39 protein-coding genes and 1 pseudogene are annotated in these 43,007 nt (G+C 34.8%); 9 read left to right on the forward strand and 31 right to left on the reverse strand.

Translation table 11 applies throughout. The annotated features are described in order from the left end of the window. Window positions 1–186 (reverse strand): helix-turn-helix transcriptional regulator (locus Q0K80_RS03515; RefSeq protein ID WP_365934968.1); only part of this gene is annotated, 186 nt, incomplete at its 3' end. A 185-nt stretch (window positions 187–371) separates the two neighbouring features. Here Q0K80_RS03515 and Q0K80_RS03520 point away from each other — a divergent pair. Continuing rightward, window positions 372–1,730, forward strand: coding sequence for an HD domain-containing protein (locus tag Q0K80_RS03520; protein WP_294603224.1), 1,359 nt, complete (start codon window positions 372–374; stop codon window positions 1,728–1,730). Window positions 1,731–1,894: 164 nt separating this feature from the next. On the opposite strand, the gene Q0K80_RS03525 is transcribed toward Q0K80_RS03520, so the two are convergent. The 6 genes and pseudogenes from Q0K80_RS03525 to Q0K80_RS03550 all read right to left on the reverse strand — a co-directional run bounded on the left by Q0K80_RS03525 (window position 1,895) and on the right by Q0K80_RS03550 (window position 6,110). Continuing rightward, on the reverse strand, window positions 1,895–2,992 hold the full coding sequence (locus tag Q0K80_RS03525; protein ID WP_294603226.1) for an SIS domain-containing protein: 1,098 nt from the start codon (window positions 2,990–2,992) through the stop codon (window positions 1,895–1,897). Beyond that, window positions 2,993–3,625 carry a hypothetical protein gene (locus Q0K80_RS03530; RefSeq protein ID WP_294603230.1) on the reverse strand — a complete coding sequence of 211 codons (633 nt, stop codon included), beginning with the start codon at window positions 3,623–3,625 and terminating at the stop codon, window positions 2,993–2,995. 11 nt (window positions 3,626–3,636) lie between these two features. Next, window positions 3,637–4,467 (reverse strand): annotated as a pseudogene (locus Q0K80_RS03535) (PTS system mannose/fructose/sorbose family transporter subunit IID). Then, complete coding sequence (locus Q0K80_RS03540) at window positions 4,467–5,213, reverse strand: PTS sugar transporter subunit IIC (protein WP_294603233.1); 747 nt, start codon at window positions 5,211–5,213, stop codon at window positions 4,467–4,469. The pseudogene Q0K80_RS03535 and the gene Q0K80_RS03540 overlap by 1 nt, the downstream one beginning before the upstream one ends. Before the next feature lie 17 nt (window positions 5,214–5,230). After that, window positions 5,231–5,719 carry a PTS sugar transporter subunit IIB gene (locus Q0K80_RS03545; RefSeq protein WP_294603234.1) on the reverse strand — a complete coding sequence of 163 codons (489 nt, stop codon included), beginning with the start codon at window positions 5,717–5,719 and terminating at the stop codon, window positions 5,231–5,233. 121 nt (window positions 5,720–5,840) lie between these two features. Then, on the reverse strand, window positions 5,841–6,110 hold the full coding sequence (locus Q0K80_RS03550; RefSeq protein WP_294603237.1) for a hypothetical protein: 270 nt from the start codon (window positions 6,108–6,110) through the stop codon (window positions 5,841–5,843). 287 nt (window positions 6,111–6,397) lie between these two features. Between Q0K80_RS03550 and Q0K80_RS03555 the strand changes: the two genes are divergently transcribed. The 3 genes from Q0K80_RS03555 to Q0K80_RS03565 all read left to right on the forward strand — a co-directional run bounded on the left by Q0K80_RS03555 (window position 6,398) and on the right by Q0K80_RS03565 (window position 8,837). Further along, window positions 6,398–7,120 carry a GntR family transcriptional regulator gene (locus Q0K80_RS03555; RefSeq protein WP_294603241.1) on the forward strand — a complete coding sequence of 241 codons (723 nt, stop codon included), beginning with the start codon at window positions 6,398–6,400 and terminating at the stop codon, window positions 7,118–7,120. Between the two features lie 249 nt (window positions 7,121–7,369). Continuing rightward, entirely contained in the window at window positions 7,370–8,107 is a 738-nt protein-coding gene (locus tag Q0K80_RS03560; RefSeq protein WP_294603244.1) for a GntR family transcriptional regulator, read from the forward strand. Next, window positions 8,100–8,837 (forward strand): GntR family transcriptional regulator, encoded by a 738-nt coding sequence (locus Q0K80_RS03565; protein ID WP_294603247.1) that lies wholly within the window; start codon window positions 8,100–8,102, stop codon window positions 8,835–8,837. Before Q0K80_RS03560 ends, Q0K80_RS03565 begins: the two co-directional genes overlap by 8 nt. Here the strand turns inward: Q0K80_RS03565 and Q0K80_RS03570 are convergent. From Q0K80_RS03570 to Q0K80_RS03675, 22 genes are all read right to left on the reverse strand, one after another. Further along, window positions 8,834–10,012, reverse strand: a complete 1,179-nt coding sequence (locus Q0K80_RS03570) for an MFS transporter (RefSeq protein WP_294603250.1) — start codon at window positions 10,010–10,012, stop codon at window positions 8,834–8,836. The two genes, Q0K80_RS03565 and Q0K80_RS03570, sit on opposite strands and share 4 nt — an antisense overlap. 87 nt (window positions 10,013–10,099) lie before the next feature. Then, complete coding sequence (locus Q0K80_RS03575; RefSeq protein ID WP_294603253.1) at window positions 10,100–10,933, reverse strand: PTS system mannose/fructose/sorbose family transporter subunit IID; 834 nt, start codon at window positions 10,931–10,933, stop codon at window positions 10,100–10,102. Beyond that, complete coding sequence (locus Q0K80_RS03580; protein WP_294603256.1) at window positions 10,923–11,735, reverse strand: PTS sugar transporter subunit IIC; 813 nt, start codon at window positions 11,733–11,735, stop codon at window positions 10,923–10,925. The genes Q0K80_RS03575 and Q0K80_RS03580 overlap by 11 nt, the downstream gene beginning before the upstream one ends. 22 nt (window positions 11,736–11,757) lie before the next feature. Then, window positions 11,758–12,225, reverse strand: a complete 468-nt coding sequence (locus Q0K80_RS03585) for a PTS sugar transporter subunit IIB (RefSeq protein ID WP_294603259.1) — start codon at window positions 12,223–12,225, stop codon at window positions 11,758–11,760. A gap of 13 nt (window positions 12,226–12,238) precedes the next feature. Beyond that, a complete protein-coding gene (locus Q0K80_RS03590) occupies window positions 12,239–12,658 on the reverse strand; it encodes a PTS fructose transporter subunit IIA (protein WP_294603261.1) in 420 nt (139 codons plus the stop codon). 2 nt (window positions 12,659–12,660) lie between these two features. Then, window positions 12,661–13,731, reverse strand: coding sequence for an SIS domain-containing protein (locus Q0K80_RS03595; RefSeq protein WP_294603264.1), 1,071 nt, complete (start codon window positions 13,729–13,731; stop codon window positions 12,661–12,663). Window positions 13,732–13,797: 66 nt separating this feature from the next. Then, entirely contained in the window at window positions 13,798–14,826 is a 1,029-nt protein-coding gene (locus tag Q0K80_RS03600) for an SIS domain-containing protein (protein ID WP_294603266.1), read from the reverse strand. A gap of 199 nt (window positions 14,827–15,025) precedes the next feature. Continuing rightward, window positions 15,026–16,630: an ABC transporter ATP-binding protein gene (locus tag Q0K80_RS03605; protein WP_294603268.1), complete on the reverse strand. Its 1,605-nt coding sequence runs from the start codon at window positions 16,628–16,630 to the stop codon at window positions 15,026–15,028. A 25-nt stretch (window positions 16,631–16,655) separates the two neighbouring features. Further along, window positions 16,656–18,239 (reverse strand): ABC transporter ATP-binding protein, encoded by a 1,584-nt coding sequence (locus tag Q0K80_RS03610; protein WP_294603270.1) that lies wholly within the window; start codon window positions 18,237–18,239, stop codon window positions 16,656–16,658. After that, a complete protein-coding gene (locus Q0K80_RS03615) occupies window positions 18,229–19,830 on the reverse strand; it encodes an ABC transporter ATP-binding protein (RefSeq protein ID WP_294603272.1) in 1,602 nt (533 codons plus the stop codon). Before Q0K80_RS03615 ends, Q0K80_RS03610 begins: the two co-directional genes overlap by 11 nt. A gap of 162 nt (window positions 19,831–19,992) precedes the next feature. Beyond that, complete coding sequence (locus tag Q0K80_RS03620) at window positions 19,993–20,964, reverse strand: ribose-phosphate diphosphokinase (protein ID WP_294603275.1); 972 nt, start codon at window positions 20,962–20,964, stop codon at window positions 19,993–19,995. A 236-nt stretch (window positions 20,965–21,200) separates the two neighbouring features. Next, entirely contained in the window at window positions 21,201–22,097 is an 897-nt protein-coding gene (gene murQ, locus Q0K80_RS03625; RefSeq protein WP_294603278.1) for an N-acetylmuramic acid 6-phosphate etherase, read from the reverse strand. Window positions 22,098–22,136: 39 nt separating this feature from the next. Beyond that, on the reverse strand, window positions 22,137–23,573 hold the full coding sequence (locus Q0K80_RS03630; RefSeq protein WP_294603281.1) for a PTS transporter subunit EIIC: 1,437 nt from the start codon (window positions 23,571–23,573) through the stop codon (window positions 22,137–22,139). A 13-nt stretch (window positions 23,574–23,586) separates the two neighbouring features. Beyond that, window positions 23,587–24,480, reverse strand: coding sequence for an alpha/beta fold hydrolase (locus tag Q0K80_RS03635; RefSeq protein ID WP_294603284.1), 894 nt, complete (start codon window positions 24,478–24,480; stop codon window positions 23,587–23,589). 273 nt (window positions 24,481–24,753) lie between these two features. After that, entirely contained in the window at window positions 24,754–25,809 is a 1,056-nt protein-coding gene (locus tag Q0K80_RS03640) for a MupG family TIM beta-alpha barrel fold protein (RefSeq protein ID WP_294603287.1), read from the reverse strand. 124 nt (window positions 25,810–25,933) lie between these two features. Further along, window positions 25,934–27,034 (reverse strand): MupG family TIM beta-alpha barrel fold protein, encoded by a 1,101-nt coding sequence (locus Q0K80_RS03645; protein ID WP_294603290.1) that lies wholly within the window; start codon window positions 27,032–27,034, stop codon window positions 25,934–25,936. Window positions 27,035–27,048: 14 nt separating this feature from the next. Further along, a complete protein-coding gene (locus Q0K80_RS03650) occupies window positions 27,049–28,413 on the reverse strand; it encodes a PTS sugar transporter subunit IIC (RefSeq protein ID WP_294603292.1) in 1,365 nt (454 codons plus the stop codon). 286 nt (window positions 28,414–28,699) lie between these two features. Continuing rightward, window positions 28,700–29,098 (reverse strand): nuclear transport factor 2 family protein, encoded by a 399-nt coding sequence (locus Q0K80_RS03655; protein WP_294603294.1) that lies wholly within the window; start codon window positions 29,096–29,098, stop codon window positions 28,700–28,702. Window positions 29,099–29,225: 127 nt separating this feature from the next. Further along, window positions 29,226–29,978, reverse strand: a complete 753-nt coding sequence (locus tag Q0K80_RS03660; protein WP_046325443.1) for a DeoR/GlpR family DNA-binding transcription regulator — start codon at window positions 29,976–29,978, stop codon at window positions 29,226–29,228. A 163-nt stretch (window positions 29,979–30,141) separates the two neighbouring features. Then, the gene (locus Q0K80_RS03665; RefSeq protein WP_294603299.1) at window positions 30,142–30,996 is read right to left on the reverse strand and encodes a class II fructose-bisphosphate aldolase; all 855 of its coding nucleotides are present in this window, start codon (window positions 30,994–30,996) and stop codon (window positions 30,142–30,144) included. Window positions 30,997–31,014: 18 nt separating this feature from the next. Further along, window positions 31,015–32,091 carry a zinc-binding dehydrogenase gene (locus Q0K80_RS03670; protein ID WP_294603302.1) on the reverse strand — a complete coding sequence of 359 codons (1,077 nt, stop codon included), beginning with the start codon at window positions 32,089–32,091 and terminating at the stop codon, window positions 31,015–31,017. Between the two features lie 15 nt (window positions 32,092–32,106). Then, on the reverse strand, window positions 32,107–33,483 hold the full coding sequence (locus Q0K80_RS03675) for an MFS transporter (RefSeq protein WP_294603304.1): 1,377 nt from the start codon (window positions 33,481–33,483) through the stop codon (window positions 32,107–32,109). 240 nt (window positions 33,484–33,723) lie between these two features. Between Q0K80_RS03675 and Q0K80_RS03680 the strand changes: the two genes are divergently transcribed. Genes Q0K80_RS03680 through Q0K80_RS03695 form a run of 4 tightly spaced genes read left to right on the forward strand, consistent with a single transcriptional unit; the run spans window position 33,724 to window position 38,145 of the window. Then, complete coding sequence (locus Q0K80_RS03680; RefSeq protein ID WP_294603307.1) at window positions 33,724–35,160, forward strand: MFS transporter; 1,437 nt, start codon at window positions 33,724–33,726, stop codon at window positions 35,158–35,160. After that, entirely contained in the window at window positions 35,153–36,205 is a 1,053-nt protein-coding gene (locus tag Q0K80_RS03685) for an NAD(P)-dependent alcohol dehydrogenase (protein ID WP_294603309.1), read from the forward strand. Before Q0K80_RS03680 ends, Q0K80_RS03685 begins: the two co-directional genes overlap by 8 nt. 10 nt (window positions 36,206–36,215) lie before the next feature. Next, window positions 36,216–37,190 carry a carbohydrate kinase family protein gene (locus Q0K80_RS03690; protein ID WP_294603311.1) on the forward strand — a complete coding sequence of 325 codons (975 nt, stop codon included), beginning with the start codon at window positions 36,216–36,218 and terminating at the stop codon, window positions 37,188–37,190. Continuing rightward, the gene (locus Q0K80_RS03695; RefSeq protein ID WP_122026435.1) at window positions 37,174–38,145 is read left to right on the forward strand and encodes an aldo/keto reductase; all 972 of its coding nucleotides are present in this window, start codon (window positions 37,174–37,176) and stop codon (window positions 38,143–38,145) included. Before Q0K80_RS03690 ends, Q0K80_RS03695 begins: the two co-directional genes overlap by 17 nt. Before the next feature lie 195 nt (window positions 38,146–38,340). On the opposite strand, the gene Q0K80_RS03700 is transcribed toward Q0K80_RS03695, so the two are convergent. Together Q0K80_RS03700 and Q0K80_RS03705 are read right to left on the reverse strand one after the other, a co-directional pair. Continuing rightward, window positions 38,341–39,897 (reverse strand): SLAP domain-containing protein, encoded by a 1,557-nt coding sequence (locus tag Q0K80_RS03700; protein WP_294603314.1) that lies wholly within the window; start codon window positions 39,895–39,897, stop codon window positions 38,341–38,343. A 139-nt stretch (window positions 39,898–40,036) separates the two neighbouring features. Further along, window positions 40,037–41,392: an MFS transporter gene (locus tag Q0K80_RS03705; protein ID WP_294603322.1), complete on the reverse strand. Its 1,356-nt coding sequence runs from the start codon at window positions 41,390–41,392 to the stop codon at window positions 40,037–40,039. 409 nt (window positions 41,393–41,801) lie between these two features. Here Q0K80_RS03705 and Q0K80_RS03710 point away from each other — a divergent pair. Then, on the forward strand, window positions 41,802–43,007 hold a 1,206-nt coding region (locus Q0K80_RS03710; RefSeq protein ID WP_294603317.1), incomplete at its 3' end, for a pectate lyase-like adhesive domain-containing protein.

Consider the following 43,007-nt stretch of genomic DNA (forward strand, 5'->3'; position numbering starts at 1 on the left):
TGGGTCAACATTGTGCTTGTGTAAAATTTCCAGAAAATCATTTACACCGATGTCATTTAAGCCTCGCTCGACCTTTGAATAAAAGGAAACGGAAATTACACCCGCTGCCATTTCTGTTTGAGTTAAACCTAATTCTTGACGTAAGGCTTTTAATTTATTGCCTATATAGTTCATATGATCCCCCATCTATTTAATAATATTAGTGCCTTTATAATTATGAACAGTTTTGCCACAACTGGCAAAACTCATTATTTAATTTTAATAAAAATAATATTAACGGTAACTGTATTAAACTAAAAGGCTTAAGTTTGTTATAATTTAGGTATTAAATAACCTTTAAAGATGAATCTAGTAATTTTCGAGGATTTTATATGCCAAATTTCTACAGCCAAAAACTCAAAAAAGAAGTAGTTTTAAGAGATCCGGTTCATGAATACATCCATATTGAAGATCAAGTAATACTTGATATTTTAAAAACCAAAGAATTTCAGCGTATGCGGAGAATAAAGCAACTCGGGCCAATCTCATATGTTTTCCCTGGTGCAACTCATACGCGCTTTGAACATAATTTAGGTGTCTATGAACTGACACGCAGAATTTGTAATATTTTTGCCAAAAAATATCCTTCTCAACGCTCAGGCGATGGTCTCTGGGACGATAACAACAAACTTTTAGTTGAATGTGCGGGACTACTACATGATATTGGTCATGGCCCCTATTCACATACTTTTGAACATCTTTTTGGTACAAATCACGAAAAAATCGGTCAAAAAATTATCACTGATCCAGATACCGAAATCAATCAGGTTTTGAGGTCTGTTTCACCCAATTTCCCATCCCTTGTAGCAAGCGTAATTGCCAAAACTTATCCTAATCCGCAAGTGGTAAAAATGATATCCAGTCAGGCAGATGCTGACAGAATGGACTATTTGCAGCGTGATGCTTATTTTACTGGCGTTACTTATGGTAAATTCGACTTATCAAGAATTTTGCAAGAAATTCGGCCTTACAATGAAGGAATTTGCTTCACTATGGCTGGTATGCATGCTGTTGAAGACTATATTGTTTCCCGCTATCAAATGTATCAACAAGTTTACTTTCACAGAGTTGGTCGTTCAATGGAAGTAATTTTACAACATTTGCTTGAAAGAGCAAAAATTATTTACCAGCAGGGTAATTTACCAGTAACACCAAGTTTAGCCAAATTTTTAGCCAATGACTGGACGCTTGATGATTATTTGAAGCTAGATGATGGCGTAATGGAAACTAATTTTTCAATGTGGACTAAAGTTAGTGACCCAATTCTAGCTGATCTAACCAAACGTTACCTTTTTAGACAACCCTTAGACAGTATTTGTATTGATCAGGAAACCAAAAATTTACTACCCAAACTGAAAGATTTGATTAAACAAGCAGGTTTTGATCCAAACTATTATACGGATACCAATTCGGCTTTTGACGAGCCATACGATGCCTATAAGCCATCAGGCAAAAATGCCAACAGTCAAATTGAAATCATGCAGGATGACGGACAATTGATTGAGTTGTCACAATTAAGCCCACTTGTAAGATCACTAAATGGCACACTTCAAGGTGATGAGCGTTTCTTTTTCCCAAAAATCATGATGTCAAATAGTGATGAACCCCAAATCTTTGACCCTTTATACCAAAAATTTCAGTGCTACGTTAAAAATGGTGCGTTAAGATATATCAGAAAGCCTAAAAAATAAAAATCTGCAAAAATTTTTTCCAATTTAATAAAAAGGTGAAAAATTTCATTACTATTTTTTCGCAGCAAAGACAAAAAGAAGGTAAATCACTAAATGTGGTTTACCTTCTTTGGTGTAGTTTCAATATTTTGCTTTTTCTGGATACATAATATCTAAATAAAGTTTTAGCCGTTCATGTGTCCAGAAATTGATCTGTCAGTTACAGGACTCACACTGGTATCAATGCCCACTTTCTCTGAAAGTTTTGCTGACAAAACTTGGAATGGTACTACATAAAAAATGGGTGAAAGCAAGTCTGTAGTTTTTACACTAAACTTCAAATCTCTCCCTTCTTCTGTTGCCTTTTCAGAAGATATTACAAAAACATGTTTTGTGAAAGCACGACGATAATATCCTGCAATATCAATCATCCGTTTGAATTCTGGGCCGTTATTGCCTCCAATTAAGAAAATAAAATTATCTTCATCATAAGCACGAATAGGTCCGTGAAGTTGTTCTTCTTGCTCATACGCTGTTGTTGACCTGCCAAAAGTTTCAAAAAATTTTAGTCTTCCCTCTAAGGCAGTTGGAAAGTTGTAACCATATCCCGCAATTGAAGCTTTTTTCATTGAAACTAGCTCATCTTGTTGCTTTTCATACCATTCGGAACTTTCTTTTACTACAGTTGGAAAGTCATTTACTAAGTTTTGCGCATCACTAATAAGTTGGTTATATTTTTCCTTGCCAATTAATTTAGTTTGGTGTGCTGCTTCAACAGCTAACAGATAAAATTGCAACAAAGTTTCAGTATATCCACGTGTTTCAGGCCCGATTTGTTCTTCTTCACAAACAAGATGGATATAATGATCAGCAATTTTAGTAATTGCACTATCTTGCTCTTCGGAAATTCCTAAAGTAGCAAATCCTTCAGCCTTTGCTCTTTTTAAAGCATCACATGTTGAAATGCTGTCTCCATGTTGTGACAGACCTATCATTAAGACTTGGTCATTCCTAAAACAGCTGCTTGGATTAATACTTTCAGAATACGTAAAAACTGTTGGCTCAATCGCTACACCTTCGATATTCAGTAATTTGACAATCATATTACGAATCACGCGCATAGCATTGTAAGAAGTTCCAGATCCTGTAAAGATAACTTTTTTGAAATTATTATTTTGCCAAAAATCAATAAATTCCTGACCATAATCTTTTCTTTCATCAATTGCTCTTTGCAAAACTCTTGCTGTATCTTCAATATGTCCCATCATTGTTAATTTTGCCATTTAAAATTCCTCCATTTTAATTGCTTTTTGTGCAATTTTACGCATTTGCGTTAAATATTCTTTTGCTTGTTTTTTTAATCCTAATGATTCACTTACTTTAGTTAGACGATCATAAATGATCAACTTTTGTTGCGGCTTTTCTGCAGCCTTTAGTTGTTTACTTAGTTCAGTTAATAAATTCTGATTTGGTGACAAATATACTTCATGTAGCTGCAAAATTTCCTTTTGTATCTGAGTATTCTTACAATTTCTTTTTAAATAGTCTTCAAGTTTTAAAGCTTCTTGATTATCATTTTTATCTAAAAAAAGAATATAGCTGCGCATTAACCTAATTAATAAATTTTGGTCTTTTGACAAGTCTGCAGGTTTTTTCGTGATTTTCGTAATAAGTTTCTTTACCTTATTCACATCCCCATAGGTTAAATAATAATCTAACTGCAATAATAAACGTGAATTTGCAGATAAGCAGATCTTGGCAACAGGTTCCTCAAGAAGCTTAAAATAATTTTTGCTATCGCCTTTCTTCTCGCATGCCAAAAGATTGGTAAAAAGTTTCTTTTTTAATTTTGATTCCGCTAACCAACTAAATAAAAAGGCCAAAATAAGAAATAAAATCATTAGTACAGATTTCATAATTTATCCCTTTAAAGCAAACCAACTGCTACTGCTAAAATCCCCAGTATAATTAATCCTATCAAGATTACAGTGCCATTAACCTTTTTCTGTAATAATCCATAGCAGCCAAAAGTTAATAATAATGGCAGTAAATTAGGCATCAGGGAGTCCAAAGTTTTTTGCAGACTGACTTTAGTTCCTCCAAACTTCATTATCAGTGGCACCTTAATAATCACCATTGAAGCAATCATTGCACCAACTACAACCAAACCAAGAATTTTCGCAGCTTCAGTTAATTTTTGCAAAGTTCCACTTTCACTTGTTTCTGCCAAAAATTTATTACCGCCCTCATAAGCTAATTTAAAGCCAAACCAGCGAAGTAATTCACTTGGGATAACATTAATTAAAAAGTAAAGAATTGGTCCTAAAATACTTCCTTTTACTGCAAGAGGTGCACCAACGCCAACACCAATTACCCTTAAAGTGCCCCAGAACATTGAATCACCTATTCCGGCTAGTGGGCCCATTAAGGCAGTTTTTACTGAATTAATTGAACTAGCATCAAAATCTTCTGAATTAGCATTTTGTTCTTCCATTGCTCAGCTAATACCTAAAAACATTGGCGAAGTTGATGTTGCACAGTTAAAGAATTCCAAGTGGCGCTTAAACCCCTTTTGCAGTTCTTCATCATTATCCCCATATAGTCTTTTCAAAACTGGAGTCATAGCCCATGCATATCCGAGGGACATTTGACGCTCATAATTGAAGGCACCTAAAAGTTGATAATGTCGCCACATAACACTCCGTAAATCTTTTTTTGTAAGTTGTTTCCTTTTATTATTTACGACTGAGTCTGCCATTATAACAAGTCCTCCTCACTTTGATCGTTAGGCTTAAATTGGTAATAAATATAAGCAATTATCAAACCAAAAACAGCTACTCCTATCATTGGTACTTTTAGAAAGGCTACAAGAGCAAATCCCAAGAAAAGAAATGGGGCGTATTTTTTATCGTAGGTTAATTGCATGAGCATTGCTATACCTAAAGCTGGTAGCAGATTGCCTGACTGTGCTAAACCATCTTTAATGACTGTCGGTATAGCTTGAACAATAATCTTAATAACTGGTGCCCCAACAAGATAGCCAATCATAATAGGAATGAATTTTGAGAAAAATACTACTACCGAAGCCGTCCACTGACCGATTGCAATACCTTTCCAATTTTTCTTTTCTATTTGTCTGTCAGCATAATGGGTAAAAATAGCATCAAAGCTATTGACAACTAGGCTAATCATTTGGGCAACTAGTGCTATCGGAATAGCAAGAGTTAATGTTGTCTGCCAACTTGCGCAGGTTTTAATAGCAAGTGCCGTTGCTAAAGCAGAACCAACAACTACGTCAGGAGGAGTAGTTGTTCCTATACCGACTAAACCCATCCAAACGAGTTCCAACCCTCCACCCAACATTAAACCGGTTTTCAAATCACCCATGACTAAACCGACTAATGGTGAAATAATTATTGGTCTGGCAAGCATGTGCTGTCCAAGAAGTAGGCTTTCCATGAACACCCCAGCGCCAACCAATGCTACTAAGAATGCTTGTAACATAACTTATCTCCTTTTTATTATTGATTAAAAGCCTTAGCAATCCCTGCAAAGTTGAGACTTTCTGCTGTGGGATTTACTTGAGCAAAGACTTCTACTCCTAAATTGTTTAGTTGACTTGCACAGTTAAACTCGTCTTTGGTCATTTTTACTTGTGGTAAAACAGATATTCCATCCTTGTAATGAATTCCAGCCGTTCCCACATTCACCTTGTCTATATCCTTAACACTTTGTTTCAGTGTTAAAGCGTCTTTAACATTAATAGTCACCACAAAAATTTTTTTATGCGCGTACTTTGGATTATTTAATATTTTTGCAGCAGATGACAAATCTTTAATTCCCAAAGTTACCCCTGCCGGTTTTGCCAGCTTCATTGTCATTTTTGTCATTGCATCATTTGCAGCATGATCATTAGCAACCAACAAAATATCTGGATGTAACTGATTGGTCCATGAAACTGCAACCAATCCGTGAACTAAACGATCATCTGCTCTTAAAAGACTGATCATTACAAATCATCCCCTTTTAACCAATCATTCATAAATACAATTTGTGAGCGCGCTTGTTCTACTGCCGCACGTATTTTTTCGTCTGTGAGAACTTCATCGGAACTTAACACAAGTTCTAAAACTAAAGACAAATTAATTCCACTAATAACGTTACAGTTATAAAGTTTGCAGATTCTTTATTAACACTCCCTCCAGGCAAATCAGTTAAAATAATTACTTGTTCATCTTCAAATTCATTTAATAGTTTTTCTAATTGTTCAACAAAATTATTTTTTTCTTTTGTATAGGCATTTATATAATGGATATTTTTAACTTCGGTATTAAAAAAGTTAATTGAGTGTTTATATCCATCTGCTAAATAGCTATGCGTTGCAATTATAAATTGGCTCATATATGCGCTTCCCTTCTTCCCAAAATGAAATTAAAATATTAGCGCTAACATTAAAACTAAGTTAATTTTATTACTGTATATACAACTTATCAAGATATTTTTTACTTATAAGTCATTTTAATCTATATTTTATAAGCACTTAAGCAATTAAAATTAACCTATATTAAAAGCTATTTATAATTGTCTATACATTTTGCAAAAGAAAAAGTTATTTGCTTAAAAACTGACTATTTAACTATAATATATAGTAAAGAAATGATTTTTATCAAAATATGAAGGACAAAAAATTGAAGGCTAAATATCAAAAAATTGAAGATTTTTTTATCAAAAAAATAAATAGTGGCTCTCTAAAAGCTGGCGACAGATTGCCACCGGAAGTAAAAATTAGTCAGCAAAATGGTTTTAGCAGGATGACTGTAAACAAGGCTCTTAAAGACCTGGAAAAGCAAGGTTATGTAACCAGAATTGCTGGCAGGGGAACTTTCGTAAAAGAAAAAAGTATTGTGAGGTCGCTAAACGAAACTGTTAGTTTCAGTGATATTATCAAACGCCAACGTATGACTCCGGGCTCAACGCTGCTTTCATATAATTTACTAGAATCCAATGCCGTTCCAACATATGTCAGTTTTCCTAATTCCTCAATTATGCCAAGTAAATTTCATTATTTAAAAAGACTTAGAACAGGTAATAACCAGCCTATAGCAATTAATGAAGAATATTTAAATTTTGATATAATGCAAAATATTGATTTGGCTCTTTTGAACAAATCTTTATACCAATATTTGAAAAAATGTAAGTTACCACTAATTGAGAATTACGCTGAAATTAACGCAGTTAGAGCAACAAAAGAGCAAAAAAGCCTATTACATTTAAGTGTTGACTTTCTTTTAAAAACTTTAGCTAACGTTGATACAGTTTCAATATCTGGTAAGCGGGTTCCTCTAGGAGTATTTGTTTCATACTATAACCCTGATTTATATACATATAGATTTAATAGCTCAAACAATTAAAAGCCTTATCTCGCTTTTTAAAACGAAATAAGGCTTTTTTAACAACACACAAGTTGTTCATTGTCTAACTTATTGACACAATACTTTTTCCAATCATGATATAATAAATTTTGCATTATAAAGAAGTAATTTTTTTAATAATTTATCAACACATCACATCTATATCAAAATAAATTTGATAAAATTACTTTAAATATAACTAAATGTTTTCAATTAATTCCGAATTAATCTATCTAAGGAGTGGCTATCTTGTCGGCTATAAGGAAAGAAGAATTGATAGCTAAAGATATTCAATACCAAATTGAACGAGGCTTCATTAAATATGAACAAAAATTGACTGAACGTACTACAGCCAAAAATTATTCAGTATCTCGTGGAACTGCCAGAATGGCGCTAAAAAGACTGGAAAAGCAGGGGCTGATCTCTCGCAAACCGGCAGCAGGTTACTTTGTTAACTACCGTAAACATGAGCCTCTTTTAAATTTGGTTAATTCTTTCTCAAATAAACTTGATTACCTTAATATTTCTCAACATGACACAAAATTTGAAATACTAAGGCACAAATTCATAGACACTGACAAGGAGCTTTCTGAAAAATTAAAAGTTTTATTAGGAACAAAGATCTTACTAGTAACTGTCAGATCAGTTGAAAAAGAATCAAACGGTTATGTAGTTTATCGAATCTTTTTACCAATCGAGAACAGTTTTTCAATGAGTAGTGAAGAATTAATCTTCAATAAAATTAAGGAAAAACTGCAAATGGCGCTAGATGCAGATGTTACGTTAAACTTCTGTTTTGCTGATAAACTAATTGCTAAAGCTCTTCACGTTAAAGTGCAGGTTCCTTTGCTATCTGTTGAAACAACATTTACCACTACAAGCAACCAAACTTGTTTGTTTATAGAGCAATATAGTGACGCCAAAAATACGGTAAGTATTATGCCATCTCAGATAATAAGTGAAAAACTTGGTACATTTAATGAATAAAATATCTTATAAAGCTCCTTTATACGAACAAATTGAACACGTCTTATACGAAAAAATTAGAACTCAAGAATATTTACCAGGTCAAAAAATACCTAGTGAGCGTGAACTGGCAGAACACTACAAAATAAGCAGAACAACTACAAAGCGTGCTATCAATTCCTTAGTTGAACACGGGTTATTAGTGAGGAAATTGGGGAAAGGAACTTTTGTTGTCAGTGGTATTGACCAGCGCTTTAATATTTCATTCGACAGTTCCCGTTCCCTGACTAATTCAATGTCTCTTAAAGGAATTATTATCACAAACAAACAAATTAAATTTTTTACTGATATTGATTCAAAATTTCTAAGGCAAAAATTAGCTCTTAAAGAAACTGAACCCGTTTATGGCGTTCAACGATTAAAGCTACATTGTGGCAAACCTTTTGCACTTGAAAACTCGTATGTTCCGGGAAAATTTTTCCCTAACTTTTATCAAATTGATTTTAATAATATCGGTTTATATGATTATATTGAAAGCATGGGCCACGTTTTAAAGGCACATCAAACATATCAACAACTCGAAACCTTAATGCCTGAAGAAGCAAAATTATTACAAATTAGTACCAACTCATTTGTTTTCAAATCTTGCTATTCAACCGCTGATCAAAATCAAGATATTATTGAATACACTGAAAGCTACGTCATAGCAAGCGAAGGTTCAATCCGTTATCACGTAAATCTCAGCGATTAAACTTTATATTTTTTTGAAATGGCAAATACCGGCCAAGAAAAAATAATTAAAGCAATTACTGCCATTAAAATACAAATTAAGAAGAGAAATTCATAATTGGTATTGTCAATAATCAATGCCCCAAATAAGGGACCTATTGCTTTGCCTAGAGCACTAAACATTTGAACTCTGCCTTGATAATAACCTGTTAAATTTTTGGGAGATTCAATGTCTACAAAGCTGGCAACCCCTGGAAAAAGCAATATCTCTCCCAAGGTCAATAGACACATTGAGGTCACATAGAGCCAATAGCCATCTTTAAACGGTAACAATAAAAATGCAAATGATGCCAGCAATAATAAAATACCCGTATTTAGTCTTCCTCTAATATGTTTTAATAATAACTCATCAAAATGAGTAACAACAGGTTGAAATAAAACAATCAAAATTGCGTTAAATGTCCATAAAAAACTATAATTTTTTACTTTAAAACCTTTTTCAACCATAAAAGTTGAAAGATTGCTCTGCCATTGTTCATAAATGAGCCAGCAAATTAAAACCATGACAAGAGCGCCTAAAATCTTTGGTGTTAATTTTCCCTTTCTTATTGCTTGATTTCTGTTCTCCATTGATTGGTTAAACTGAATATTATAATTTATAACAGCTACCACTAAAAACAATATTTGAATTATAGTTGCAATTGCAAATACATAGCCAATTCCCAAAGGCATAATATATCCGACAGTGAGCGTTCCAAAAACTAAGCCAAAGTTTGACGCAAAGTATAAGATGTTAAATACATAACTGGAACGATGATTCCCCACTCTAGTTGCCAGAGAATTTTCACAAGTTATCGAAATACCGTTTGCAAGACCAGATAAAATAAGTAACAGGGCATAAGAGGGCCAGGCGTGAAAAAAAATAAGTCCACCTAAAGCAAATATATTTAGAACTATTCCCAGTAAAATAGAGTAATAAGGGCTCCAGCTATCAAACAATTTACCACCAATCAAACTACCTAACATGGTTGCAAGTTGATTTAAGAATAATACAGATGCTGCAATTACCAAGCTTTTATGTAAAGTTTCATGTATATAAATTGTATTTAGAGGCCAAATAAAACTCATTGCAGTATTAGTGATTAGTACACCAAGAAGTAGCCATTTTAAAGAAATGGTCCGTCTTTTTTTTAACATTTTTTCACCTTGTTTTTTACTTAAAAGACAAAAAGAAATGAGTTTTTTTAATCTCATTTCTTTTTGATGACTCTTAAACTAATTAAGCTAAACTCCTAAAATGTTAAAGTAGGCTCCTGCTATACTTACGATTAAGACAATCAACATAATCAGCAATGGATTCATTTTCTTCTTAAGCATCCAGTACATGACGCCAAATAGCGCTAAGACACCTAGTCCAGGTGCAATACCATCCAGTAGTCCTTGGATCGTTTGGGCGCCCTTACTGGAACCTATTTTAGTAATAAAGTTAATTTTTGACATGCTCATCGTCATGCCACCAACAACCATGATTCCCATGATTGAAGCATATTCCATAACTTTATCCATAATACCGGACTTCTTTAGTTTATCAATCACGTTTGAACCAAGACCGTATCCTAAAAAAGTCATAACATATCTGATTATAAAATGTGGCACATCAAAAATTATTAAGAAAAGTAACGGCCCCAATATATTTCCCTGCATTGCCAAAGAAGTACCAACACCAGTAGCCAAAATTCTTAAAGTACCCCAGAAGAAGGCGTCGCCTACACCAGACAGAGGTCCCATCATAGCAAGCTTAACGGCCGAAATTGATTGCGTATCAAAATCCGGATCACTGGCATTTTGCTCTTCCATAGCTGTAGCAATGCCTTCTGGTAAAGTAATAATATACGGTGTAACATTATAAACTTCTAGACTCCGCGTCAATGCAGCTGATAAATCTTCTTTTTTAGGATAAAGTTTCTTTAAGATTGGAATCATAGCAAAGGTATAGCCAACATTCATCATTCTTTCGTAATTCCACAAATGTTCTGTGGGAATACTGCGCCAAAATACTTTTTGTAGATCCTTTTTAGTTATTTTACCTTTATATTCAGGCTGTATTTTAAAACTCATCGAAACCATCTCCTTGTTCTTCTGTTGCTTGTCCCGCTGCAGTTTCCGTAGCTGTATCTTGACCTTTCTTATCATCTTTTCTCTCAACAAAGATGTACATCACAATGATGATTAAAGCAGCAAATAAAGCTACACCTGTTGTTGATAAGTTGCCGTAAGCAACCATGAAGAAGCCAATGAAAAAGAAAACAGCAACTTTCTTGTTCATTATCATTTGTGCTAACATGGCAAATCCTAATGCTGGCAGTAAGCCTGAAGCAATAGTCATCCCCGTAGAGATAAATTTAGGCATATTGCTGAGTAAAGTGGTGACTGCATGTTGACCGAAGTAAAATGCTGTTGGCACAATAACTAAGCCTGGTAACTTACCAGCATAACCACCAATAATCATATTACGTGCAATTGCTTTAGTATCTCCATCCTGTGCATTTTTATCAATTCTGTGAACAAAGATCAATTTAAGTGGCTGACCAATTGCAGTTTCTAAAGCCAATACTATAGTAGCAATTGGAATTCCCAGTGTTAAAGCTGCTGCTGAATCTGCATGTGCTTGAATTGCCAAAGCAGTTCCTAAAATAGTTCCAGAAACCATGTCAGGCGGAATATAAGCACCAATTGAAACTGAACCTACCATGGCCAGTTCCATGGCACCGCCCATAATGATACCGTCTTTTAAATCACCCAATACAAGTCCTGTTAACATACCCATAACTAATGGACGTTGAATTAAACTCGTACCAGTAAAAGCATCACTATAACCAATTAAAGCCACGATGAAAATCAAAAATGTTTTTAAAATCATTTAGAACATCTCCTTTACCGCTCTAAATTACGTTTTTAGCCTCAATCTTATTTTCTGTAGGTACCATTTGTATAAAGACATCAACCCCCTCATCAATTAATTCTTTAATTGTTCTTTTTTCGTCTTCATTAATATAAATACTCTTGCTAATCTTTTGTTTGCCTTCACCAAATGAGATATTGCCTAAATTAACTGATTTAATATCAAATTCACGAGCTAACTTGGCCGCTATTTCAACAGTTTCACAAATAATGAATAAACTGTAGCGATCAGTTTTGCCACTCTTGATAACATCAATTGCACCTTGTGTGTCTTTTACTACTACCTTGACACCACTGGGCTTAGCCAAAGCAAGCATTTGCAATCTTAACTTGTCATTTTTTAAGGTGTCACTAACCAGTAAAAGCGCATCAGCTCCAAGAGTTCCTGTCCACGACACAGCAACCTGTCCGTGCAATAGACGGTAATCAACCCTGATCATTTTAATCATTTAAAACATCCCCTTAAAAATCATCACTTAAACCATTCGTCTGTTTAGTGAGTGTTTGATTTACATACTGAATTCCATTTTTTGCTTCTGCAATTGTTTTTTGTATTGTTTCATCCAAGGTTTTCTCATTTGACAATAATAGTTGCACTATCATTGGTAAATTTACTCCAGATATGATATGCAGATTTTGGTATTGACCTAGCATTTTCCCTAATGCTGTATTGACACTACCGCCAAGGATATCTGTTAGAACAACAACAGGCTCAGAAGAATGTTTTGCTAAAAACTTAGCAATCATTTTTTGATAATCTAAATGTTCATCAGTATAAGCTGCTATAGCATGTAAATTTTTTTGCGGACCCATAATAAATTCCGCTGTCTTTTTCACGCCAACAGCCATTTCTTCATGCGTACATATTAAAACTTGAACCATTTTTACCTCTTGTCATTTTGACTATAATTTTTAGTAGTAATTGCGTTCATAAATTTTTCCGCTAATGGATGAGAATTTTCTGTATTCAATGCGGGCATCATAGAAGCAACAATAACTTGGAAAAATGGTATTACAGCCAGAGAACATAGATCTGTAATCAACGGCTTGGTAATATTAATAATGTTTTGCTCTTTTGGTTCATTGCCAAACGTGATCAAGTATCTTCTTGAAGTCACTAAAGCTAGTTCATCATAAATACTAGAAATTCTTGAACTATGCTGTAGATTATCAATTAAGAATACCGTAAATCTTGGGTTCAACTGAATATCCGGGCCGTGCATAAATTCTTCAACTTCATAGTGCATCGTTGGAATTTTCAAGGTTTCTTGGAATTTGAGAGCAGCTTCCCTGGCAACGCCCAGGTTCATGTTATTACCGCAAATAAAGGTTGGACCCATTTCAGCAAGTTCCAGAAAATGCTCATTGACAAAATCGACTCCTTTATCTATTGTGCCAGACATAACATTAGCTAATTGGATAAATTCATCATCAGAGTCATGTTTACGATTACCTTTAATAGCAACTTCATTTGCAAAAAGAGCTAAATAAAGAATTAAAGTAGACAAACCGATGGTCACATAACCAACCGTTTCTACACCTACGCCGTAATCAATCACATAATCAGCATTACCAGCAGCTAGACTATGAACATTACCTGTTAATAAAATAGTTTGGTGGCTTAACTCTTTCAAATAAGTCATCGCATGTAGAATATTGGTAGAAGCCCCACTTTGAGATATAAAGAATACGAATGTTTTGTTGAAATCTATTGGTCCTATCAGTTCAAACAATTCAGGGGTTATTACCAATACGGGGCATCCTAAGCGTTTAACCATATAAGGTTGTGCCATTTTCGCAGCATTCATAGACGATCCAGACGCTACTATGATAACGCTTACAAAATTTTGATCACAAAAAAGCTTTACTAATAGTGTGACTAAACTTTTTTTATCATTAATGTTTTCTTTAACTTTTTGCGGTGACGCTTTAACATAATCAAGCATTTCCATCATATTCACTTCCAAACTAAAAATTTGAATAAAAAGCGGGATACACAAGTATCCCGTCTTTTTATCATACTAATATTCGAATTGACGATAATATCTTCTGTAGTTTTTATTATGCTTTGTATAAACTTGGTAGTGATTTGTTAATCTGTCTGTTAACAGAGAGTTAACAATCCACGGAATAACCAAATGTCTAAACTTATCATCAACACTTAAACTATATTCTTTTGTATCAATTACGTAATGCTCGGCGCCAATTTTTTCGCAGAAACGTTGTACACGAACATCTTGCTTTCTGAATTCATCTTCACCTTCGACAATGAAAACTGGTACACCCTTCTCAACTAATTCAAGAGTACCATGGAAGAATTTTGCACTGGTAATTGGGCGCGTTCTTACCCATTGCATTTCTTCAAGCAGACATTCAGCGAATAATTCGGTTTCACCCCACAGAGCTCCTGAACCGGTGAAAATAGTGTAAGGAGCCTTGTAACATTTATGAGCAATCTCATCAGCTTTTGGTTCGAATTTCTTTCTGATGTCCAGCAAGTCCTTAAAGACATTTTTCAGTTGATCAGCAAACTGAGGGTAGTCTGGAAAATCACCATGTTTATAAAGCAAGCTGTAAATTAACATAGCTTCTGCCATATAGTAGTTTTGTCCAGAACCTGTTGAGCCATTTACTTCGATCACAGTTGGTGCCATTCCACCTAATTCGCCGCTCTTTTTAGTAAATGCAATTAGTCTAATATTATCTTTTATTAACCACTGTGCAGCTTCGATAATCTCTGGAGTATTACCACTGTCACTTGCAGTAATAACAATTGTATCTTTGGTCAAATCACGTGGATGGACTGCATTTAAGTCGGCAGCATTAATCACTTTAACTGCTAAGTCTGACATCCTATTAGCTGCATATGCAAACTGGTACAATTCAAACTCGGTTCCACCTATTCCCATCAGATAGATATTTTTATATCCTTCTTGGGTTAGCTTGTCAGCCAGCTCTTCAATTTCTGACCTCTTGGAATAGACCATTTCACCATCTTTTAGATAGTCTTCTGGGTTAAAATTAATTAGTTCTACTTTTTCTGTTTCCATTTTTTACCTCCCAAGTAAAAAAACAAGATAAACAAAATTGGATATTTAATAAGTCCTATTTCACTTATAAGTGAACCAGTTTTTAGAAATAAATCAACACTTTTTTAAAATCGCTTTCATTTATTTTTGTAGAAATAAAAAACTAATTCAAAATTAGCTTTGAATTAGTCTTCTACTTATTAATTTCTTCTCTCAATCTTTAACTTTCACTTTTTGCTTTAACATTTTTAACTAAATGAATTTCTCTATCAAATAGGCTTTTCATTTGTTCACTAAAGTTGTGTGCAATGAAGATTACCGTAGCAGGAGTTGAAGTAACCTCGCGCAATATTTGCATTGTTGCTTTTTGGTCAATGGCACTAGTTCCTTCATCTATTAAAATGATCTCGCTCTGGTGAACTAAGGCACGTACCAGCACAATTTTTTGTCTTTGCCCTCCCGAAATATTTAGCTTATTGAGGTCAATTTTTTGATTTAGTCCATTATCAAATTTAGCAATGTCACCAGCTAACTCTACTTTATTTACAAGTTGTGGTAAAGCACTCTTAAGTTTATCGGCAAACATTGTCATATTATCAGCTATGCTGACGGGGAAAAGTACCGGATCCTGCGGAATATAGCCAATTTTACTCATATCTGGATTAATCCTTGAGCCATCTTTATCTTTAAATATGATTTGTCCAGAACTTGGTTTAATCTGTCCCAAGATGAGTTTAAACAACGTTGACTTACCAGCTCCGGAGTCTCCGGTTAATAATATCTTTTCTCCAGGTTTCACGTCCATATCTGGGAACGTTAAACTTTCACCATTAGGAAATTGCAAACTAAGATCATGGGTACTAAGTGATGCTGGAGTTGCTACTTGTTCAGCTTGCTCTTTTTTAACTGGCGCAGCCGTTTGGGCAATCTCCTGATTTAAAGTTTTAGATCCCTTTATTTGGCCATAGCGACTAACTATGATTTGAATACTTTGCCTCAAGTAGAAATTACAATTGCCTACTCCAGTGATTGCACCAAATGCTACTAAGTTAACTTGGAACAAATAACCCGCTTGTAAGAATAAAATTAATGAAAAAGAAACTGATACCAATCCGTTAATTATACTTAGTAATTGCGTAATCCCATTTTGCTTGACATAAGAATCTTCTAGCTCTTTGGCTGCATCATCAGTTACTTTAAATAGTTTTCCTCCGGCAAAATACCGTTGTAGTTCTTCAAGGCCATTAAGCCACTTTTCTAAGCAATCGAGATATTGATTATTACTCTTTGAAATCTTGGTCATTGAATTTTGTAGTGGCTTTTCTAATAGTTTTGGTAATGATAATGAAATAGTCACCATCAAAATAATAGTGAGAAGTAAACTCCAGTGTAATGAAATAAGCAGAACAACTACAGATTCTAAATTGATAACACCACCAATTAGACTAAAAATTGGTGCAAAATAATTTTCTTGGCTCTGATTCAGGTCATTTGTTAATCGATTTTGAATCTGAGCAACAGAATGCTCTTTTTGATTCGCATAAAAGTGAGATACAGATCTTTTTCTGATATGAAAATTAAATTCCTCTTGTTGCTTTGATAAAAGGAAAGTATTTAGTCCTTGTATTAAATATGAAGATAGGAAAACCACAAAGGAAATGACTATTATAAGTAAAAACTGGTGTAATTTACGTTGCTGAATTGCTGTGGTTAAAAGCATAGTTATTTGCGTAGTTACAATTGGTAAAGCCCACTCTAAAACGGTAGTCAAAATTAGTATCATGAAGCGTAAAGGGTTTTGCCTATAAAAGTCCTTAATTGTCATAATATCTTACCTCCTTTTTATTGCCTTATGTTTTCGTTAAGTGAATTTCTCTGTCAAACATTTCTTTCATCTGATCATTAAAGTTGTGTGCAATAAAAATTACTGTAGCAGAACTCGATGTGATTTCCCGCAAAATTTGCATTGTCGCTTTCTGGTCAATAGCACTGGTTCCTTCATCAATCAAAAAAATTTCACTTTGATGGACTAAAGCTCGCACTAGAACAATCTTTTGTCTTTGACCACCAGAAATATTCAATTTGTTTAAATCGATTTTTTGTTCTAAGCCATCATCAAATTTGGCAATATCGCCAGCAAGTTGAACTTTTTTAACTAATTGTGGCAGTGACTTTTTTAATTTATCGGAAAACATCGTCATATTATCAGCTATGCTGACGGGGAAAAGTACCGGATCCTGCGGAATATAGCCAATTTTACTCATATCTGGATTAATCCTTGAGCCATCTTTATCTTTAAATATGATTTGTCCAGAACTTGGTTTAATCTGTCCCAAGATGAGTTTAAACAACGTTGACTTACCAGCTCCGGAGTCTCCGGTTAATAATATCTTTTCTCCAGGTTTCACGTCCATATCTGGGAACGTTAAACTTTCACCATTGGGAAACTGTAAACTAAGATTAGATGTGCTAATCGCTGCTGGAGTCACAATTTTTTCAGTTTGAATTTTTCTTACTGGTTTTGCGGTTTTAACAATTTCTTTATTTAGAGATGCCGTTGCCTTCATTTGCCCATAAGAAGTTACTATAAATTTAATTCCTTGTTTCAAGTAGCTTAAGCAATTACCTACTGCGGTAATGACGCCAAACACTACTAATTTTTGCTGAAACAAATATCCGGCTAATAAAAATAAAATCAGTGAAAAAACCACAGACACTAAGCCGTTGATAACAGTTAATAATTGCATGACACCATTTTGCTTAACATTGGCATCTTCTAATTCTTTAGCTGCGCTACCTGTTACCCTAAATAGTTTTGCCCCACTAAAATAACGCTGTATTTCTGCAAGTCCATTAAGCCATTTTTCCAGACAATCGAGATATTTTTGGTTACTTTGAGAAATTCGAAGCATTGACTTTTGCAAGGGTTTCTCTAACAGCTTGGGTAAAAGTAAAGAGATTACCACCATTATTACAATAGTAACAAGCAAACTCCAATGCAATAAAATCAATAATATAACAGCAGAAACTATGATGACTACTCCGCCAATTAAACTAAAAAAAGGAGTAATATAATTTTGCTGACTTTGGACTACATCATTTGTTAGCCGATTTTGAACTTGTGCCACTGTGTGATCTTTTTGATCTTCATAACAGTGATTAACAGTTTTCGCTCTGATGGCGATATTATACTGTTCTTCCTGACAAGACAAAAGGTAGTTTGTCAGACCTTGCATTAAATAATCTGCCATTACACATACAAAACTACATAAAATAGTAATTAAAAAAATTTTAAAATTGCCCTTTTGAATTGCCGTAGTTTCTATAATACTGAATACTGTGCCAATAATTAGCAGAGCATAGAAACTAATATTGATTAATAGTAAAACAATAAACCGCAAAGGATTGGTCTTGTAAAATTCTTTAATTGTCATTTTTACTATCCAGCTTTTTGTTTGATTTTAAATGGATCTGATAATCAAACATACCTTTTAGTTCAGGACTAAAGTTATGTGCAATCATCAAAACTGTTTTATCAGTATCGAGCAAGTTACCAATAATTTCACTGGTAGTTTTACTGTCAATTGCGCTAGTTGCCTCATCAAGTAACAGAAATGGTTCTTCATGAATTTCAGCTCTGGCCAAAACCACTTTTTGTCTTTGCCCACCTGATAAATTGCCTTGATCTAAATCAACTGTTGTATTAACTTGTTTTGGAAACTTGGCTAAATCCGGCACTAACTGAACTCTTTGTGTAACTTCTTTTAGTTTGCCAGTCAATTTGCGGTTAAACATTGTAATATTATTAGCAATAGTATCAGGAAAAAGCGTTGCATCCTGAGCTACGTAACCTAGTTGAGCTTTTCGAGGTGATATTTTGGTTCCATCTTTAGCAGTAAAGAATACTTCACCTGTTTCAGGCTTAAGTTGTCCCAATAAAACTTTGAATAAAGTCGATTTACCTGTACCTGAATCACCTGAAAGTAAGACTTTATCGCCTTTATTAATAGTAAAATCAGGATAGGATATACTTTCACCATTTTGATATTGCACCTTCAAATTATGACATTCAACGCCATAAACTTTAGTGCCTTGCTTCTTCCCAGGTATTGGCTTTGTCAATTGAGCAATTTCCTGACGCAATTTTTTTGTAGATCTCATCTGCGTCATTGCGCTAATAACTGACCAGAGACCATTAAAAATTGTCGAAGCAAAGCTGCCCGCTATGAACCAATCACCTAAGGTGATAATATGTGCAAAAAATAGCAGCCCACTCCACAAGCTTGCACCAATTTGACCAATAGCATTACCCAAGCCATTAATACTAATAGAAATTCCTTGGATTTTTCTTCTATTAACATTGGCTGCTGCCAGTTTTATGCTATCTTGACCAAGTGCTCTGTCCAAGCGAGCACCTGCACTATAACGACGCAATTCACTCAAACCAGAAAACCAATTTTCAATTGTATTTAAAAATTCGGCATTTTTCTTTGACGCTTCAGCTGTTGAGCTCGACAACTTTTTAGTCATTACTTTTGGTAATGTCAGCACAATGACAGCTGCTATGGCAACGAATAAAATTAATGACCAGTGAAGTGTAAGCAATGTACCTATTGCCATAATTATACTTAACAAATTAGTCCAGACCTGTATCCAGGGAGTGGCGTAATCATCAGTTAAAATTTTGAGATTGTTGTTCAAATGGTTTTGAATATTTGAAACTTTATAAGTATTTGACTGATAATAATGGCGCAGGAGTTCTGCACGAATATTATGCAAGCATTCTTGAGTTTGTTTATTAAACAGAAAAGTTCCTAATGGTAAAAGCAAAACGGAAAAGATTGATATGACAAAATCAACAACCAGCCAAAACACAAATCTGTCCCAATGCCCCTTCGTTAAATCATTAATTGCATATTTAAAAAGATATGTTCCTAGTGTTCCACAAATGGCATAACCTAAGAAAATAATTAGAATAAATACACTACGGGGAATATTAGTTTTCAAAAGTTCTTTCAGTGACATTACCCTTTATCCTTTCATCTTTTGTATGTTTTTATTAAACTTTAATTTTATTTCAAAAGCAATTGAATTTTACTAAGAGGTCAATAAAGCAGACTAAGTGGTAATTCTGTCAAAATAAAAGATCTGCCTTATTCAAGCAGATCTTCTATCCTTTTCAACTTATTAATGTTTATCTTTTTCATAGCGGGTGTTAAACAATGGACTAAGAGGCTCATGTTTTTGAATGCATTTAATTGCATCCCCAATAAGCGGACCCACCGAAACTAGAAGAGTTTTTTCCAATTTCTTTTCTACTGGTTGATTAATAGAGTCAGTTAGTACCAAATTTTTAATCGGGGAATCATTTAACCTTTGAATAGCGGGACCTGATAAAACCGCATGTGTAGCACTGGCATAAACTTCGGTAGCTCCAGCATCTATCAAAGCCTGAGCAGCAAGTGTGATAGTTCCAGCTGTATCAATCATATCATCAATGATAATCGCACGCTTACCCTTCACATTACCAATGATATTCATTACTTCTGAAACATTTGCCCGCGGACGGCGCTTATCGACGATTGCAATAGGTGTCTTTAAAAATTCAGCTAATTTGCGGGCACGGGTTACACCACCGTGATCAGGTGAAACCACTACAGCATTTTCATGCAATTTGTTTCTTAAAAAGTAATCAGCAAGTAATGGCGCACCCATTAAGTTATCAACCGGAATGTCAAAGAATCCTTGAATTTGTGGTGCATGTAAATCAAGAGATAAAACTCTAGTTGCTCCCGCTTCTTGCAACATATCAGCTACTAGTTTAGCAGTAATTGGTTCACGGGGTCTCGTTTTGCGATCTTGACGAGCATAGCCATAGTAAGGAATTACGATATTAATCGTTTGTGCACTAGCCCGGCGAACCGCATCAATCATGATCAACAGCTCCATTAGGTTGTCATTCACCGGCACACTGGTTGATTGTATCAAATATACATCTTTGCCCCGCACTGATTCATCAATGTTTATTTGAATTTCGCCATCACTAAAGCGTTGAACACTGGACCTACTTAAGGGCACCCCAACTCGCTCCGCAATTTTTTGGGCCAGCGGAACATTTGAATTAAGGGCAAACAACATCATATTGTCTTTATAAGACATAATTTCCTCCGTATTAAAATTGTTAACAACTTATTATTTTACCAAAAGTTGTCCGAAAAAGTTACTTCCTATATTATTATTCAACTTTAGTTGGTGACATTCAAGCCCTGAATACTAGATTAAACCGTAAAATAGGACTTTCTAACAAAATAATTCATAATTTATCAAAGAAAAACCTTTCAGTTGGTTTAAATTCTATCTGAAAGGTTAGCTAAAATTATTTGCAGCCAAACATTTTATTCTCCCTGTAATACATGACTAACATTGCCATGATATCTTGTGAGCAACTTGCCAGCTCCATTTTTATCTTTTTTAGTTTTTGCCATTATTATGGCTAGGTCAACTTTGTTATCGGCTTGTTTTAAGTAAACTAAAGCCTCCTCAGTGGTAACGCTTGTAGTCTCACTTATAATGCGACATGCACGATCAACTAACTTCGCATTAGTCGGTTGCACATCAATCATCACATTTTGGTAAACTTTACCTTGTTTGATCATTACACCGGTTGAAATCATGTTCAAAATCATTTTTTGTGCTGTACCGGCTTTCATGCGTGTTGAACCTGTGACCACCTCAGGTCCAACTACTGCCTCTATCGCAATCTTGGCTGTTTGACCAATGACAGAGTTAGGCACGCAAGCTATTGCAATGGTTAAGGCACCTTTTTTCTTGGCATATTGTAGTCCGCCAACAACATAAGGTGTCCTACCACTAGCAGCTAATCCAATAACCACGTCATTAGCAGTTATTTTTATTTTGTTTAAATCAGTGCTGCCCAGTACAGCAGAATCTTCCGCTCCTTCTACGGCAGAAAACATTGCACCTTTACCACCAGCAATTAAGCCAACTGCCCTCTCGGGTTTAATACCATACGTAGGCACTAATTCTGTAGCGTCTAGCACGCCTAAACGGCCACTGGTGCCAGCACCCATATATACTAAACGGCCACCCAGTGCATATCTTTTTGCGGCTTCATCAATCGCAAGTGCAATTTGTTTTTCTTCAAGTGCAACAGCTTGAGCTACCTTTTGATCTTCTGCATTAATCGTCTTTACCATATTAAGTGTGGACATGGTATCAATGTGAGTCGTAGCAGGATTACGAGTTTCGGTCACTAAATTTTTTATTTCCATATTATTCCTAACTTATTTTTTAATTGACATAGTTAAATCTTATTCTGGAAATAGTTCATTAATTCGGTTTTGATCAACACCAAAGAACCAAGTACAAATGAAACCACCTAAATATGCGATTAACATGGCAATCACAAATTGTAACTGTTGTCCTGGTTGAATTATTAGTAAACCAAAAATTCCTGAAACACCCTGAGAAACAGTACCTAAATGAAAGAGTGAAGCTGCTATACCGCCAAAGCCGGCACCCAAACACGCAGTAATAAACGACCTGCCTAATGGAAGTGTGACAGCGTACATTAAAGGTTCGCCAACACCTAAAATCGCAACTGGAATTGAACTCATGACCAGTTTCTTAAACCTTTTATTCTTACTCTTGAAGTATAAAGCAAGTCCAGCTCCAACTTGACCGCCACCGGCCATTGTTAAAATGGGTAATAAATAGTTAATTCCGTGAGTAGGTCCAGTAGGATCATTCAGCATAACATGGATGGGAGTTAGAGCTTGATGCAATCCTACAGAAACCAAACCTAAGAACGTTGAAGATAACAGATAACCACCTATCCAGCTTAATTTGGTATATAAGAAATCAAGGACTACATAAATAATATTTGTTAGCCAATTTCCGACAGGCTGCAAGAAAACTACTGAAATCAAGCAGCAAAAAATCAGTGTCAAAATCGGAGTGAAAAATGTATCGAATATATTAGGCATCCATGTTCTAATCCATCTTTCCGTCAGTGCGACAAATATACCCATAAATAAAGCGGTCAGTAAGCCACCGACACCCGTAACGTATGGTTTATTTGTGAAGGGCATAGAAATTGCAAGTGAAGCTAAAGGGAATGTTGGCAAACCTAGACTTAAACAGAAGATACCGCCAATACCACCAAGGATTGGACTACCTTTAAATTCTTTAGCAGCGTACATCCCTACAAAAACTGGTAAAAAGGCAAATAGACCCCAGCCAATTGTTTTAATAGCCATGTACCACCAGTCATTAGCAAATGCACTGCCAGTTTGGTAGTCAATAACATTGGTAATACCATTTACGAGCCCTGCGGCAATAATACCTGGTAAGAGCGGTACAAAGACATTAGCAATATGATGTAACCCTCTTTGGAGTGGTTTGTCATGCTTAGCCTTTTGGGCAGCTTTATTTTCCTGGGCCTGTTTTTTCACCTCAGCTAAATCACTGTTACTATCTTCAGTAGTGAGGTTGATATCAGCTAAATTAGCCATAATTTGAGCTACTTTCGTAACTTTTCCGGGTCCTAAAACAATTTGCAGCGTTTCTGATTGTACAACTCCTAAAACACCATCGATTTTTTTCAAAGCATCAATATTAACTAGTGAATTATCTTTGACAGTTAAGCGCAACCTTGTCATACAAGAAACAATTTCACTTATATTTGATTTACCACCGACTAATTCTAATATTTCTTGTGCTAAATCTTGATCAGATTTTTTTGTCATTTTGCTCACCTCACTAGTTCATTTCATCCAAAGCCCAATTATAGGCATTTGGTGCAGCTTTGGCCCAATAAGTCCAGTTGTGATTATCGCCACTGTCTTTGACATATTTAACGCTGATATTGTTACTTTGCAGTTTTTTCACAAAGCGGTTAACATCTTTTACTGGTACAGTAGTATCTGATGATGTGGTTTCGACAAAAAACTTGCTTTTGGCTGATTGATCACCAAGATAATTTGTCGGGAATAAAGACTGGTAAACTTTATCCGACCAGCTCTTTTTTCCATCAGTAAACGCGTGCATGCTCATTTTAATAGGATTAGTGTTAGGCAGGTTATACCACACTGAAGGTGAAATCAAAACTGCCTTACCAAACAAGTTAGGATATTTCAGGACAAATCTGGCTGCTCCATAGCCGCCCATTGAAATCCCACCAATTGCCGTGTGATCAGGATCTGTTTTAGTTTTATAAAGTTTATTAATTGTCGGCACCATGTCGTGAACGATGGCATCTTCCATTGGCAAGCCGTCTTTTTGATTAACGTAAAAACTGTTAAACCCATCTACAAAAACCACTATCATTTTCTTGTTCTTTCGGTGGACTAAACCATCCAAGATCTGTTGAGAATTAAACCTCTCAAGTAAGTTCCTGTGATTGCCGTTTACACCGTGCAACATGTATAAGACAGGATATTTTTTACTGCCATTAGGATCATAACCCGCTGGCAGATAGACATCATAATTCCAGTCCAAGTGCATTTTTTTGGAATACATCGTAGTAGTAACTACTTGACTCTGATTTGGCTTAACAGCAGGATTAGCTGCCTTCTTTTTACTGCCACAACCAGCTAAGAAGAAAACAATCGGAAGTAGCGTTAAAAACGCTAATCCGCATTTTTTAATTTTCATTTTCGACTCCTTTAATAAAGAAAATAATTTTAAGTGAATATTTTTATAACCTTCGATAAAATTTTTACTCAAAACAGTGTCAACACAAAGTAAGTATAGTATTAATTATACCAATTTTCAATATTATAAATTTATTATAAATATATTATCTAAATTTAAACTATTATTGTGCCATACCAATTTTATGATTAAAAGATTGCTTGACCTATTATTTTTGCTGGTAAAATCAAAGCATAGCTGCTAGCAGGATTTTTAATTTTACACAAATAACCCCTAGTCTTTTTTCAGCTCCACAAAATGAATTTTCTGGCCTGCACCGATTAGATTTAAAAGCGGTAAGTCTTGAGGCACCACTTGTCCTAAGACATTAACTTTCTTATCTGCTGGTAAATCACACTTAGTTATTTGTAATTCACCCTGATAACGCAGATATAATTTATTATCACAAGTAATGGTTCCCCTAGGACGTGAACTTACTTTTTTCTGTGGTTCTGTGTTAAAAAGTTGGCGGCTACGCCCCTCCGTCAACCTAATCACATCTCGTGCAACATCTGGACGATTGCTCCATTCATAATTGAACAATTCAGGCAAGTTCTCATCAACGTGAAGTATAATAGTCTGCTGTTTAATGTAGTTTTTAAAACAGTCAATCATATTCGTTGTTAAAGAACCGTCTCCAATAAAGACATGATCGCAACCAAGCTGTTTTAATTCCAATGCGGCAGCTAAAGGATTCTCACCCCTATGTTTTTCAAGAGTTGGCAGTCCAGCATGAATAGGTCCACGCAGAACATCATCGCCCGCAACAAACGCCATCGTTTCCAAATTCATTTGGTGTAACCACTTATTTTTTTGTTCCAACCAATTTTCATCTAAGCCAGTTTCCGGACGAGGATAAAAATTGTGCCAAGCTTGCAAATTTTCGAAGTTAGCACCGTGTTCTCGTAAAGCTGTTATGTCATCTTTATTTATAGTGCTGGCATTCAAAGCAATTGGCATTTTCTGCGAAAGTTTAGCTATAGTAGCTGCGGATACACCGTCATCTATTCTTAGTCCAGTTAATCCCAGACTTGCAACCTGCTTTTCGTTATCTAGTAAAATTCCTAATTTCTCTAGTCCCTCTTTAGAAACGTCAGCAATGATATCTGTTTCTAAATTTTGACACCACTTGGTTAATTCAGCTAATCTTTTCAAAACAATTTTTTGATCATCTTCTGGTATATGCAATGAAGTAAAAACAGTAGTCAATCCCGCATTACGCATTGCCAGCAGATAATTATAGTCATCAGCCGTAAAATCGCGGTTAAGATACATTGAAAAACCTAGCATAGTAATTTAATTCTCTTCCTTTATATGAAATCACTTACATGTACAATTATACTATTTTTTATTTAGAAAAATGCATATTAAAAAGCCATGAGCAAGTGCTCATGGCTTTAATAATTAAATTAACTTAGTTAGATTCTCGTAATATAAATGTACTCCAAGGCTCAATGTCTTTCAACAGATCCAAATCATCTGGACTGATGTGACCAACAAGATTACGTCTACCATCATTTGCAAATGGAGTTAAAACAATTTGTAATTCTCCCTTGTAGCGTGGATATTTATCATTGACAACAACTATATCTCCTCTTTCAAAAGAGGCTTTATCGTTATTATGTGCAGGAATATCTTCTTTAGCATAAACGACACGGGGTTGTGTATCACGCAACAAAAATTCCGAAGCATCACCGCGATACAAATGCGACTTTTTAAGACAAATTGTCTTCTCAATTGGCAAAATATCTTGTTCAAATTCAATTCCTAGAGCAGGAAATGAACTGTTAAAAGCTTTCGCAGCAGCAGCTAGTTCATCTTCACTAGCAAACGCGTTGCCAAAAATAATATCATTAATTTTTTTACTTAAGCGCAAATGTGTTACTTGACTAAAAATGTCTCTTTGACGATCGCTTTCCATTGTTGGTAAACCTTCATGAACAGGCCACGGACCGAATTGAGCATTTTTAGATGAAATAAACGCAGCAGTATGTAAACCATAGGCACGATACTTTTGTGAATATTCATTAAAAATCTTTTCACTTAATCCCGTGTATTCTTGAGGATAAAAGTTATGACAACCAATCAAATTATCAACTTCAGGGTCATAAGCCATAATACTATCCAAATAATTAGTACCACGACTCATATTAAGTTCTATTTTTAACCCATATTGATTATGAGTCATAGCGGCTTCTTCCATACCGCTGAAGCCCTCATCTAACCTTAAGCCCCAAACGCCTAAGTCATGGAAAAAGACTAAATCATTATAGTCAATTTTTAATTCTTTAAATAAAACGGGATTAATATCAACTACGGTTTTAAACCCTAAATCATTTGCATAAGCAACGTCTTTTTTTAACTTGGCAAGTAAATCTTCACCGCTGGCACTCTTTAATTGCAAGAGTGAAGAAAAAATTCTGCTGTAGCCATACTTGTGAGCTAAATCCATATATTCTTTATCCTGCTCAAATGTACTTTGTTCGGGATAAAGGGAAATACCTAACTGTTTCATAAAATTATTGCTCCTTAAACTTTATTAACTTTTTCAGGATCCATGTTATTAGATGCAATAACGAATGGTACATAGATTAGGAAGCCAACAACCATATTAACAATTTGTAAGATAACTGAACGCCAGTCAATCGTAGCGATTATTGCGTTAAGGAATGGCGGCATTGCCCAAGTAATCTGTACTGCAACCGGACTTACCCAGCCGAGACTCAGAACACCATAGGCAATTGATACCATAACTAATGGAGCAAGAATGAATGGAATAATGTAAATTGGGTTCAAAACAATTGGCATACCAAACATCATAGGCTCGTTAATGTTAAAGATTCCAGGTACTAGAGAAATTTTGGCAACGGCACGTTCATCTTCACGCTTTGAAAAGGCAAGAACAGCTAGGATAAGTAATAGTGTTGAACCTGCACCACCAATCCAAACATAAAGGTCGAAGTCGCTTCTAGTCCACATATATGGTAAAGCTTTTTGCATCTTGTGGGCATTAATATTAGCAATTAATGCTGTTGTCCAAATACTTTCAGTAACTGGAGCCAGAACATTGGTACCATGAATACCAAAGAACCAGAACAGTTGTACTAAGAACACAATTAATAGCAATGACCCATATCCTTGACCCATCTTCATTAATGGCTCTTGAATTGTTTGAGCAATCAAGTCAATAACTGTAGTGTTCTTCAAACTAAATAGATAATCAATAATACCGACAACGAACAAACCAGCAGTTGCTGGAATAATACCAGTAAAAGCGTTAGAAACTGCAGGTGGAACACTTGCTGGCATCTTAATAGTAATATGTCTCTTAACTAAAGCAATATAAACTGAAACTGAAATGGCACCCATAATCATTATGGTAAAGAAGCCGTAAGCACCAAAGTACTTATTAAAGTTAAACCAGCCCCAGGCACTAACATTTTTACCGACAACAGCTGTATCGGCATCAGTTAAAGTCTTTATATCACCTTTAGTAAGAGCATTTTTCAAATCAACTGAAAAGCTCTGAGGCAAACTCATAATAAATGTGCCTAGTGTAAGAAGACCACCCGCAATTGGTTCAACTTTATATTGCACACACATCTGATAACCAAAGGTAAAGGCAAACAGCAAACCCAAAATAGCAGTTGATCCTGTCCAGACCATTGCGTCGATACTGATCAGCCATTGCATTGAGTTAACAACACCCATCCAGCCTAGGTTGGTGGGAATGTCTCTAAAAATGGCATTCAATACACTAGCAACAGAACCAGCTAACATTATTGGCATTATCGAAATAAAGGCATCACGTAAAGCTACAAGCCAACGAATTGAACCAATCTTGGCTGCAACAGGTACTAGATGCTTGTTTAGCCAATTAATTATAGCATTCATAATATTTCCTCCTACTAATATTTCACTACAATTGTATTATAGCACATTAAATGGAAACGTTTTACTATAAATCAGTGAAAAATGTTGTGGCAGTAGGATTTTCAGCTTTGGTCTAAACCAAATCAGTCTTCAATTTCAATATATTTATAGCTTTTAAATCTAAATGGTATATACCATATTTTTCTAAAAAAATTTTTACTTTTTGTTTATGCAATAAAAAAAGAAATTATTAAATTTAAATTATTTCCAACGATGAGTTAAATATATTATGTTTACGAAATCATGGTTACACCTTGTCCTTGTATGGTCGGTATGTCTCATGTTTGGTTGAATATTCCACTATGCTTTTTATCTTGTTATCAGAAAAAGCTATTAAAGAAACACCGTCAAAACAATATTCCTGCTTTTCTTTAGCATCAAAAAACCAAGTAACTACAAATTTACCAGTAGTAGTTTGTTCGATTTGAGAAATATCCCATCTTAAAACTGTTTGCTCTTTAGACTTTGAATTGATATAGGCTTTTAATTCATTTAATCCCTCATAAGTGGCACCATAGCATTCACGATAATAGACATCTTGGTTAAACCAGCTATCAAGTTCAGAAAAATCTTTTTTCAGCCATGAATTAAAGTAATTTCTGATGGTTTGCTTGTTTGCTATAGTTTGTTCAGTTGTGTGCATCATTTTGCCTCCTGCCAGTTTTCATTTTGGCTTTTAGAATCTATCAATATTATAAGCTTAAAGTCAAACAGCTATATATAGTTTATTAGAGTAGAAAAAGCAATTCATCAAAGAATTGCTTTATAGCAAACTATTTGGGATAAATAAGTTTAATATTCTTTTGTTTAAAGTACTCTAACCATTCTACACTTGGTTTTTTATCTGTAATCACATTACTTAATTTTGAAGCATCAATCAAATGAACGAAACCTTTTTTATCAAACTTCGTTGAATCCACTAGCAAATAAACTTCACTTGCTTGTTTAATCATTATTTTTTTGATTATAGCTTCAGAATCAGTTGAGTCTGTTACCCCTTGCTCCATATCTAAACCTTTACAGCTAATTAAGGCTACATCGACATTATAGTTTTGCAAAGTCCGCTCAGCTATTGCACCATGAAAAGAAATACTGTGTCGATCTAATATTCCTCCTGAGCAAATAAAGTTTGCACTCCCGGTATATAGCTGCCTTGGAACCTCGGCGGAATTAGAAACTACAGTTAAATCAGAGTCACGTAAATATTTCACTGCATTAACAACAGTAGTGCTTGAATCAGCAAAAATGCTATTACAATTAACTAAAAGTGGTATCACTTGCAGAGCAATTTTATCCTTACCATCTTTATTCTTAGATAAACGCCGATAAAATGGAACTGCAAAATCAACCTTTGCTTCATTAAGTACCGCTCCTCCGTAAGTACGATTAATGAAGCCCTCAGATTCTAATTGGTTTAAATCTCTTCTAATAGTCTGATTGGTAACATTAAACTTATCACTTAATTCTGAAATATTCACAGTGTGATTGTTCATTAATTCTTTTTTTATAAGTTCTATTCGTTCCATATTAGTTCCCACTTCCGCCGTTCTATAAGACTATTCTAGCAAATGTTTAATTCATATAATATGAAATTGTTTCACATTTTTTAAAAAGACAAAATAAGACCAAGTTTTTCAACCTGGTCTATTTTATATAATTCCGACAATAAAATAAATTTTAAAATATAACTTAATAGTTTTCCAGCCTTAAGTCAGCTTTATTTTGAGAGCCCAGAACATGAATCTTATGAACTGCTTCATCTTTTATAGCTTCACGGACATACTTTTGAACTTCTAGATAAAGTTGGTCACTATGAGCGTTAGCAGCTTTCATTGCAGCAATACCTAGATCAGTATGAATGTTAACTTTACAAATTCCCATTGATACAGCTTTAGATACCTGTTCATCTGGTATTCCAGAAGCGCCGTGTAAAACCAATGGTACAGGAACTGCTTTAGCTACTTTTTCCAAAACCTCAAAATTAAGATGAGGAGTTGAAGTATAGACACCATGTACCTGACCAATTGCTACAGCTAATGAGTCACAATGAGTTTTATCCACAAATTCTTTAGCTACTGAAGGATCAGTATACTGATAACCTTCCATTGCTTTTTCATACTTATTAGGATCAGCTACGTGACCAAGTTCAGCTTCGACTCCAACATTTAATGGATGAAAGTAATCTACTACCTTTTTAGTTTCAGCAATATTTTCTTCAAATGGTAATTTCGAAGCATCCCTCATGACAGAATTCATTCCGTAATCATAGCCATTTTTTACAATATCAAAACTGCGACCGTGATCCCAGTGAGTTATTACAGGCAGTGTGGAATGTTTAGCCATTGAAACCATCATTCCAGCATATTCCTCAAATATTGTATTGTGAATAAAACCAGTACCAAAAGATATAATCACCGGAGAGTTTTCTTGTTCACTAGCATCCATGACACCTTCAAGCATTTCGACATTCCAAACGTTAAAATGTGGAATAGCAAAATGATGTTTCTGTGCAATTTTTTCCCAATATCTAATATCTGCTAACATACCAAATTATCTCCAATCTTAATCATCATAGTCATAATGAAATACTACTTTGATGGCCGATTTATCTGCCATAGCATCAAAGCCTTTTTGCCATTCCGATAGTCCAAATCTATGAGTAATCATTGATTCAACATCAATTTTGTGAGCTGCCAGCAGCTTAATTGTACGACGCCAAGTAGATGAACTGTATGCCTGGTGGCCCTTAATATCAATGTTCCATTCAGTAATACGATTGATTGGAAAATTAAATGGTTGGTAACCCATGCCGACACGTACGATCGTAGCATTTGGACGTACCATTTCAATTGCTTGATGTAATGCGACCATAGCACCTGAACATTCAATAACAGTGCCCAGATTGTCTTCTCCTATAATCTCTTTGCAGCGGCTTACAACATCTTCTTTAGAACCGTTAATACAATCTGTTGCACCTAATTTCTTAGCGACATCAAATCTATATTTTGTATCTGCATCAAGACCAACCATTACAATCTTCAATGCTCCCATTAACTTCGCAATTTGGACTGAAAATAATCCCAATGGTCCTGTACCAAATACGACTACATCATCACCAGGTTTTAAGCCAGATTGTTCTGCAACAGCTTTATATGCATTACTAATAGGATCAAGACAACTTGCTTCTTCATATTTGACACCATCAGGAATCTTCCACAAAGCGTGCTTGTGAATACGCAGTATTTCACCAGGAACTAAACAGTACTTGGTGTAGCCACCACCCCAATGATTATTATCTAAACCTAAATTGACCTTATGTGGACAAAGGAGAAAGTCACCATCATCACAGGCTGGACATACACCACAAACATGGCCTGTATTGTCAGAAACTACTTTGTCGCCTACTTTCCAATCTGTTACCTTGTCGCCAACTTTAACAATATCACCAGCAAATTCATGGCCACGAATAGAGTTAAATTCTTTTGAACCATTATCAACTTTATAGTGCTTCATATCCGCACCACAAATAGTGGCAGCTTTAATTTCTACTAAGACATCCTCTGGACCAACTTCTGGCACAGGAACATCAATCATCTTATAGCCACCGAATTCTTTACCATAACGAGCTAAAGCTTTCATTTTAATATCCTCTTTCTATTTTATTGAACCAATTTCTTCTACAGATTTTCCTCTTGTTTCAATACCAAAAATACCAATTATAATTGCCGTTATTAAACACGTGATTCCAAGTAATATGAATACTCCAGTAATGCCAACTGAATCAAGCAACTTGGCAACAATGAAAGGAACAATTATTCCACTAATCCTTCCTATGGCATTGCACAAGCCAGATCCCCTTAATTTGGCATAGGTTGGCCAAATTTCAGGGACATATACAGCAGAGGCATAACAAACAAACATATAAACAGAAATCATTAGGAAAAAGCCCAAAATCGAGATCATCAACATACTCCTTTGAAAAGAGTAAATATAGCCTAGTACGGCCATGAAACTCAAGAGACCGATTCCCATAACTTTGCGCGGTATTTTATCCATTATTAGCGTTGCAATAAAAATACCTACAGGTGCACCAAACATGTTCATAGTATTAAGAAAAACAGACTTCTTAAGATCTATTCCTTGAGCGAGGAACATAGTTGGTAACCAGTTTATTAAGGTATATTGCGTAACATTCATAGCAATTAAAGCAAATGAACCAAGTATTACTCTTTTAAGCAAATTTCCTTTAAAAAATTCCGTATAAGAAATATTTTGTTTTTCTTCTTCATTTTTTTCAGTCTTGTCTTTATGAATTTCAGGCAAAACACTATTAGTCTCTTTTGAAACCTCATTTTCAATATTGGTTAAAACTTTTTCTGCGTCAGCATAACGTCCCTTTGACTCTAACCATCTGGGGCTTTCGGGAAAAGCTTTCCACGCAATTAGAGAAATGAATGTTGAAAGTAACGCAGGAATTACAAATTGCAACCTCCAGTTCATTTCTGGAGCAACAATTTCTGTTAGTAGCATTGCTATCAATGAGCAAATAGGATATGACCAATTTCCCACAAATGAAATTCGGGATGACCAAGTACCTCTACTTCTTGATGGCATGTATTCCGTAAAACTGGCAAAAAGTATAGTTAATAGCGCTCCTAAAGCCAGTCCCATGAAAAACCTAACTACCATTAAGAAATTCATATTAGGAGAAACAGCTGCAACTAACATAGTAATTATGTGCATTACTTCAAAAAGCAAAAAAGTTTTTTTCCTGCCATATTTATCACCAATAGAGCCACCAATTAAAGCTCCAAAGAACATTCCGGCAGTGCTTAATGAAGTAAACAATGCAGTCTGACTGTTATTTGTCCAACCAATTACTTTTAATTGTGCAAGGACTAGCCCTCCTATTGCATTACTCCAGCAGGTTAATAGTGCAAAACCAACTATTGCAAAAATTTTCCAATGAAATTTACTAGTTGGCAATCTATCTAATCTTGCCCCGGCAAAGGGCGAATTGTCATTTTTCATGTTGACCTCCTTACAAGAAAGTCCTTACTATCGATCGAGTCATGACTCAACTATTATACTAAGCCGAAAATGTTAAAAGTCAATCTTTTTTATAATTTAAATTTTCTTTTGCAACATTATTTATGAAAAATTTACAACTATTATTGCTGATATAAAAGTATTTTTAATATTGTGAACAAAATAATTATTTTTTTATTTTTACATTTTATGTTCCAAATGAACATTAATGGGTGTATTATTATGTTAGCGATTTTAGAAATAGAAAAGGGGATTGACATGAAAGAACCAAAGCAATCAGAACAAGTTCTCGATAAACTGCCTTTTTCAAAATGGCATTTAGAAAACTTTTTCCTTTTAGGGTTTGGACTTCAAATAAACGGTGTTCTTAATTCTTCAGGAAATTCAATCTTAGCTGATTTAATTCATAAAGGTTGGTCTAATAACTATTTAAACGCAGCCTTTTCTTCTGCTATGATGATTGGCTTTTTTATCGGATCACTTATAGGTGGCTGGTTAGGCGATAAAATTGGCAGAAAAAAGTCAAATGAAATTTCCATTTTGACTTTTGCTGTGTTTTCTTTAGTTGCTGCACTTGTACCCAACATGTTCTTGCTGATTGTTAGCAGAGGCTTAATGGGAATAGGTATGGGAGCTGGAATAGAACTTGGATATGGTTCATTTACTGAATTATTGCCAGCCAAATTCAGGGGAAAATGGCAAGCCATGCTCTCTTGTTTCGGCAATTTTTCACCTTTAATTGCATCCCTGCTTTGCTTAATAGCTATTCCGACTATTGGATGGAGATTAGTTTTTATAATCTGTTCGGTTAGTGCTTTCATTATACTTTTCTTTTTCCACAAATTTTTCAAGGAATCGCCACACTGGTTATTACAAAACGGACATGAAGAGGAAGGAGAATGCTTACTTAACGAAATAATTAAAAGAGTAGAAAAAGAGCAAGGCCATAAAATTGATATCTCAGATAATGAAAATGACAGCAGAAAACTTAATTCAAGTCAAAAAGTTAAAATACCATTCAAGAATTTTTTCTTTGGCGCATTAGGGAGGCGAACATTAATTTGTTCCACTACTTTGATTGCAATGAACCTAGCGCTTTATACGATAAATAATTGGATACCCACTATTTTTGTCAAGAACGGTATCACAGTCACCAAGTCCCTTCTTATGACCACTATTATGATCGTTGCGGCACCTTTGGGAACTTATTTTTCAACATTCATTATTGAATTTTTACCCCGAAAGTTGTTCGGAGGAATTTTTATCATAGCTATTGCAATTTTAGGCTATATTTATGCACAACAAAGATCAGAAGCGAGTATTTTAATAATCGGCTTTATTATGATTTTTATCTTATATATTTACAATAGTTTTTCCTCTGCAGTGTATGCAACCGAACTTTGGCCTACACAAGTTAAAATGCGGGGCTTAGGTATTTCAAACGCTATTGGCAGATTTGTAGCTATTACATCTCCATATTTAATTGCCTGGATACTTACAGATTTTGGAGTAGTTGCTGTTTTTATCACTTTAGGAATTCTTTTAGGACTTTGCGCACTTATTATTATTTTATTTGGTATTGAAACCAGAAAGAAAACAATTAATGAAATTGATAGTTCCATTAATTTAGAAAGTAATAGAGAGGTTAATCATGCATAATACAAAAGCAATACTGGAAAAGCCAGGGAAAATGGTCATTAAAGATGCAGAAATTGAAGATCCTAAAGATAATGAAGTACAAATAAAAGTCTGTGATGTTAGTATTTGTGGCTCTGACATGCACGGCTTTACTGATGGACCTTATTTACCACCTGAAGATCCAAACCAAGAAATCGGTTTGGGTCATGAAACTGCCGGAATAATTTCTAAGATTGGAAAAAATGTTACTAACTTTAAAGTTGGTGATCGTGTAGCTATGGAACCTGGTGTTCCTGATGGCACCTGTGAATTTTGCAGATCAGGTCATTATAATGTCTGCCCTAATGTAGATTTCCTAGCAACTGCTCCTAACTATAAAGGTTCTTTAACAAACTATATTAATCATCCAGCCGAGTGGACCTATCATTTACCCGATAATATGAGTCTGGTTGAAGGAGCCATGACAGAGCCAGCTTCTGTGGCAATTCACGCTGCCGAGTCCGCTGGCAATTTAATTGGTAAGTCAGTCGTCATATTAGGTGCAGGAGCCGAAGGTTTACTTACGACAACGGCAGTCAAGATGGCAGGCGCCTCCACAGTTGTTGTAATAGACATTGTCGATAATCGCTTGGCAAAAGCCAAAGAACTTGGTGCAAATGCTACATTTAAAGGTGATAATCCAGATGTAGTTGATAAAATTAAAGCAGTAGTTGGAACCAATGGCGCTGATTTTGTATATGAATGTGCTGGTAGCAATGCGACTGCACAAATCGGCTTAAAGATTGTTAAGCATACTGGAACCTTCTTTATTCTGGGTACTATACCAGGAGCAACGCCAGTAGAATTTCTGAAAATTAACAGAGAAGTAACAATTCATACTCTATTTCGTTACCTCAACGATTATCCTAAAACTATCAAAATGATATCAAGTGGAAAATTCAATGTAATGTCAATTGTAGATAAATATTTCATGTATAAAGATATTCAAGAAGCATTTGAATTTGCTACAACACATAAAAGCGAATTTATCAAAGGCGTAGTAATAGTTGACAAATCTTATAAATAAGGTGAGTTATATGACGCAAGATGTAATTTGTGTGGGTACTGCTTTAGTTGACATACCACTATACCCTGTTAGCTCAGAAACATTAAATAAAGTATCTTTCCCGTTAAATGATATATCTATGAAAATAGGTGGAGATGCAATAAATGAGGCCATTGTCTTATCAAAACTAGGTAAAAAGGTTGCTCTAATCAGTGCTGTTGGTGATGACGGAGCTGGAAATTACATTAGGAAAATTGCTCAAAAAAATAAAGTTAATATTTCTTCTGTAAAAGTCAACCATAATCTCACTACTTCAATCAACATAGGCTTAGTTAAACCAGATGGTCAAAGAACTTTTCTGACAAACAAAAACGGTAGTCTTTGGAAAATGAATGAAAATGATATAGATTTTCAGGCAATCGCCGACAGTAAAATCTTATCAATGGCAAGTATTTTCAACAATCCATTAATTGATGATCAAGTTATATTAAAAATTTTCCAAAAAGCCAAAAAGGAAAATATGACAATTTGTGCCGATATTGATGCCCCCCGTTTAGGAGAAACGATTGATAATATTAAAAATATTCTGCCCTACATTGACTACTTCTTCCCAAACGATTCTGAGGCAAAAGATCTGACAAACCAGCCTGATTTAGACTCACAATCTGATTTGCTATTAAAACTCGGTGTTAAAAATGTCGTTATTAAAACCGGGGCAAATGGCTGTTTTATTAAAAATAAGAAAATGAAAAAATATCTACCATCTTACAAGGTACCATCAAATATCGATATAGATACAACAGGAGCCGGTGATAACTTTGCTGCTGGTTTTATTTCTAAGTTAGCTGAAGGACAAAGTTTTGAAAACTGTGCTCGATTTGGTAATGCTGTAGCTTCACTTTCTGTCAGAAAACTGGGTGCTATTGATGGTGTAAAAAATGAACGTCAAGTAGAACAATTACTTAAAAATTATCAAAAAGGAGATAATAATGAAATTAGGAGATAATATGCAAGTTTCAAGAATAGGATTAGGTACTTGGGCTTTAGGCGGAGGTCCGGCCTTTACCGATTATGATAACCATCAAGCTGCACTAGATACTATTAGAGGAGCTTTAAAATACGATATCAACTTGATTGATACTGCGCCAGGATATAATTTTGGTGAAAGTGAGAAATTAGTTGGTGAAGCTATCAAGGGTAATAGGGAAAAATATAAAATTATTACTAAATGTGGTATTACGTGGGAAAGAAAAGGAGCTTTCTTCAATAAAGTTGGAGATAGATCACTATACAAGAACCTAACTCCTGAATCTATTTCGTTAGAACTTTTTGATACTTTAAAAAGACTACAAACTGATTATATTGATATCTATATGACTCATTGGCAAGCTGTTGAGCCATACAAAACTCCAATAGCTGAGACCATGAGATACCTTATGGAACTTAAAGATAAAGGAATTATTCGCGGAATAGGTGCAGCTAATGTTAACGCTGACGACGTACGCGAATACCTCAAGTACGGACAATTGGATATTATTCAATGTCGTTATAGTTTACTCGACAGAGAAGTTGAAGATGAACTGCTGCCATTGTGCAAGGAAAATAATATTGTTTTACAAGCATATTCTCCGTTATCAATGGGCATTTTATCTGGAGCTGTTCCTCGTGATTATGTCCCACCTAAGGGTTCCGCACGTAACGGTAAGAAATGGTTTAAGCCAGAGAATTTAGCAAAAGTAGACGACATGCTTGATTCCTGGAAACCCTTATGTGAAAAATATCATTGTACTTTAGCCAATTTGGCTATCGCTTGGGTATTAAATCAAAGCGATAACATTAATGTCTTAAGTGGTTCGACTTCGATTGATCAGCTTGATGAAAATAGTAAAGCTATGAAAATTATAATTGAACCAGATGACTTGAGACGAATGAGAGAAATGGCAGAAGACTTAGACAATTAAGGTATAAACTACTTTTATTAACACGCTTTTTACAAAAAATCACCTTTTAATTTAAAAATATGTATTCCTAAACTTCAAGAAACTAAATTAGTTACGCTTTAAGAGAAGATTCTCTTTGTGTAAATAAAAAAGAACACAATTCACTTTTTCAGTGAATTGCGTTCTTTTTAGTTTGCCTGATTTTTTATTTACAACTTATTTATTTGTCGTGACGTAATCAGTGATAGTTACGGGCTTTTGGAAACCACTAGCACTAATAATCGTCAGGATCGTATTATTGTTGCTAAATTGTACAGCACTCTTGTCTACACCATTTACGCTGGCAACTAGATCAACAATTTGACTGGCTTCAGTTAATGACAAGTTCTTTAAATCACTAACAATTATCTTTTTACCATTTAAAGCTGCTTTAGCAGTATTAATTTTAGTTAAAGCATCATTGACTTGAGTAACGGTTGATTTAGCAGTGTTAACCTGACTTCCACTAGATATAGCTGCGTCATAAGCATCACGTAATGATTTAGCAGAAAGCTTATAAGCATCACTGGCTTTAACAGTTGTATCTTGACTCAAAGCATCCTGCAAAGCTTTTTTATCAGTTGCTGAAGCATACGTATTTTCATTCTTAGCTGCTTCTGGAGTGTTGACTGGAGATAATTTAACACCATTAACGTTACTAATATCCGATTCTCTCAGATAGCCATTCTTATCACTTTGCAACTTGTAAAACAGTGCAGATTGGTTTTCAGCTGCTACCCAAATATAACGCAATTCTGTTACACGAGCAGTGTGACCCTTAGCAAAGGTCTTAGTTGATTGTAAAACTCCCTTATTATCATAGACATTAGCGGTGCGAGCTAAAGTAACAGTTGTCACATTTTCATCACTTTCAGGCTTTGAATTTGAAGGCTCAAGTTGCTTGCCAGTAACAATTCCCACATTATTCTTTTTAACCCATTGATCATTACCTGGGTAATTAGAATCATTAATGTGATAATAAAGCTTTTTACCTATATATTGCAATTTATCAACTGTTACCTTTTCCCCACTCCTAATCAAAGTTTTGGTGGTTTCACCGTTACTATCATAGACATAAGCATTATGATTAAGAAGAATTACAGTTGGGTCATTTTGATTATCGCTTGGTACATTTTCATTTTTACCAGGCTTCTTATTTACTGGTTTCAGTTTAGCACCACTGGTTTTACCAACATTTGTGGCTTTTATAAACTGATTGCTTTGACCATTAATTCTGTAAAACAACTTTTTACCAATATAAATTAACTGATCAACTGTAACAGTTTGACCTTTCTTAATTTTTTTCTTGTCTGTTTTGCCCTTAGCATTATAGATATATGAATTATGCTTTACCTTTGCAGTAGCTACTGGTGCACTTTTAGTCACCTTTTTACCATTAACATAGCCAACATTAGCAGCTTTAATGAAAGCATTATTACCGATACTGTAATAATCCTTCTTATTAATAGTTACTTTACTACTAAATGTTAGAGTAATGCCCTTAGCAATTTTAGTGTTTTTAGCACTACCCATGTAGGTCTTCAAGCGTTTACCATTTTTATCATAAACATAAGCATTATGACTCAACTTAATGGTATTCTTCTTTGTCGTCTCTTTCTTAGCGGTAGTCTTGTTAGCGGCCTGAACCACAACAGCTTGGCTTGCGCTAAGTACAGGACTGACACCTATTAATGCAGCTGCAGATACCATTAATAATTTTCGACTAATCTTCATTTGTTTCCAACCTCGTTATTTTAAAATTATATCGGTACATAATATTGTATACTTAAAAACCGCTAATTCAAATAGCTTAAAGCATTACTTACCTTTTTTTAACACTCTTGCATCAATGTAAAATGTCTGCAAAATTCTTTCAATCTAATTTATTATTTTCTGCTTCTTTGTGCATCTTGCTTTCACTAATAGCGGTATAAAATAAGAAAATTAATGCCGCAAATGAGGCAACGTAAAGAACTGAGTTGCTGGCGATCCAACCAAATTTGTCAACCAATATCCCAATTAAAGCTGTAGCCAGAGTTGCACCAAAAATATATTGGAAAAAACCCATGAAACCCGTTGATGCACCTACTGCGTATTTCGGCACAACTTCATTAATCATTAGTCCCACAAGTGTCAGCGGTGCGTAAATCAAATTACCCATTATGATTAGAGCCGCAATTATTAGAGCATGATTATTACTGAAAAAATATAGCGTTAAGCAAATTAGCGTTCCGATTACGCAGGCGATTGAAACTAATGCACGTCGACCTTTTAAAGCATCTGAAATCGCTCCAATAATAATTACTCCCGGAACTGATGCTAATTCAAAAATGCCGATAATCCATTTAGCAGCTGCAGAATCGAAGCCTTTATTCTGGACCAAATAAGATGGGATCCAGCTCTGAATGCCGTAGCGAACAAGATAAAGTGACATTGAAGTCAGAGTAACTGCCCAAACTAATTTATTTTGCAAGATATATTTAACAAAAATTTGACCAACACTCAAATCAGTCTGATCCGAAGTAGAAACTTGCCCATTTTCCAGAATAACCTTGTCACCTGTATAAGTAGAAATATCAGGTAACCCGACCACTTTAGGTCTATCAGCACCCAAAACTAAAATTAAGATGCAAATGATAAAGGAAACTACTGAGGATGTATAAAAGACAGCTGGAATTGAACCTGAAAAAAGGAAAACCGCTAATTGCACTATGGCCACACAAATAAATGAGCCGGCATTATGTGCTGAAGACCAAATGGAATACATTGTCCCCCTCATTCTTGGTCCCCACCAGAGCTGAATCATTTTTTGGCAAGCCGCAGCCCCCATTCCTTGTGTGACCGCCATTAAAAACATTAACAACATCATTAAATAAAGGTTCTGAGTCGAACCTAGGAAAATATTTAAGATTGCAGACAATAAAAGTCCTACCATTAAATATCGGTTAGAATCACACTTATCTGCCAATACACCCATAAAGAGTTTAGCTATGCCGTAGCCAATACCAAAACAAGACAAAATCAAACCAATATTAGCTGTAGAGAAATGATATTCTTTCATAATATCATTTTGTTCTGTGGTAAATACAAGGCGAATGATGTAGTACCCAATATAGCCAATACAAGTTGCTAGTAAAACTCCTAGTTGCCGCCATCTGTATGTTTGTGCCACTTTTTCTTTAGGAACTAGCATATTCGAATCAGGCTGCTTTAAAATCCATTTAAACATCATAAATGCCTCCTCCCCTTCAGGATATCATAGAACTTTCTCAATCTTTAAAATGGTGCAACTAATTTGAAACATAACAAATCATGCACTGCGGTAACTGCATTTTTCCTTCTTATTTTTAGCAAACTAAAGCAATTATATAATAATATTATTTAGATATATATAAATTTTAGATTTTTTTGTTTTGGACATTTTTTTAATATCATTATCCATTTTAAGCCTAAAAATGCCAACTTTTGTTATCTAAAATTTAATGTTAACGTTATCTTTATTTAATTTTTGCTGCTTTATTTTTATAAAATTTATTATTTATAAATTAACACATAAAAAAACACAGTAATTGACATTTTTGTCTTCATCTACTAAATTGATAATTGTATAGTAAATGGAAATTAGAAAGGAAATTTCTATGTTAGGAAAGAATAATTACAATGAACGGGTGAAAAAAATGGCAAAGCAGGCTAAGCAAGACCATTTCTCAATTCGTAAATTGAGTATTGGTACTACTTCTGTATTGCTTGGCTTTACTTTCTTAAGTTTAAATAGCAAAACAGTTAAGGCTGATACAGTTGTTCCACCTCAACCAACTGAGAATAATGCCTATTCTCAAGCAAATTCTTTTTCGCAAGACGGTACCACTCATCCCAGTAACAAAAATGCTGGACAAAATATATCTAACGCTACTTACAAAACAAACAAGCCAGAAGGGGAAGCAAATTTAACCACATTTTCTGGCTTGAGTTCGTTTTTGAGGGAGAGTAATAGTAACAGTGAACAAAATAACACTGCTCAAACAGATCAAACTCCTGCCAATAATGACGATCCAAACAAAAAAGGTTCCAGCGTAAATAGTGCAGACAACAATGATATTAATACAGACAATGAAGATAAAGCAAATATTAACAGCGATAATTCGGACAAAGAAAAGTCCGGTGTAAACAATACAGATAAGCAGGAAACTGGCAAAACAAATAAAAATAAGGACACCGCAAAGTCTAAGATCACCGCAAAAGATGCAAAAGACGCTGGTAAAAAAGTAAGCGTTGGTAACTGGAAGGATTTTATTAGCGCCCTAATCAATAATAATGTAAGTGAAATTGATATTATCAATAATATTATTGCTGACAGAGAGACAGGTCATAATCGCCAGGCTTTTCAAGGTAGAAAGTTATTAATTAAGTCTGCAGGTAATGCGAAATATACTCTTGATTTCAAGAGTAACCACCCTACTCTTACCGGTAATTCTTCTTTAGATATTACTTATGAAAACTTAATACTTAAAAGTACCGATTACTATGGTGTCGCTGATACTTACAATATGACTAGAGGGCAAACGGCTAGAATCACTTTTAGAAACATTATCTTTTATGGTTCACAATTAGCTTATACCAAAAACAATACTGACATTATTTTTGAAGGTCAAATTCACGCGGAGACTGTCAAAATTCCAAGCAATATTGGCGGTTGGTTTGACGGTAATAATCAGCAACTTTTAGAATTTACCAACAGCAATAATAGCATTACTTTTAAAGCAGGCTGCCACTTTGACGGTTCGACATTTGGTGGTACCTTGATTGAAATGAGAGGAGAAGGCAATTCTCTTACTGTTGAACAA

It is taken from the genome of uncultured Lactobacillus sp. (genome assembly GCF_945290125.1).
GTDB classification, from domain to species: Bacteria; Bacillota; Bacilli; order Lactobacillales; family Lactobacillaceae; genus Lactobacillus; species Lactobacillus rizhaonensis.

Coding starts and splice junctions, on each gene's coding strand:
- Q0K80_RS03630 (WP_294603281.1), bottom strand. CDS start 23,573: ATGACAAAAAAATCTGATCAAGATTTAGCACAAGAAATATTAGAATTA.
- Q0K80_RS03685 (WP_294603309.1), top strand. CDS start 35,153: ATGCATAATACAAAAGCAATACTGGAAAAGCCAGGGAAAATGGTCATT.
- Q0K80_RS03675 (WP_294603304.1), bottom strand. CDS start 33,483: ATGAAAAATGACAATTCGCCCTTTGCCGGGGCAAGATTAGATAGATTG.
- Q0K80_RS03670 (WP_294603302.1), bottom strand. CDS start 32,091: ATGAAAGCTTTAGCTCGTTATGGTAAAGAATTCGGTGGCTATAAGATG.
- Q0K80_RS03700 (WP_294603314.1), bottom strand. CDS start 39,897: ATGAAGATTAGTCGAAAATTATTAATGGTATCTGCAGCTGCATTAATA.
- Q0K80_RS03695 (WP_122026435.1), top strand. CDS start 37,174: ATGAAATTAGGAGATAATATGCAAGTTTCAAGAATAGGATTAGGTACT.
- murQ (WP_294603278.1), bottom strand. CDS start 22,097: ATGGAAATAAAAAATTTAGTGACCGAAACTCGTAATCCTGCTACGACT.
- Q0K80_RS03600 (WP_294603266.1), bottom strand. CDS start 14,826: ATGGAAACAGAAAAAGTAGAACTAATTAATTTTAACCCAGAAGACTAT.
- Q0K80_RS03530 (WP_294603230.1), bottom strand. CDS start 3,625: ATGAAATCTGTACTAATGATTTTATTTCTTATTTTGGCCTTTTTATTT.
- Q0K80_RS03520 (WP_294603224.1), top strand. CDS start 372: ATGCCAAATTTCTACAGCCAAAAACTCAAAAAAGAAGTAGTTTTAAGA.
- Q0K80_RS03575 (WP_294603253.1), bottom strand. CDS start 10,933: ATGAGTTTTAAAATACAGCCTGAATATAAAGGTAAAATAACTAAAAAG.
- Q0K80_RS03660 (WP_046325443.1), bottom strand. CDS start 29,978: ATGGAACGAATAGAACTTATAAAAAAAGAATTAATGAACAATCACACT.
- Q0K80_RS03655 (WP_294603294.1), bottom strand. CDS start 29,098: ATGATGCACACAACTGAACAAACTATAGCAAACAAGCAAACCATCAGA.
- Q0K80_RS03540 (WP_294603233.1), bottom strand. CDS start 5,213: ATGTTACAAGCATTCTTAGTAGCATTGGTTGGCGCTGGGGTGTTCATG.
- Q0K80_RS03705 (WP_294603322.1), bottom strand. CDS start 41,392: ATGTTTAAATGGATTTTAAAGCAGCCTGATTCGAATATGCTAGTTCCT.
- Q0K80_RS03645 (WP_294603290.1), bottom strand. CDS start 27,034: ATGAAACAGTTAGGTATTTCCCTTTATCCCGAACAAAGTACATTTGAG.
- Q0K80_RS03605 (WP_294603268.1), bottom strand. CDS start 16,630: ATGACAATTAAGGACTTTTATAGGCAAAACCCTTTACGCTTCATGATA.
- Q0K80_RS03620 (WP_294603275.1), bottom strand. CDS start 20,964: ATGTCTTATAAAGACAATATGATGTTGTTTGCCCTTAATTCAAATGTT.
- Q0K80_RS03545 (WP_294603234.1), bottom strand. CDS start 5,719: ATGATCAGTCTTTTAAGAGCAGATGATCGTTTAGTTCACGGATTGGTT.
- Q0K80_RS03610 (WP_294603270.1), bottom strand. CDS start 18,239: ATGACAATTAAAGAATTTTACAAGACCAATCCTTTGCGGTTTATTGTT.
- Q0K80_RS03525 (WP_294603226.1), bottom strand. CDS start 2,992: ATGGCAAAATTAACAATGATGGGACATATTGAAGATACAGCAAGAGTT.
- Q0K80_RS03680 (WP_294603307.1), top strand. CDS start 33,724: ATGTTAGCGATTTTAGAAATAGAAAAGGGGATTGACATGAAAGAACCA.
- Q0K80_RS03585 (WP_294603259.1), bottom strand. CDS start 12,225: ATGATTAAAATGATCAGGGTTGATTACCGTCTATTGCACGGACAGGTT.
- Q0K80_RS03690 (WP_294603311.1), top strand. CDS start 36,216: ATGACGCAAGATGTAATTTGTGTGGGTACTGCTTTAGTTGACATACCA.
- Q0K80_RS03565 (WP_294603247.1), top strand. CDS start 8,100: ATGAATAAAATATCTTATAAAGCTCCTTTATACGAACAAATTGAACAC.
- Q0K80_RS03595 (WP_294603264.1), bottom strand. CDS start 13,731: ATGATGGAAATGCTTGATTATGTTAAAGCGTCACCGCAAAAAGTTAAA.
- Q0K80_RS03640 (WP_294603287.1), bottom strand. CDS start 25,809: ATGCTAGGTTTTTCAATGTATCTTAACCGCGATTTTACGGCTGATGAC.
- Q0K80_RS03615 (WP_294603272.1), bottom strand. CDS start 19,830: ATGTCACTGAAAGAACTTTTGAAAACTAATATTCCCCGTAGTGTATTT.
- Q0K80_RS03580 (WP_294603256.1), bottom strand. CDS start 11,735: ATGATTTTAAAAACATTTTTGATTTTCATCGTGGCTTTAATTGGTTAT.
- Q0K80_RS03590 (WP_294603261.1), bottom strand. CDS start 12,658: ATGGTTCAAGTTTTAATATGTACGCATGAAGAAATGGCTGTTGGCGTG.
- Q0K80_RS03570 (WP_294603250.1), bottom strand. CDS start 10,012: ATGTTAAAAAAAAGACGGACCATTTCTTTAAAATGGCTACTTCTTGGT.
- Q0K80_RS03635 (WP_294603284.1), bottom strand. CDS start 24,480: ATGAAAATTAAAAAATGCGGATTAGCGTTTTTAACGCTACTTCCGATT.
- Q0K80_RS03550 (WP_294603237.1), bottom strand. CDS start 6,110: ATGAGCCAATTTATAATTGCAACGCATAGCTATTTAGCAGATGGATAT.
- Q0K80_RS03665 (WP_294603299.1), bottom strand. CDS start 30,996: ATGTTAGCAGATATTAGATATTGGGAAAAAATTGCACAGAAACATCAT.
- Q0K80_RS03650 (WP_294603292.1), bottom strand. CDS start 28,413: ATGAATGCTATAATTAATTGGCTAAACAAGCATCTAGTACCTGTTGCA.